The organism is Gluconobacter cadivus (assembly GCF_015244745.1).
Taxonomy (GTDB): Bacteria; Pseudomonadota; Alphaproteobacteria; order Acetobacterales; family Acetobacteraceae; genus Gluconobacter; species Gluconobacter cadivus.
The window spans coordinates 57,672-115,342 of record NZ_JABCQI010000004.1; the positions used below are offsets into that span (position 1 = coordinate 57,672).

The following is a 57,671-nucleotide window of genomic DNA, read 5'->3' on the forward strand; positions in this document are numbered from 1 at the left end:
CGCCTCTATCTGGATGGCAATCTGGTTGCAACATTCAGACTCGGGCTGTCCAAGGCGCATGAGACGCAGACCATCGTGCTGCCGGTTGGCCGTTCCGATGTGGATTACGCCCTGTGCGGGGAAATCACCATTGTACGGAATGGCCATCAGGAAACCCATCAGGTGAGCAGCGAGGGGCAGCTCCACCATCCTGAAGGCCATTCCCTCGACGCCGTGGGCAGCAATAATTTCACGGACTTCTTTCTGGTCGATTACGACGATGCCGCTGTCGCAACCCATCGGCATGGGCGTGCTGCCGTTTGTGCCACACCCAACACCTGAAGCTTAAAAGCCTGCGGCAGCGAGCAGTTCCGTCTGTTCTTCCCGGGTCAGGGCGTCGATGATCTCGTCGAATTCACCGCTCATGATCCGGTCGATCTTGTAGAGCGTCAGATTGATGCGGTGGTCCGTCACGCGACCTTGCGGAAAATTATAGGTCCGGATGCGCTCAGACCGATCACCGGTCCCGACCTGTGATTTCCGATCTGCGGCCCGCGTGGCATGAAGTTGTGCACGCTCGCGTTCGTAAAGCCGCGCGCGCAGGATCTTCAAAGCCTTGGCCTTGTTCTTGTGCTGGCTTTTCTCTTCCTGCATCGCCACCACGATCCCGCTGGGCATATGCGTAATGCGGACCGCACTTTCGGTCTTGTTGACGTGCTGACCACCTGCACCGGATGCGCGATACACATCGATCCGCAGATCGTCGTCATTGATCGTGACATCAACCTCTTCAGCTTCGGGCAACACAGCAACAGTTACGGTCGAAGTATGGATGCGACCCTGGCTTTCCGTGGACGGGACACGTTGAACGCGATGCACACCGGATTCGTATTTCAGACGCGCGAAGACAGAACGGCCTGAAATGGTCGCCATGCCTTCCTTCAGGCCTGCGACTTCATTTTCGGAATATTCCATGACTTCGAAACGCCAGCCATTCTGTTCCGAAAAGCGGCGATAGGCATCGAACAGTTCCGCAGCGAACAAACCAGCCTCGTCGCCACCAGCGGCGGGTCGGATTTCAAGAATGGCGCTGCGTTCGTCAGCCGCATCTTTCGGCAGGAGCGCGAGACGCAGGGCGTGCTGGAGGTCGGGCAAGGTCGCCTCGATCTCTGCCAGCTCCATCTGCGCCAGTTCACGCATTTCCGGGTCATCGAGCAGGGCCTGCGCCCCGGCTTTCTGCTCTTCCGCGCTTTTCCAGGCCTGAATGGACGCGACCACCGGTTCCAGTTCGGCATATTCCTGCGACAGACGGGTGAAATCCTCACCCGTCAAATCGCCGGAAGACATCAGGGCCTGAACTTCCTCTGAGCGTGCGACAATCCGCTCAAGCCTGTCGTCAAATGCCATACGCTCAGGCGCGTCCTGCGCTCAGAAGACGCACCAGATCCGTGACCGGAACTTCCTGCTGCTCGCGGCTGGACAGATCCCGAAGCTGCACGACATCCTTGGCGATTTCCTCATCGCCCAGAACAATCGCGTGGGACGCGCCGGACTTCACCACGCGCTCCATCCGCTTTTTCAGATTGCCGCGCGTTTCGATTTCGGCCCTCAATCCCGCAGAACGCAGCGCGCGTGCAATGGACGCAGCCTTGAGAACAGCCGGATCGCCCATGGGAACCAGCGTAATTCCCGCCGGAAGCTCCGGTGCGCTGTCCAGCAGCATTGCCAGACGCTCAATCCCGCCAGCCCAGCCAATCGCCGGGATGGCCGGACCGCCCATCTGCTCGACCAGCCCTTCATACCGGCCACCGGCCAGCACGGTGCCCTGAGCCCCGAGCTTCGAGGTCACGAACTCGAACGCTGTATGGCTGTAGTAATCAAGGCCGCGGACGATGCGCGGGTTTTCAACGAAGTCCACGCCGAATGCCTGAAGGCTGGAGCGGAGCGTGTCCCAGAACTGGCGGGATTCATCGTTCAGATAGTCCGCGAATGCCGGGGCGTCGTCGAGCAGTTTGCGGTCCTGCTCCGACTTGCTGTCCAGAATCCGCAGCGGATTGGCTTCAAGCCGGACCCGGCTCTCTTCCGACAGCGCATCGGCATGATCGCGGAAATAGGCGACCAGAGCCTCACGCCATGCCTGACGGCTGGCCAGATCACCAAGCGTGTTGAGTTCCAGCGTGACGTGATCGCCCAAACCCAGTTCACGCAGGATATCCTGCGCCATGGCAATCGTCTCGGCATCGCGCAGCGAACTTTCCGCACCGATCAGTTCCGCACCGATCTGGTGGAACTGGCGGTAGCGTCCCTTCTGCGGACGTTCGTAGCGGAACATCGGCCCGTGATAGAACACCTTCTGCGGCAGGGACTGCGTCAGGCCATTCGTGACGAGCGCGCGGCAGATCGCCGCCGTGCCTTCGGGTCGCAGGGTGATACTCTCACCGCCGCGATCCTCGAACGTATACATCTCCTTGGACACGACATCGGACGTCTCGCCGAGCGTGCGCGAAAAGACGCGCGTGTCCTCGAAGATGGGCGTGCTCCATTCCTCGAACCCATAGGTCCGCAGAACCCGGCGCGCTGTCTCCACGACATGGTGGTGGCGGCGCATCGTCTCGCCAATGAGGTCGTGTGTCCCGCGAGGGGGCTGAAGTCCGGACATCAGTGCGCTGCCGGGTCCATCTGCTTGGCCGTGGAGGCCTCGACCTTGCCCGCCTCGATGTCTGCGACCTTCTTTTCCACGAGGTCCACAATATGCTCGATCATGTCGCCACTCGGCATCGTGTGATCCTGACGACCGGCCGCATAGACCATGTGACGGCCATTGCCGCCACCGGTCACGCCGAGATCGGTCATCAGTGCCTCGCCGGGGCCGTTCACCACGCAGCCGATGATGGACAGCGTCAGCGGCGTCTTGATGTGCTGGAGGCGATCTTCCAACGTCTGGACCGTCTCGACAACATTGAAGCCCTGACGGGCACAGGACGGGCAGGAAATGATCTTCACACCGCGATGACGCAGGCCGAGGGATTTCAGGATATCCCAGCCGACCAGCACTTCTTCTTCCGGTGCAGCAGAAAGCGAGACGCGCATCGTGTCACCCACGCCAGCCCAGAGCAGATTGCCCAGACCGATGGACGACTTCACAGTGCCCGCACGCTTGGAGCCTGCCTCGGTGATGCCGATATGCAGCGGATGGTCACAGCAATCCGCAAGCTGCTGATAGGCCGCAACCGCCATGAACACGTCGGACGCCTTCACGCTGATCTTGAACTCGTGAAAATCGTGATCCTGAAGGATCTTCGCGTGTTCCAGAGCGCTCTCGACCAGAGCTTCGGGGTTGGGTTCGCCGTATTTTTCAAGCAGGTGCTTTTCCAGCGAACCGGCATTCACGCCGATGCGGATGGAGCAGCCATAATCCTTGGCGGCGTTCACGACTTCCCGCACGCGCTCGGCGCTGCCGATATTGCCCGGATTGATTCGCAGGCACGCAGCACCGGCCTTCGCGGCCTCGATGGCGCGCTTGTAGTGGAAGTGGATGTCCGCAACGATGGGGACGTTCACTTCACGAACGATTTCCGCCAGCGCTTCAGTGCTGGCCTCGTCCGGACAGGAGACGCGGACGATGTCCACGCCAGCCAGTTCGGACAGTCGGATCTGGTCGATCGTAGCCTGTGCGTCCGACGTCAGGGTGTTGGTCATGGTCTGCACGGAAATCGGGGCATCACCACCGACCGCGACCTTGCCGACATGGATCTGGCGCGACTTGCGACGTTCGATGTGCTGATACGGACGGTAGCTGCTCATGATTTACCTCTTCGTGCCCGGTGGAAACCGGAAGCTCTAACGCAGGGGGCTATATTCAGGAGCACTGAGCCCCCCTGACGGATATAAGGGTTTAATGCGGTGGCGACGATTGTTCCAGCGGCTGATGTTCAAGCTGCCGGGCATTCAGGTCATCGGCCGAAACGTCATGCTCCGGCGGTGGGGTTTTGTGCGGAACGGGTGCCGGAGACGGTTTTGCGGCCACAGGCGGCACGACAGCCGTTGCGTCCGTGGCGGTTGGTGATGGGAGGGCACTGGGCTGAACCGGAAGCGCCACACCCGATCCGAATGAGCCGGAGCGAATGGCATCGGCCGTCACCTCGACACTGCGACGGACCTGTCCTTCCCGGCCCAGAGGCGCACTGGTCGCCCCCGCCGTGGTCAGGACTACACCGCCTGCATTGCCGAACGACATGCGGAACGGAGCACCCGCGGGATCGCCCTGCCAGCTTTCGCCCGGCTGCATGACGCGCGACATCAGGACGTGCCCGTCCTTGTCACGAACCTGCGTCCAGACGTGCGACAGCGCCCGCACGACGACAGCCCCTTCTGGAACAGCCGGAGGCAAATCAGTGGCGGGCTGTCCGGGTGTCGAAGTTTTTTCAGGCGCAACGGTCTCAGCCGGGGGCGTTGGGACAGTTGCATCATCTTCATCAGAAGACGGAGCCGCTGGTACAGCCTGTTCCGGTGCAGACGCAGGCGGATTTTGCGGGGCCGCAACCGTCTGCACAGGGCTGGAAATTGTTGGCGGCCCAGCAGGAGTAGGCGACGCAACGACCGGAGCATGAGGCTCGGGCGTGGGTGCGCGTCCGGGCATGACAGAGGCGACCTGTGGGGAGGTCGTGGCAGGAGTTGCCGCACCCGGCATCAGTTCTGCCACGGCTGGAACCTGACGCTGCGCCGGGGTGTCGTGTGCCGTAAAACGGTACCAGCCGACATAGGCCACAGCCACGACCACCAACCCGGCGCCGACCAGCACGCCGACCGGCAACCCCCGATCCCCTTCGGGTTGCGGGAAAACCAGCTCCGTCTTGCGTGTCACGGCACCACGCGTATCGCGCCGAAAACGCTCGACCAGCGCGTCCGCATCAAGCTGCATGGCATGCGCGTACGTCCGCAGAAAGCCGACGGCGTAAGCCACACCCGGTAGGCCCGAAAGGTCGTCCGCTTCAAGCGCGGCCAGAAGTTTCGGGCGGATTCGCAGCCATTCCGCCACGTCTTCCAGCCGCCATCCCAGTTCCTCGCGACGCTCGCGCAGCACCTTTCCAACACTGGGCTGGTCAGAAGACTGCGACAACGGGCGGCTGGAGGACGGAGAGGACATGACCGGATGATCCGTTAGCTGGCAGCGTGAATACGGGTTTCACGCTGCTTTATGGCATCAACGGCCTGCTGCACCAGCGTCGCAAGAATATCGGCGACCGGACGGATTTCCTTGACCATACCGACGGACTGACCCGCCATGACAGAACCCGTTTCCACGTCCCCTTCGATAACGGCACGACGCAGCGCACCGGCCCAGTAGTGCTCGATCGAGAGCTGCGCTTCTTCCTTGGTCAGTTCGCCGCTCTGGAACTTCTGAAGTGCTTCGCCCTGAAGACGTGCGTAGCGACGACCACCTTCATTCGACAGGCCCCGTACCGGAATGACCGGGAAAAGTTCGTCGAGTTGCACGGTCGTCACGGCATCACGGGCATTGGCGCGCAGGAAAGCCTTCTTGAAGTTTTCATGTGCGATGCTTTCCTCGGACGCCGCAAACAGCGTTCCGAGTTGCGCACCCGCGGCGCCCTGCTCCAGATAGGACAGGACGGCATCACCACGTCCAAGGCCACCAGCCACAAACACCGGCACATCGCGGATATGGGGCAGGATTTCCTGCGCCAGAACCGTCAGCGACACGGGCCCGACATGGCCACCCGCTTCCGAGCCTTCGATCACGAGAGCCTCGATGCCCATGCGCACCAGCCGCTTGCCCAGAGCCAGAGCAGGCGCAAAACCGATCGCCCGCGCTCCGCCATCGCGGACCTTGCGGATCGTGGCGCTGTTCGGCACGCCGCCTGCGAGCACGATGTGAGAGACGTTATGCGCCAGACACACGTCCACCAGTCGGTCCAGCTCTGGGTGCATGGTGATAAGGTTGACGCCGAACGGGCGCTTCGTCATCGCCTGTGTGGCAACGATTTCCTCTTCCAGACGCTCGGGAGACATCGCGCCACAGGCGATAACACCAAATCCACCGGCGTTGGAAATGGCCGAGACGAGATGCCGCTCGCTGACCCAGGACATGGCGCCACCAAGGATCGCGACCTCACTGCCCAAGAAATCACAGCCCGGCTTCCACAGCCGGTCCAGCGTCGCGCGCGCGTCCAGGGCCTCACCCCGGGTCTCGCTCGGAGTCTCGATCAGGGTTTCGCTCACGCGTCGGCTTCCTCTTTGGCATCAAGCCCATAAGCCGTGTGCAGCGCGCGCATGGCCAGTTCAGTATATTCGGAATCGATCAGAACCGAGATCTTGATCTCGCTCGTGGAGATGACCTGCACGTTGATGCCGCGATCGGCCAGCGTGCGGAACATCCGCGCGGCCAGACCGGCATTCGAGCGCATCCCGATGCCCACGACACTGATCTTTACCACGTTATGGGACGTGATCAGTTCGCCATACTGGACGTATTCGCGGGCCTTCTCCAGCACGGAGCGGGCAGCGGCCTCGTCGGCTTTGCTGACCGTGAAGGTCATGTTCGTCAGATTGTCCACGCCAACGCTCTGGACGATCATGTCGACATTGATGTTCGCAGCAGCCAGCGGATCGAAAATCGCGGCAGCGATGCCCGGACGGTCCGGAATGTTCCGCACGGAGATTTTCGCTTCGTCATGCGAGTTGGCAATCCCCGCAACCAGTTCCTTCTCCATGATCTCGTCCTCATCAACAACAATCGAACCACTGTCATCATCCGTTTCCGCGAACGATGACAGTACCCGCACCCGGACATTCTCACGCATGGCGAGGCCGACACTGCGGGTCTGAAGTACCTTGGCGCCTACGGAAGCCAGTTCAAGCATCTCTTCGTAAGTGATGCGATCCAGCTTCTTTGCGCGTTTCACGATGCGCGGATCGGTCGTATAGATCCCGTCCACATCGGTATAGATATCACACTGATCGGCATGGATGGCAGCCGCAACGGCCACGGCGGAGGTATCCGATCCACCGCGCCCCAGCGTTGCGATCCGTCCATCAGGGCCTACGCCCTGAAAGCCTGCGACAACCGGCACGATGCCATCATCCAGACAGGCCAGCAGCGCCGTGCCGTCCACGCTCTCAATGGCGGCTTTGCCGTGGGCGTCATCCGTCACAAGCGGGATCTGCCAACCCTGAAACGACCGCGCTTTCACGCCAAGCGCCTGAAGCGCGATGGAGACAAGCCCGCTTGTCACCTGCTCGCCCGCCGCCACCACGGCATCATATTCCTTCGGATCGGCCAGCGGGTCGAGTTCCGCACAATATCCGACCATCCGGTTCGTCACACCCGCCATCGCCGACACAACAACTGCCACGCGGCGGCCGCGGTCATGTTCCGCCTTCACGCGTTTCGCAACGTTCCGGATACGCTCGATATTTCCGACGGATGTACCGCCGAATTTCATGACAACCGTCTTCCGTTTCCCAATTTCGCCAGTCATGGCGGCATGAGGATCGGCACGACCGGAAAGCTGGTCGTGGACGGGAGTATCGGGCATGGACATCGCGGATAAGGCTCCAGTACGTGTCTGGCGTTGCGCGCTCGGGTCTGGCATCGGGTACCGCAAAACACCCGGCGCCTGAACAGACTCTGCCGGTCCACATACTCGTCTCGCTCCGCCACGTCCAGATGACGCACGGCAGACAGGCACACAGAAGGACAGTTCTGATGCCCACAGAAACATCTCCGGGACAGGATTTCAGACGTTCATCCGTTTCGGAATCCGAAATTGCCCATTTCAGCGCTCTGGCAGAAGACTGGTGGAATCCGCGCGGCCCCATGGCCCCGCTCCATGCCATGAACCCTTTGCGGACCGAATGGGTCAGCCGGCATGTTGCACCGTTACGCGCCGCGTCCGCCGGACCTCTAAGCCTGCTCGATATCGGTTGTGGCGCGGGTTTGGCCAGCGAGGCTTATGCCAAACTCGGGTTTGAAACGCTTGGAATCGATGCCAGCGCCGCCGGTATCCAGGCAGCCGAGGCGCATTTGGCCCAACATCCCCTCCCGCCCGAAGCTGCCCCCCTGTCCTATCGCAATGGCAGTGCGGAAGACCTTGTTGCGGAAGGGGCGCGGTTCGACGTCGTCAATGCGCTTGAAGTCATCGAACACGTCAATGATCCGCAGGATTTTTTGATCATGCTGGCCACGCTGACGAAACCGGGCGGTATGGTTGCTGTGTCCACACTGAACCGCACGCCACGCTCTTTCGCTGTCGCCAAACTCGGTGCGGAATATCTGCTGCGGATGCTGCCCGTGGGCACGCATGACTGGAAGAAGTTTATCAAGCCGGACGAACTGGCCGCCATGGCCCGACAGGCCGGTCTGCGGATGCTGGACATCGCGGGCATGAGCTATGTGCCGTTCAAATGGCGCGAAAGCCGCGACACCGGCATCAACTACATCGCGATTTTCCGCAAGGACTGAACAAAAAAGGCGCTTGCAGCGGGATCATCCGCCGCAAGCGCCTTAATCGCAGAAAGGGCTGATCAGGCCTTCGTGTTCATGAACGCGAAGGTCGTCGGACTTCCGACGGGCGTGAAATTGTTCGTAAACGCAATTTCGCCCGTCTTTTTGTCCACCCGGAACGAAGTCACGGCATCTGAACGCTGGTTGGCGCAGAACAGGAACGTTCCGGACGGATCGAACATCAAGGCACGGCCATAATCCGCGTGCATCCAGACTTCGTCCTGAAGCGTGAGCGTCCCATCGGTTCCGATGGCAAACACTGCCAGCGAATCACCAAGCCGGTTGGAGACGTAAACGAACTTGCCGCTGGCCGAGATCAGGATTTCCGCGGCCAGCGTCGAGCCACGGAAATGCGACGTGACCGTGCTGACCGTCTGGATATTGCTGATCGCACCGGTAACCGGATCGAAATTGGAAACAACGACCTTCGAATCCTGTTCGCACAGATTGTACAGAATCCGACCGGAATGATTGAACTGGAAGTGGCGCGGTGCCGACCCCGGCTCCATGTCGTAATATGGCGTCTTAGCCGGGATCAGCTTGCCCGTGTCGAGGTTCAGCGTCCAGACATAGACCCGGTCCAGACCCGCGTCATCGGCTAGCACAAATTTTCCGCTTGGATCGGAATGGATCATGTGCGGGTGTGAGCCCGAATGATCGGAAACGGCAAAATTACCCTGCGGATTGTCCGCAGCGCGCTCCGGTTGGCGCGGGCCTGTGTTGTGAACCACGTCCGATGCTTCGCCCAGAGATCCGTCCGAGCGGATGGGCAGAACCGCCACATTGCCACCAACATAATTGGCCACCAGCACATAGCGGCCTGAATGGTGGATGCTCACATATGCCGGAACAGCACCCATCGAACTGACGACATTCAGCTTGCGCAGTGAACCGGTTTTGGGGTCGATGGCAAATGCCGTGACGGACCCGTCACCATTCTTGTTGAAATCGTCGATTTCGCTCAGCGCGTAGAGGAAGCGCTGGTCTTTCGAGATCGTCAGGAAGGACGGGCTGGCGATATCGGTGAACGTCGTGATCGGCGTCAGAACGCCCGTATCACGGTCCATATCGAAAACGGCAATGCCCTGCCCGTTTCCGGTTCCGCCGCCCGGGGGGCCGTGTTTCGTATATCCGCCGACAAAGCAGATCGTTTTGGAAACCTGCTTCGGTGGCGGAGGTGGCGTCGGGACCTCCTTCTCAGGATCGGCGGCACCAGCAATACCAGTACCGGCAGCCGCAACACCGGCAACCAGTCCGGCCGCAAAACTGCGGCGGGAAACAGGGTGGGACATGATGGGTCTGCATTCCTTTCGATAGGGTGACGATAACGTCCGGGCCATGATGCCGGTTTCGCGACAACAGACCTAGTGCACGTCTTTCGGTAGCTTGCATTGTGGTCCGACTGGCGGACCGGTGTAGCGGCTCCAGGTCTGGGTTTCGCCCAGAAGAGGCATTCCCAGAACGAATCCGCGCAGCTTCAGAACATTGGGTTGGGAAACCCATATCCGCGCCTGATAGACCCGTCCGGTTCTCGGATCAAGAATATGGCCCTGCCACTTGCGATCCTCGATTGGGACAAAGTCTGTCAGCATACGGATACCGCATTGCGAACGTCCCCAGACGTCTTTTGGCATTTCCCCGTCGTAAGCCATGCCAATCAGTTGACCACAGAGAGCATGCCCGCAGGGCTGGATCGAAAACAACCCATCGTGCCCTTCCGACAGCCACAGGCCCTGTTCGGGAATGTTCTGCGGAAGAGCATCATCCGGAGCAGGAGACTGGGCCCGAACACATGAAAGTGACAGCACAGTCATCAGGAAAGCCGCGAAAAAGCCCGCACAGCGCATTCAGACGGTGCCCAGCAGGGCATCAAGCCGCCCGGCGCGATCAAGGGCCATCAGGTCGTCGCAGCCCCCGAGCGCCTCCCCGTCAACAAACGTCTGAGGCACCGTGCGACGTCCCGAACGACGAATGGAGTCCTCGCGTTCGGCGGATCCGTGCGGGGCGTTGATTTCCTGAAACGTCACGCCCTTGGAGCGCAGAAGACTGACGGCATGCACACAGTAAGGGCATCCAGGCTGGGTAAAAATCTCGATTTTCGGCATAGGATTCTCATTCCTGGACAAAGCGCGGGTTCTGTTCATCCACTCTCCCGGTCCGGGCTGCAACCAAAATATCCACACTTGCCGCCCCGGCCTGCATCAGAGCCAATGTACAGGCCGTCGCCGTGGAGCCTGTCGTCAGCACATCATCCACCAGCAAAACAGCCTGCCCTCTTATGCAGGCGTCCCGCCCTTTTCTGATCCGGATTGCCTGTGTCATCTCCTCTTCGCGCTCTCCGGCGGACAGACGGGCCAGAGCCTTTGTCGAGCGAACACGTTGAAGGGCATCTACCATACATGGCAATCCGGCAAGCCGTGCCACACCCTGCGCCATCAAACCGGCCTGATTGTAACGCCGCTTCCATAATCGGGTGCGATATAGTGGCACCGGCACGACAAGCGTTACTTTCTCCAGCAGATCTTCAGCCGCAACAGCCATATGCCGTGCCAGAACGGCCGCATTTTCGGTATGATCGGAATATTTCAGTGGCAGGATGAGGCGTCGGGACCAACCATCATAAACGAATGCGGCCCGGGCAGAACGCCAGACCGGCGGATGGGCATGACAGGCAGCACAGCAGTTCTGCGTACCTCCAAGCCCCTCATTTTCCAGAGGAACACCACAACGATCACATTGCGGAGAGACGATCCGGTGTGCCGTCTGAAAGCAGGTGCTGCAAAAAGCCCCCTCCGTCATGACTTCGGTGCCACAGGCTGCACAGACTGGAGGCAGAAGTGTATTGAGGAGCGCGCGGGCTATACGACGGCCTGTCCGCATTACCGGGGTTTCGGCAGAAGTCGGAGCGTAATACGGGATGCATCGATCAGGACTTTGCCCTGATGCTGAAAATTGACCGTCACCCGCTCACCGATAGCAGACTGAACCTGCCCCCATCCCCAGTCCGGGTAATCGGGATGCAGAACAATCTGACCTGGCTCAAGAAAAGATTGAAACGGCCCGCCTACTGACATGCTTGCCAGACTCCTCGTCGCAGGATCTGAGCGGATATGGTCTTTAGCTGCTCTACCTGAAAGGTAAAAAACCTTGCAGGCAGAGCAGATCAGAATCGTACCTGACCGGGATCAGGGGGCGTCTGTGTACTGCTTGTACTTCTTGAGGAACGCCTTGACCGACGCCCCGAGATCTTCGCGATCAATCGAGAAGGCAAGCTGGGCCTCAAGGAAGCCGGCCTTGTCGCCGCAGTCAAAGCGCGTGCCTTCATAACGCAGGCCATGGAACGGCACTTCACCGATCGTCTTGGCCATTGCGTCCGTAAGCTGGACTTCGTTGCCTGCACCACGCTCAAGCTTCGCCAGATACTTCATAACATCTGGCGTCAGAACATAGCGGCCGATAATGGACAGGTTCGACGGCGCGTCTTCCGGAGCAGGCTTTTCAACCAGACCCTTCACTTCAACCAGCTTTCCATCGTCGCTGCCAACGTCAAGAATGCCGTACCGGTTCGTATGCTCGGGCGGAACTTCCGACACAGCCACGACATTACCACCGGTCTTGTTGTAAGCTTCGACCAGCTGGCCAATGCAGCTGCGCCCCTTGACGATATCGTCCGGCAGCAGGATCGCAAACGGATCATCGCCAATGAAGGAACGGGCGCACCAGATCGCATGTCCGAGGCCCAGCGGCTCCTGCTGACGCACGGCCACAAGAGATCCAGCCTGCACACTGCTGGGAGCCAACGCTTCAAGCGCGCTCTTCTTGCCGCGCTCCTTAAGTGTTGCCTCAAGCTCATACGCGATATCGAAATAATCGATCAGACTGTCTTTGCCACGTCCGGTGACCAGACAGAATTCTTCGATCCCGGCTTCGCGAGCTTCGTCGATCGCGTACTGAATCAGCGGCTTGTCGACGACAGGAAGCATTTCCTTCGGCATGGCCTTTGTTGCGGGCAGAAACCGCGTACCAAGACCGGCAACAGGAAGAACAGCTTTTTTCAGTGGTTTGATCACGAAACCTCACACATCATACGAGATGACGCCCGACTGCCGAACGGAAGCCCAGACGCTCTTCAAAGACATTAGAGGAATACCCCTGTCTTAATAGTCTGGCAATAAGATGGCACAGACTATCAGAACCTTAATAAAACCTGCCCCCCTTGAGGGAGAGTAATATTCAGGAGATCCATGATTTTTAATTTGATACACCGACATATGAATGTCAGTGGTGCGGCCGAGAAGACTCGAACTTCCACGGGGTTGCCCCCACAAGCACCTCAAGCTTGCGCGTCTACCATTCCGCCACGGCCGCCCCGTGACAAACGATCCTGCTTGGTGCATGACCGTCCGGTGTGGGAGGGGCTATAGCCGATGACAGATACGAGGGCAATGACCCAGGATACGATTTATGAAGAAATTTTGTGGACGTCCTCTCCGGGACTGACGCCCTACCCCGATGCTCTGGCGTTCATGGAGGAGCGCGCACGGGCAATTCATCAGGGAACCGCCGCGCCTCTGGTCTGGCTCGTCGAACATCCGCCCGTTTTCACAGCCGGAACATCGGCCAAGGATGCCGATCTTTATAATCCCCACGGATATCCGACCTATGACGCGGGGCGCGGAGGGCAATGGACCTATCATGGCCCAGGACAGCGGCTCGGCTACGTGATGATGGATCTGACGAAACCAAATGGCATCGTCCCTCCCCGCGATCTGCGGGCCTTCGTGGCGGGTCTGGAGGGCTGGATGATCGACGCCCTTGCCCGGCTTGGGATAACGGCCTTCACCCGTGAGGGACGGATCGGCGTCTGGACGATCGACCCGCTGAGCGGACTTGAAGCCAAGATCGGCGCTTTGGGCATCCGCGTCAGCCGCTGGGTGAGCTGGCATGGTGTGTCGATCAATGTGAGCCCCGATCTGAACGATTTTGACGGGATCGTCCCCTGCGGCATCCGCGAATTCGGCGTCACCAGCCTTCAGCGATTCGACAGCAGCCTGACGATGAAAGATCTGGATGACGCGCTGGCCGCCGCCTGGCCCAGCCGTTTCGGCTCTAACCCGCAGGGGGCGTAAACACGGACGGGACGATCACCACACCCTGTTTCACATCCGACAGCAGAACGCCGAAATGATGCTGTCGGGCATCCACGCCCTGCAATCCGATCAGGCTCAGCTGGCCGTTCACGTCCGAAAACTGGAGCGTGAGCAGGCCCTGTGAGGGGTTATCGGCCTGAGCTACGGAAATCTGAAGCGATCCGTTCCCATGCCGCACATCCGTGACCTGAATGTCGCCATCAAAGCGGATCGGGTGTTTCAGCAGCAACCCAAGCGGATTATGTCGCAGCGACAGATGCGTGACAGCACCCGCTCCCTGATCGTCCAGAACGAGATGACCGTCTCCGGCCACAAGTTCCATCGGATGGGGCACGACATAATCCAGTCTCAGATGGCCCGGAATATACGAAAAGCGGCCGCCGCTCTCGCCTGCGTCCGGCCCATGCTGGATAAAAGCCGCCTGCAAACCCTGAATGCCGTTCAGATACGCTTCGATGCGATGCACGTCATTCTGATCGGCTTTCGGAAGGCGGTCATATCCGCTGGTCGCGCAGCCCGAAAGCAGCAGCAGGGCGCAAAGAGCACGTCTCATGGGGTCTGTTCTCCATGCAGAACCAGCGATAGCGCATGCAGACCGGAACGGAATTCTTCCGCCAGCAGGTCATTGACCAGCCGGTGCCGCGCCACCCGGTTCAGTCCGTCAAAACGCGCACTCGTGATGGCGATGTTGAAATGCGTTTCGCCTCCGCCGCCGAGGGCTTTGGCTCCGGCGTGATGGGCGTGTCGGGCGCTGTCATCCTGGATTTCGAGCTTTGTAGGGGCCAGTCCCTGCTGGAGGAGGGTCGCAATCCGTTCGCGTCGGCTGGAAGGGTGTGCAGTTGTTTCAGACATGATGAAAATCGTCCGGCTTGAGGAATGCCCGCTTGCATCGGGCGGCGGTGATTGCCCATATCAGACACCATGCAGCGCAAATCCACCAGACACCGGGCCTTCGATCCCGATCCTGACGCGCCGGAACAGGTCTGCGACCATCCGGGCTGCAACGAGCTTGCCGGCTATCGTGCGCCGCGCGGGCGTGATGCCCTGCGTTCATATTTCTGGTTCTGCCTTGAGCATGTCCGCGAATATAATGCCCGCTGGGACTTCTATCGCGGCATGACGCCGGGCCAGATCGAGGCGCATCTGCGGGCCGATGTTTCCTGGCAACGCCCTTCGTGGAAGCTGGGAACCGGCACGGCAAACAAAGCGGAGTTCAACGAAGACGACGTCATTGATCCGCTCGATATTCTTGGTGCAACGCGTCACAGCCGGGCGGAGCGGGCCAAGGATGCGGCACGACAGCGCGCGTCCGCCCAAGCCGCCGGTATTCCCGAGCCTTTACGGCAGCCACTGGCCACACTGGACCTGACATGGCCCGTTTCTTTCGAGGACGTGAAAAGCCGCTACCGTGCCCTCGCCCGCCAGCATCATCCCGATGCCAATATCGGCGATGCGACATCCGAAGAACGTTTCAAGGCCATCGGCTCGGCCTATGCGACGCTCAAAGTCCATTTCACGCGTCAGGACGATTTCGTTTCCTGAATTTTTAGACTGGAAGAGAGGGCGCCAAAGCCCCATCTTGCCCAGAACGCCCTGATCCAAGAGCCAGAGAAAGCCCCAGAGTCCCATGAGTGATTTCGCGACGATTGACACCCCGGAAGCCGTGACCACCGCTGAAAACTCCTCGGTCCCGACCAGCGTTCTCGGCGCGCCCGACCTCATGGTCTCCTCGGCAGAAATCTTCGGCATCCGCACGGACATGCAGGTTCCGGCCTATTCCGTGCGCACGGAACACGTCCCCGACATCGACCCGTCCTACAAGTTCGACGAAGACACGACCCGCGCGATTCTGGCCGGATTCGCCTTCAACCGCCGCGTCATGGTTCAGGGCTTCCACGGCACCGGCAAATCGTCCCATATCGAGCAGATCGCAGCGCGCCTGAACTGGCCCTGCGTTCGCATCAATCTGGATAGTCACGTCTCGCGGATCGACCTGATCGGCAAGGACGCCATTGTGCTCAAGGACGGCAAGCAGGTCACGGAGTTCCGCGAAGGTCTGTTGCCCTGGTGCCTCCAGCACCCCTGCGCCCTGATCTTTGACGAGTATGATGCCGGTCGTCCGGATGTGATGTTCGTCATCCAGCGCGTGCTGGAAGCCGAAGGCCATCTGACGCTGCTGGATCAGAACCGCGTCATCCGTCCGAACCCTGCGTTCCGTCTGTTCGCCACTGCCAATACGGTCGGTCTGGGCGATACGACCGGCCTGTATCACGGCACGCAGCAGATCAATCAGGGCCAGATGGACCGCTGGAACATCGTCGCTACCCTGAACTATCTGCCGCTGGAACAGGAAGTCAGCATCGTCACGTCAAAGCTGAAAATCCCGACGGACAATCAGGAGGCCACGACGCTTGTTGAGCGTATGGTCTCACTGGCGAACCTCACGCGGTCCGGATTTATGGCCGGGGATATCTCAACCGTCATGTCCCCCCGCGCGGTGATCGCTTGGGCCGAAAACAATCGTATTTTCAATGATGTGGCGTTTTCTTTCCGCCTGACCTTCCTCAATAAATGTGACGAAGCCGAACGCGGAATCGTCGCGGAATACTATCAGCGCTGCTTCAACGCCTCACCACTGGCCTGATCCCTTGTCCGCCCCTCAGACTTCTCCCACCGACGAAGACCGGCAGGAACGCTTTCGTCAGGCCACCATCGCCACCTTGCGCGCCATGGGTGGCGCGCCGGAACAGGGCGTGGATTTTCAGGGTGCCGTCAGCGGAAACCGCAAAACCGCGCCAGACGCCGGAAATGTGGAGCTTCCCTATCTGTCGCGCCATATGCACGACTGGGAAATCCGCAAGATCCGGGGTGCCGCGGACGCTGCCGCTCTGCGCATGCGGTATCATGCGGACCGGAATACAAACGCTCCGGCTGAACCTGTAGCCCGGCAGGCTTTCGATGCGCTGGAGCAGGCGCGTTGTGAAGTCTATGGCTCCCGCCATATGGCGGGCGTCCGCGCTAATCTGGAGCAGAAACTCGCCCAGCATTGCGCCGAAATCGGCTGCAACCGGATGAAAACCCGCGAGGACATGCCAGCCCCCGTGGCGCTGGATCTGCTCGCGCGTGAAGCCATGACCGGCCATCCGATGCCGGTTCAGGTCGGCTCTGCGCTTGATGAGTGGCGCGCGGCCCTCACGCCTGCGGCAAAGGCCGCTCTTGCTGACATGGCCCGCACCCAGAACGATCAGACAGCTTTCGCCCGAGCCACAACCCGCTTCCTCGGAGCGTGCCAGCTCACGACCGTTCCGGATGAAGACGAAGACCAGACCGCGCCGTCTGATCTGCCGTCCGATGAGGAGGAGACAACCGAAAGCGACGCTCCAGAAACCGAAGGGCAGGATCAGCAGGCTCCGGCCGCAACGGAAGAAGAAGACGGCTATCAGCCCGAAAGTGGAGAAACCGGCCTTTCGGGCGAAAGCGAAGCCACGGATTCCGCCGAAATGTCGGAAGATGGTACGGAGGAAGCCGCTGGCCCTTCGGATCAGCAGGCGGAAACGGGTCCGTCCGAAGCCCTCAATACCTACAAAGCCTACACCACGGATTTCGACGAGGAAGTGAACGCCTCCGATCTGTGCGATCCGGACGAACTGGACCGCCTGCGCCAGAAGCTCGATCAGCAGATGTCCCAGCTTCATGGTCTGGTCTCGCGCCTCGCGCACCGTCTGCAACGCCGCCTCATGGCGCAGCAGCAACGTCGCTGGGAGTTCGAGCAGGAAGAAGGCATTCTTGATGCCGGACGCCTGTCGCGCGTCGTGACGAATCCCACCCTGCCGCTCTCTTGCAAGCACGAATGTGAAACCGAGTTCCGCGATACGGTCGTCACCCTTCTGATTGACAATTCGGGCTCCATGCGGGGGCGCCCCATCGGAACGGCCGCCATCTGCGGTGATATTCTGGCCCGGACGCTCGAACGCTGTGGTGTGAAGGTTGAGGTTCTCGGCTTCACCACGCGGCAATGGAAGGGCGGACAGAGCCGTGAACGCTGGCTCAAGAGCGGTCGCACAGCCCATCCGGGACGTCTGAACGATCTTCGCCACATTATCTACAAAGACGCAGACATGCCGCTGCGGCGGGCCCGGCGTAATCTGGGCCTGATGCTGCGTGACGGATTGCTAAAGGAGAATATTGACGGCGAAGCCCTGCTCTGGGCTTGGAAACGCCTGCGTCGCCGGTCAGAGCATCGCCATATCCTGATGGTGATTTCGGATGGCGCCCCGGTTGATGACAGTACGTTCTCGGCCAATCCGCACAACTATCTGGAAGACCATCTGCGTCAGGTGATTGCCCGGATCGAAGCGGACCGGGGCACGGAGCTTCTGGCCATCGGGATTGGGCATGACGTGACGCGCTATTACCGCAACAGCGTCACCATCAGTTCCGCCGAAGACCTCGGCGGAACCATGATGGCCCAGCTCAGCGCCCTGTTCGCGCCTGCAACCGGTCGTCGCGCAGCGCGATAACGGCGTCCAGCATCCGGTTGGTGTGGGCGGTTGTGGTGCGGTGATTGACGATCGCCGCCCGCACCGCCAGCCGACCGTTGATCTTTGTCGTTGATGGCGCGGCGATCCCGCTTTCATGCAGGTCCTGCACAAGTTCCGAGATCTCGGCATCTTCCAGACCGTCGAGACCGAAACAGACGATATTCAGCGTCACAGGTGCAAGCAGAACCAGCCCTTCGGTCCGTTCCACACGCCGCGCCAGATCGGCTGCGACATCACAGCATGTCTCGACCATGCCTCCCATACGCTCGGACCCGTAATGGCCCAGCGTCATCCAGACCTTGAGGGCCCTGAACCCGCGCGACAGATCCGGGCCGAAATCACAAAACCACGGAGCTCCTGCCGCAAGCCCACGCTCTTCACGCACGAGATAATCGAGGGACTGCGCGAAAGCCGCAGCGTGTTTGCGGCTGTCACGCACCAGCACGCAGCCGGCGTCGTAAGGAACCTGCGCCCATTTATGAAAGTCGAACGCCAGACTGTCTGCTTTTTCGATGCCGGAAAGCTGTTTTTTGAACCGGGGCGAAAGACAGGCCAGCGCTCCGAAGGCCGCGTCCACATGAAACCAGAGCCCGGCCTCACGAGCGACAGCCTCGATCGCAACGAGATCATCAATCGCCCCGCAATCAACCGTACCCGCCGTACCCGCAACCATAAACGGCACAAAGCCCGCTTTCCGGTCCGCGGCGATCATATCGGACAAGGCCCCGACATCCATCCGATGATCGGCCAGAACCGGTACACGCCGAAGCGTCTCGCTGCCGAGCCCCGCCAGATCGAACGCACGGGGCAGGCATCCATGCGCTGTTGTGGCGGCATAGCCGACAAGCCCGCGACCGCCGATCCCATCCTTACGGATCGCAAGATCCTGTGCGCGGCTCGCCGTAATGACGCTGATGAAATTGGCCATGGATGACCCCGTCACCAGACAGCCTGAGCCATCCTGAGGCATACCAACCATTTGCAACGCCCAGCGGATCACCTCACGCTCGACTTCGATTGGCGCGTGATCGCGTCCACCACAATTGGCGTTCAACCCTCCGGCCAGCATCTCGGCAAGCATGCCGACCGGCGTTCCTGCCCCATGCACCCATCCCATGAAACCGGGATGGGTATTTCCCACGCCATAAGGCACGACAAGTTCCTGATAGCGGCCATACAGATCGTCGAGGGAATGTCCCTTTTCCGGCAGACCTTCCTTCAGGCTCTGTCGAGCAGCGGGCGGCATCGGTCGCCAGACGGGGCCTTCGCCCACATGTTCCATGCGGTCAAAGAGCTCATCCAGCATCCGATGCCCGATCTCACGGATGCCGTGCCAGTCCGTGGGGTCCAGTCCGGCCATGAAAATATCCCTTCACCTGAAATCCGTCAGGTGTCTGCGATACAGGGCCGCACACAGGATGTCACGTCAGAGAAAGGTTCAGAACAGCGCCGAATACAGGGAAGAACTGCTGTCTGAACTGTCGCCCGTAAAAAGGGAGAGAATGCTGGTTGTGGAACCGTTTCCCCCGTAGAGGGTCAACATGCTTGCGGGAGTCGTGGTCTTTGTCGGGTGGATCTGCAACAGCGCCAGATACTGCTGGGCAAACTGCTGGATTCCTTTGGTTGTACTGAGCTTGGACAGATCGAGTTTGGAGCCGAGCAGGCGAACCTGCTGATCGTAATCCAGTGCACCAAACTGCGTGGTATCAAACCCCGACACAACTTCCGCCACTTTCAGGAGCTTTGGATCAGCCATCACGTTTTCAAGCGTCATGTCCGTCTTGGCGGTCCGGGTAAAATAGAGCGCATCCCCCAGACCCGGCGTTTCCGTCTGCAGACTGTCTTCGTAGCTATTGGTCAGATAGCTCTGCGTGATGCTCTGAACCGTATCGGCAGAAGCCAAGGGTGACGTTGACCAGTCAGAAAACGCTTTGGCAAACGCTTTCCATGACGAATTGCCGCTGGTCTGGGCAAGGGATTTGGCTGATGTCGGGTCCTGCGTCATCAGTTTCGTCAGAACGGCCGTCTCGCCGATCGCCGAAGACATGCCATAAGCGCCCAGCACGACCTTGAGGGCCTTGTAGTTTTTCAGAAGCTGCTGCGGAGTCTTGATCGAAGACGCATCGCTCTTGAACGCTGCAACCGCCTGCTGGGTGGAAACGCTTGTTTTTTCCCACTTGTTTGCCGAAGATTCTTCATCCTTGATGATGGAGACATACTGCGGAATGGCGGGCATGGCAGAAATGGAAGACGACACGCGCATTTCTCCGAAAGAGGAGGAGGTGCCATTATTTTACCGCTTCATTCCCTAATACGGTCTTAACGCTTCTTCTCTCTCCACAGTCCGGAACCCTCCCATGTCCCTGCGCCTTACTTTACTCGCCGCGACTGCCGCACTCCTGACACCCATCGTGGCCAGCGCGAACACACCCGCTGGCCTTCCCGCCTCGTGTATGACTTATGAGCTGGGCGGCACCCAGACTACCGCACATGGCCTGACGGCCAAGACCCTGCATGCAGCGCTGACCGGAACGGACATCACGCTCGACATTCATGGCGTGACGCTCTCCGACCCTTCCGGCCATGTCGAGACCGCAACTCTGGAGCGTTTCAATGAAGTTGCCGCCTATGCCGCACTCAGCGCCTTTCGCGGCGGCATCAGTCCCGCCTGCAAGGACCAGAGCCTGACGATCAACAGCAGCGACATCCGTGGCGGCACTCCGCAAGCCACATGGGCGAATGTGACGCTGGCTCGCCCCGGTCATGATATGACGATCCGCAAAGCGTCGATCCAGGCGGTTCAGACGACGCCGGATCTGCGCCTGAAGGTTGAGGGCAGCGGCATCCACGACACCAAGCAGCCACTCATGCCCACGCAGCTTTCGGCGGATCTGACGGTTCAGGGCCTCGACACAGCCCGCCAGCAGATCACGATCAACGCCCTGCATGCCATTACGGGTAGCAGCGCCATCGACGGCAAGGGCACCATCGACCCCGGCCCCACCGCATCCACGTCAGCGGCGGACCTGCATATCGGTGTGACGAACGTCGATACTCTGATCGGACAGATCCGTGATACGGCCCCCAAGAAGGTCGTAGCCGCACTCACGATTGCCCGACTGATGGGTCGTCAAAACGGCGATACGACCCTGTGGGACGTTGGGCTGAGCGGCGGCGTCGTAACCGTCAACCGCATCCCGCTGCCGTTCTCAGTCCCCTGATGTCTCGACTTCGAGCTTGCGGATCATTTTGCATAGGACGGTCGTGACCTTCTTGGCATAGCCAATGCGGGTCGCATTCGTCATTTCGCGGATGACCGCAAGCTTGTGATCGGGCCGGATTTTTACGCCCGATTCCTTCTTGCGTGTCACCCAGTCGATCAGCGCAGCAGGGTTGCCAAACCGGTTGCGGCGGAACTGGATCACCATGCCTTTCGGCCCGGTTTCCAGACGTTCCACCCCGGCCTCGCGACACAGACGCTTGATCAGAACCACATCCAACAGATTGCCGACTTCCGGCGGAAGTGACCCAAAGCGATCCACCAGTTCCGCGCGCATCGCCTCAACCTCGGCCTCGTTCGTCAGCGACGCAATCCGGCGATACAGCCCCAGACGCACCGGCAGGTCCGGCACATAGGTTTCGGGGATCAGGACAGGCAGACCCAGAATGATGGTCGGGGTCCAGCTATCCTCTTCCTCCAGACGCTTGCCACGCTCACGACGCATGTCGATTACGGCGTCTTCCAGCATCTGCTGATAGAGTTCGATCCCGACTTCCTTGATATGTCCGGACTGCTCATCCCCCAACAGGTTGCCAGCGCCTCGCAGATCCAGATCGTGGGACGCCAGCGTGAACCCGGCCCCGAGCGAATCCAGCGTCTGCATGATCTCAAGCCGCTTTTCCGAGGATGCCGAGAGCGGGCGCGTCTGCGGCCAGGTCAGATAGGCATAACCGCGCTGCTTCCCACGCCCCACGCGTCCGCGAAGCTGGTAGAGCTGTCCCAGACCGAACATGTCCGCACGATGGATGATGATCGTATTCACGCTGGGCATGTCCAGCCCGCTTTCCACGATATTGGTGGAGAGGAGAATATCGTATTTTCCGTCCGCGAACTCCGTCATGACACGTTCAAGCTCGGTCGGCGTCAGGCGACCATGCGCCTGTACGGTCTTGGCATCCGGTACGATTTCCGCCAGACGCTCGGCCATCCTGTCCATATCCGCCAGGCGCGGCACGACACAGAAGACCTGGCCGCCACGGAAGCGTTCACGCTGAATGGCTTCACGGATCATGACGCTATCGAAGGGTGTGATGAACGTGCGGACCGCCAGACGGTCCGTCGGCGGCGTTGCGATCAGGCTCATTTCCCGCACGCCGGACAGCGAAAGCTGAAGCGTTCTCGGAAGCGGCGTGGCGGAGAGCGTCAGGACATGCACGTCCTCACGCAGCGCTTTCAGGCGTTCCTTGTGAGAGACGCCGAAATGCTGTTCTTCGTCGATGATCAGCAGACCCAGACGCTCGAATGCCACGCTCTTGGCCAGCAGCGCATGGGTGCCAACGACGATATCCACCGTGCCGTTCGCCATGCCCTCGCGGACCTTCGTGGCTTCCTTGGGCGTTACGAGACGCGAAAGCTGCACCACATTGACGGGAAAGCCCTCGAAACGTGCCGTAAAGCTTCGGAAATGCTGGCGGGCGAGCAGCGTCGTCGGCACCACGACCGCAACCTGCATGCCCGAAAGGGCGGCCACGAACGCCGCCCGCAACGCGACTTCCGTCTTACCGAAACCTACATCGCCACAGACCAGTCGATCCATCGGGCGCCCGGCGCTCATGTCTTCGAGCACATCCGCAATCGCGCGGGACTGATCTTCCGTCTCCACGAACGGAAAGCGCGCGCAGAACTCGTCCCACAACCCTTCGGCGGGTGCGAGCATTGGCGCATCTTTCATGGCGCGTGCCGCTGCCGTCTTGATCAGCTCGCCCGCCATGACGCGGATGCGGGATTTCATCTTGGCTTTGCGGGCCTGCCAAGCAGTTCCACTCAGCTTGTCGAGCTGAACCCCGGCCTGCTCGGAACCAAAACGGCTCAGAAGTTCGATATTCTCGACAGGCAGAAGAAGCCTCTGCTCCCCGTCGTACAGGATCGACAGATAATCATGCGCGACCCGGCCTTCCACGACCGTTTCAAGCCCGACATACCGCCCGATTCCGTAATCGGAATGAACGACCAGATCGCCTTCCGCAATCTCGCCGACCTGCGAGATGAACTGCTCTCCACGCTTGCGGCGGCGCGGCGGACGCGAAATCCGCTCGCCCAGCAGATCCTGCTCGGAGACGAAGCACATACGGTCCGAGACGAACCCGCGCTCCAGCCCCAGCGTCAACAGGCCGGTCGTGCCTTTCGGCATTCCTGCCGCATCCGGCCAATCGTCATAGGACGTGACCGTAACGCCATGTTCCGCCAGCAGATGCGAAATCCGTTCCCGTGAGCCCCGGCTCCAGGCCGTAACGTAGGTCCGCCGCCCGGCTTCGGCCCAGGTTTTCACCTGCTGTCCGAAAGCCTCAAACATCCCTGCCCGCGTTCCGTCCTTCGCACGCGCGAACAGCGGGCCGGGCCGATAACCTGCATCCACGCCGTGAGCCGTATCCGGCATGGCGAACGCATTGAGAATGACGGACGGCACATCCGCCAGCATCGATTCCCAGCCGTGCGTATCCAGATAGAGCCGGTGTGGCGGCAGCGGACGGTACGGGATTTCTCCTTCGCGCGTCGGAACGCGCCGGGCCTGATAATGATCGGCGATCATATCCAGCCGCGCCTTGAGGATCTCTGGTGCATGCTGGTCAAAACTGACTGCACCACCCGGCAGATAATCCAGCAGCGTTTCCATCTGATGGCCGTCACCGTCATGGAACAGCGGCAGATAGTGCTCCAGCCCCGGATAGCGCCGCCCATCCGAGACGTTTTCATAAATCGTATCGGACGTCGCCGCAGGGCCGAACGAATCGCGCCAGCCAGTACGGAAGCGGCTGATGCTGTCGGGGCCCAGCGAAAATTCGGACACCGGTCGCAACTCGAAGCGCTTCAGGGTCTCAGTGGAGCGCTGCGTTCCGACATCAAAGGCGCGGATGTTCTCGACCTCGTCTCCGAACAGATCGAGCCGGATCGGATCACTTTCACCCGCCGGGAACAGATCGAAAATACCGCCCCGTGTGGCGAACTCGCCCGCTTCCATGACTGTATCGGTCCGGGTGTAGCCATTGGCCACCAGCAGTTCGATCAGCATGGCCTGATCGAGGCTCTCGCCCGTCTTCACGCTGATGGACTGTCCTCGGAACGCCGAACGCGGAGGCACGCGCTGGATCAGGCTGTGCACGGTCGTCAGGACAATGCGCTGCGCCTTCGTGGGCTCCAGCAGGCGGCAGAGCGTCCCTGCCCGTTCGGCGATCAGAACCGGATTGGGCGAAACACGGTCATAGGGCAGACAGTCCCAAGCCGGCAGCCGCAGAACTTCGACTTCAGGCATGAGCCACGCCAGCATGTCGGCCAGCGCCGCTACGGCGGCGTCATCGCGCGCAACATGCAGCAGTGGTCCGTCATGCTCGGCAAGGCGCTGACGGAGAAGAAAGGCCACACTACCATCAGGCACGCCCCAGACGGTCGGTCCGAAAGACCGGTCAAAGGACGTTGTGGACATTTCACGGGTCATGGTTTCGTTTTGTTCCATCCTGCTCATGCCCTATACCTTCCGTTCCATCGCCTGTCAGCCCGAGGAGCACGGGAAGCGCCCGTTGTCACGATGCCGTCCGAACAGTTCCCGTCCCCTGCCGATCCCAACTCTGAGACAGAGCATGCGCTCGCCCCACTTTTTGCGCCGCTGACGAGCCTGCCCGGAATTGGGCCACGGCATGCCAGCCTTCTGGAAAAGATCGCCGGCGGACGAAAGGTGCTGGACCTGCTGTTCACCCTGCCCGAACGGGTGGTTGACCGGCGCATTCTGCGCACAGTTGCGGACGGACACAATCTCGCCCCCGGCGAAATCCTGACGGCGCATGTCCGTGTCGTTGCCCTGCGCAAGGCGGGGCGCCCCGGGCAGCCTTCCATTATCCGCACCGAAGACGATACTGGAACGCTCGACCTTGTTTTCTTCCAGACGCGCAACATGCCCAGCCCGACCGTAGGCGCTGAACTGCTGGTGTCTGGCAAAACCGGCAGCTTTCAGGGTGAGCTGACAATGCCGCAGCCCGATCATGTCGTGAGCTGGGCCAAACGCGACAGCTTCCCCTCGCTCGAACCCGTCTGGCCTCTCACCGCCGGGCTTTTCCCCTATACGGTCCGCAAGGCCATGCGCGCTGCTCTGGCTCTCCTGCCCGATCTGCCGGAATGGCTGGACCCGGCCCTCGTTACCCAGCGGAAATGGCAGTCCTTCACGCAGGCTCTGCGCCTGATGCAATCGCCGGAGATCATCCCGCCGGACGTTGCGTGGGAGCCGGTTCGCAACCGCGCCCTGTCCCGCCTTGCGGCTGATGAACTGCTGGCCGATCAGCTTTGCTTCGGGCTCGCGCGCCTCAAGGCCCGCGAGCGGCACGGGCGCAGCTTTCCCGGCACCGGTGCGCTTCAGGCCGAAATGCTCCAGCGCTTCGGACATAAACCAACTCACGCCCAGACCATGGCCATTGCGGAAATTGCCGCCGACCTCTCTGCGTCGACGCCCATGATGCGTCTGCTTCAGGGTGATGTCGGCGCGGGCAAGACTTTCGTCGCGATGAACGCGATGCTTCAGGTTGTGGAATCCGGTGCTCAGGCTGCGCTCATGGCGCCGACCGAAATCCTCGCCCGCCAGCATTTCGAAACGCTCTCCCGCCTCTGCCCGACGGAATGCACCTATCTGAGCGGTACGATCAAAGGCGCAGCCCGGCGCAAGGTGCTCGCGGCCATCGCGGATGGCACGGCAAGGATCGTCGTCGGAACGCATGCCCTGTTTCAGGACGGCGTGACCTTCCACGATCTCGGCCTCGCCGTCATCGACGAACAGCATCGATTCGGCGTTCGTCAGCGCATGAATCTGAGCGCAAAGGGGGAAGCGACGGACATTCTCATCATGACCGCAACGCCCATCCCCCGCACGCTCCAGCTTATGGAATGGGGCGAGATGAGCGTCAGCCGTCTGGACTCGAAGCCCCCTGGCCGCCAGCCGATCCGCACGACGCTGCACAGCATGGACTCGCTCGACAGCGTGCTTGCAGGCATCAGCCGGGCTCTGCGTGATGGCGTGCAGGTCTTCTGGGTCTGCCCGCTCATCGAAAATAGCGAAACACAGGCCGCGGCTGCCGCGGAAGAGCGGTGGGCTTCGTTGGAGCAACGATTTGAAGGGCTTGTGGGTCTCGCACACGGCAAACAGGACATTACCGTTCGTCAGGAAGCTCTGGACACGTTCCGTCTCGGCAAAACACGGCTTCTCGTCGCCACAACCGTCATCGAAGTCGGCGTGGACATCCCCAATGCGTCCGTCATGGTGATTGAACAGGCCGAACGCTTCGGCCTTGCTCAGCTTCATCAATTGCGTGGCCGCGTGGGACGCGGTTCAAAACAGTCCTTCTGCCTCCTGCTCCATGACCGGAGCGCCACGCCCACCGCTGTCCGGCGTCTGAGCCTTCTACGCGACACCAATGACGGTTTTCTGATCGCTGACGAAGACTATCGGATCCGGGGTGGTGGAGACATTGCGGGGGACCGCCAGTCCGGTCTTCCCGGTTTCCGTCTGGCACAGGGTGCCCGTCTTGCGCTGCTGCTGACCGCCATGCAGCAGGACAGCGAACGCGAAATCGTTCGCAACCCGCAACTCACTGGTGCGCGAGGCCATGCACTCAGAATTCTGCTCGAAATATTCGACCGCAACGACCCCGACAGACTTCTGATTTCCGGTTAGACAGAAAAATTCACACCGATATAATACTGTGAATTTATCAATAATGCGTTCAACCGAATTTCATGGAGTCTACGAATGATGGGCAGTCCGGCCAGAGACGTTCAGGAAAAGACGCTCCACGAATACTCTGGCTCCTCTCCGGACAGCCGATCCCTGCTCTTTCGTCTGCTTCTGGCCGCAACAGGCGCAACAGCGGTCGCATTTCTGGATATCCCGGAGAACGGAATACCATCCATTCTCCAGTCCGCAGGATCGCCCCCAGTCGCGCTCTACAAGCTGGACGCTGGCGAGATCATTCTCGCAGCCGAGCAAAAACGAAAAGGCAAAACCTTTTTCTCATGTCCGTTTTTCAAAGATTGGTCGCTCATCGGGCTTCCGATTACGAACAGATCCTATGACAGTCACCGCAGACAGTTTCTGATCGCCATTCGCCTGAACGGCAGCAGCTTCCTGCCGACGGCCGAAGATTCACTGCAGGACGTGGCCAGGCAGCTTGCCTGTGAGGTTACGGAGAACGCTGGAAAATCCTCTCTTCCCGATCGTGAGGAGAGTCTTCTTGTCCTGCAGCAGTTCATCGAAAGAACCGGGAAACTGCCCCGCCGCGCCGTTTTCAGCCTCATTCACCTTAATCTTGATCACCTTTCCCTAATCAACGATCGGTATGGATGGGACACGGCTGATCTTATTCTTGCGGAGATGATCCGGCGCCTGAAAGCCGTCCTGCCGGAAGGGGCTTTCCTCAGCTCGATCGGGGGAGGACATTTCATGGTCCTCACCCCGCCGGGGACAACAGCCGTCACGACCCGCACTCTGGTCAACGCCATTCTGCAGATTTCCAGCACTCCCGTTGACCTGGAGATGGGAGCTGTCCCTTTCTCCATCTCCGCGGGCTGGAGCGTCTATCCGCAGGATGCCGAAGATGCGAACCAGCTCATTCTTGCCGCACGCGCTGCCCTCACCGAAGCCAATCGGACCGGAGGGGGACATGAACGCCGGGCAAACGCAGAACTCACCAACACCTATACCGTCACGTCCAATCTTGAGCAGGATCTTCTCAAAGCCGTCGAGGACGACGCACTTTTCCTTAAATGGATGCCCATCGTCGATACGGAATCCCAGAAGATCGTCGGACATGAGGCGCTGCTACGCTGGACGCGCCCCGGACACGGCGAAGTCGCGCCGAACCTGTTCATCCATTACGCCGAAGAAGCGGGCATGATTGAAGCGCTCGACAGCTGGAGTCTGCGCAATGCCTGCCTGGCTGCATTGCACTGGCCTGCTCCCTTGAGGGTCTGCGTGAATGTCTCGCCTGTCTGGCTGGTCAACGAACGCCTGGCCCCCCTCATCGATTCAGTTCTGACCCAGACCGGCCTTCCGCCCGGCCGTTTGCAGATCGAGTTGTCCGAATGCCGACCATTCGGACCATCCGACATCGCTTTCCGTGAACTCTCCCGTGTTCGCGCATTGGGCGTGCGCCTCGCCATCGACGATTTCGGGGCAGGCTATTCTTCGCTGGAACGCCTGCGGACTTATCCGCTGGATCAGATCAAACTCGATCGGGCTTTTGTCCAGTATTTGGGCGAAGACATCCGCGCCGACGAAGTAATGTACGCCATTCTGTCACTGGCACGGTCCCTGAATATCACCTGCTGCGCGAAGGGTGTGGAAACCGAGCACCAGATGGCCCTGCTGGACGCCAATGGCTGCGAGGAAGTCCAAGGCTATCTTCTGGGCGCACCGGTTCGTGACAGTCACACCCCGCATCCTGCCCTGACATAAAAAAAAGCCGCCTTCCTTTTCATGGAAGGCGGCCTTTTCAGATCAGCGGTCTAAATGGGTCAGAACTTCACGGACAGCTTGAGCGATCCATAGTTGAACAGGCCGGCCTTCTGAGTCTGGAACTGGGCTGTCTGCCAGTTCTGGCTATAGGACAGGCGCACACCATGCCACATCACCGCAACACCGGCATGAACCTCACCCACATCCCATATCTTGTTCACATGCGGCGCATTCGGGCGGACCGTACTGCCCTGAAGCGTCACGTCATATCCCACGGCCTGACCTTCAACACCGCCATAGAAATACCAGGCGAAAGGACGAGTCGCGCGGAACGCATCCGTTCCGTCCAGCCCCGGTCCGATTGTCGCATTGCCGAAATCGCTGTCGAGACCCTGACCGATGCGGAACGTCGTCGCCACATCGGCATAGGTCCGGTAATCACCAGCAGCACCCGAGATCGCGGGCAGCACATCCGCGTGAATGCCATAGACATTCAGGACCGGCAGACGCCAGATCCGTCCCGCCTGAACCTGAAAGATCGGCTGATTCGCAAGCTGATGGCCCCAGCCCGTGCTCGGGGTGTCGCTGATAGCCTTGTGAAACCCGTTCTGGACCTGACGCCCGAGTCCTGCCGGGCCAAGCATGCCGAACTGGATTCCCGTAACAGTCCGGGAAAGATCGGTATCGTTGATGAGGTTGACCGTTCCGAGCAGCAGGCCCGCATAAGGACGATCACCCTGAGGCGGATTGTCGGCCTGCGTATCGCGGGGCGTATCAATGATCTGCTGTAAACCGATACTGATGCGCTGAACGCCTTCTCCCATCAGGATGCGGTTCAGCTTGGCAATCGGGCGCGGCAGATTATCGGTTCCGGACGTCCAGTTGATGCGCAGACCGGACGTATAATACTGATCCGACGTGCCTTTCAGCGTGGAGATTGCATCATTTTCACCCTGAATGGTCCATGTTCCATACGGGTCCTGCAACGGTGTTGCCATAGCAGAGGAAGACAGCGCCAGCACGGCAGTGGCTCCAATGGAAAAAGTCAGTCTGCTTCGCATGGGCACCTCTGTTACGTGCGGGATCCGGGACCGCAAAGTACTGGAAAACGTGTGTATGTCATTTCCACGACCGAAATCAAAGTGTCGACCGGACACTTCACAATCTTAAAATCAGCGCGAGTTATGTTTCAGCCTGACATTCCCTGTGGCAGAGAAGGAAAAAACCGTGCTACAGCTTATTGCAGGAGAAAAGCAGCATCGTTTTTTTCCAAATTTTTGAAATTACGTCACGACAGGGTCCGCCCTATCATGGCACCCCAGTCTCGGGATTAGACCGTTGAGAAACAACAGAACCGACCGCAGCAGCTTCAACTCACCTCGCCGCGGCGGGTTTGACGACACATACTCGTCCCAGCCGTCCTATGGCGACCGTGGTGGCTTTGGTGGTGGAAATGGTGGCGGTGGCGGCTACGGCGCTCCTCGTCGCAGCAACAGCTTCGTCGCAGCTTCAGGCCCGGAAATCAGCTCCCGCGTGAAGTGGTTCAACACCGAAAAGGGCTTCGGTTTCGTTGAACTGTCCGATGGTTCGGGCGACATCTTCCTGCACGCCAACGCTCTCACCAATGCCGGTGTCAGCGCCGTGAACCCGGGTGCAACCGTCGTGGTCCGCATCGGCCAGGGCCCGAAGGGTCGTCAGGTCGCTGAAGTTCTCTCGGTTGACGAGAGCACGGCAGAAGCACCGCGCCCGCGCGCTGCTTTCGGCGATCAGCCCCGTTTCGGTGGCTCGGCTCGTCCGGGCCGTCCGGCTCCGGACCTGTCCCGCGCTGAAGATATGCGTGGCACGGTCAAGTGGTACAACGCCACGAAGGGCTTCGGCTTCATCACGCCGGAATCCGGTGGCAAGGACATTTTCGTCCACGCTTCTGCTCTCGAGCGTTCCGGCCTGCCGACGCTTGACGAAGGCCAGACGATCAACGTCAAGGTTGTTCAGGGCCAGAAGGGTCCGGAAGCTGCTGAAATCAGCGCTGACTGAATGACCCGGACTTCGGTCTGAGTAAAAAAAAACCGCTGCCAGCTTCTGCTGCAGCGGTTTTTTTGTGCCCAAAATTGCGGGCGCTGTCTCAGGCCATAAAAAAAGGCCGGATCTGATCCAGCCTTTGCGGGGTTCTTACCCGTAATCCTTACCACTACTGCGGACCAGCCTAGCCTTGTCCCGCTTCCAGTCCCGCTCGGCAATGGCGTGCCGCTTGTCTTCCTTGCGACGTCCCTGACCCAGACCCAGCGTCACTTTCGCCATTCCACGATCGTTAAAGTGAATATCCAACGGCACAAGACTGGCCCCCGCACGACTGACCGAATCCAGAAAATGCACGATCTGTTTGCGGTGCATCAGGAGTTTGCGTGGTGCTCGCGGCTCGAAACGCGAGAGCACACCGCCCTGATATTCCGGAATATAGGAATTGAAGAGCCAGATTTCGCCGTCACGCTCAGCCGCATAAGCCTCCGTAATGGTCGCGCGTCCAAGACGAAGGCTTTTAACTTCCGGCCCCTTTAGAACAATCCCGGCTTCGGTCGTCTCCAGAATCGTGTAGTCAAACCGACCTTTGCGATTCTGCGCGGCAATGCCGTGAGAAATCATGCCGCTCTTGGTTTTCTTTCCCGCCATACCTGCACTCAGTCCAGAAGCTCAAGAGCACGCAGGGCTTCATCAACAGCCAGACGAGTCGCTCCCTGAGGCTCGACCAGCGGCAAACGCAGGGTTGCACCGCACAGACCAAGCCGTGACATCGCGTACTTGACCGGCCCCGGATTGCTTTCCATGAACATCGCATCATGGAGCGGTGTCAGATGATCCTGGATGGCGATCGCATCTTCGATCCGCCCTTCCTGCCAAGCCAGATGCATGTCCGCGCACAGATGCGGCACAACATTCGACGTCACGCCGATACATCCGTCGCCTCCCGCAGCGAGGAACGACAGAACAGTATTGTCGTCACCAGAAAGCTGGTTGAAGGATTTGTCCACTGCCCGACGTACCGAGATCGGCCGTGCCATATTGGCCGTAGCGTCCTTTGTTCCGACGATATTGGGATGTTCTCCCAGACGCGCCATGGTCGCCACCGAAATGTCGACAACAGACCGACCCGGAATGCAGTACAGGAAAATCGGCAAGGGCGTTGCATCCGCAATCGTCATGAAGTGGCGATACAGCCCTTCCTGCGACGGCTTGTTATAGTATGGCACCACGACCAGCAGACTGTCCGCTCCGACGGAATGAGCGTGTTTCGCCATCAGGACGGCTTCAGACGTGCTGTTGGAGCCAGCACCTGCCATGACGCGGACCCGACCATTCGCCGTCTCGACACAGTGCGCGACAACACGGCTATGTTCTTCGTGCGAAAGTGTGGGGCTTTCACCTGTCGTTCCAGCGGGGATCAGTGCCGTTGTACCAGCGTCGATCTGGCGTTCGATCAGCTTGGCCGAGACGTCGAAATCAATCCGCCCGTCCGTATGCATCGGGGTCACCAGAGCCGTCAGCGATCCCTGATACATGCTCGTGTCAGCCATTGTTCCGTCTTCTGTCATGGGTTCCTGTCCTGCCGTCACGCGGCGTGCCGTGAGAGGCTGCTTGGGTAAACACCCAGAATTCTGAGATCATCGCTGACCTGCTCCAGTTCTGCGAGCGCACTGGCCAGTGCTGCCTGCTCGGGATGCCCCTCGACATCCATCAGGAACTGCGTCGCCGTGAACGAGCCGTCCAGCATGTAACTTTCGATCCGCGTCATGTTGATACCATGCCGGGAAAATCCACCCAATGCCGCATAGAGCGCACCCGGACAGTTTCCGACCCGCATCAGGAGCGTCGTCAGAACATCTGTGCGTTCGGGTGAAGGAATGCAAGGCTTGCGGGAGACACGATAAAAGCGCGTCGTGTTGTGAGAGGCATCTTCCACATTGCTCCGCAGCACCGTCAGTCCGTTCAGATCGGCCGCAAGGGAGGAGGCAATGGCCGCGTCTTCTTTCCGTCCCCACTGAGCGACCATTTCAGCCGCGCCCGCCGTGTCGAACTGCACCACTGGCTCCACGCCAAGCTCGCTGACCAACTTGCGAACCTGCCCCAGAGCAACCGGATGGGTGTGAATGCGCCGGATATCTTCGATCGTCGCTCCCGGTACACCCAGAAGACAATGCTCCACGCGCTGGAAATATTCCCCGACGATATGAAGCCCGGCGTCAGGCAGCAGCGAATGAATGTCCGGCACGCGCCCGGCGAGCGTGTTTTCGCAGGCCAATAACGCCTCATCGGCCCGGCCATCATGCACGGCGTCAATCGCATCGGCAAAAGTCGGGCAGGGCAGCGTTGTCCAGCCCGGACGCGCCTGACGGCAGGCCAGATCGGAATAGGCGCCCGGACGGCCCTGAAATGCAATGACCGGCATCAGACCAACCCTCTCACATGCTCAAGATCAGCAGGCGTATCCACCCCTTGGGGGGCATGGTCAATCCTTGCACAGCCGATCGTCATGCCAGCCTGTAGCGCACGAAGCTGTTCAAGACTTTCCCGACCCTCCAGAGCAGACGGCGCAAGAGCCACGAAACGCTCCAGCGCGGTCCGGCGCCAGGCATAGACGCCCACATGATGCCAATGCGGCCCGTCACCCCATGGAATGGGCAGACGCGAAAAATACAGTGCCCGCGTCACATCCGTCCCGTCAAAATCACACGCAATCTTGACGACCTGCGTAGCATCGCGCTCGGCATCGCTCGTAACCGGCGCGGCCAGTGTTCCGATATCGATCGCCGGATCTTCAAGCGGTTTCAGAACGGCAGTCAGGCTGGAAGGCGCAATCAGGGGCAGATCGCCCTGAAGATTGATGACCACATCATGATCGCCATCGGGATCCACGTCCGCCAAAGCGGCATGAACACGATCTGAGCCGCTTGCCAGATCCGAGTCGGTCAGCACGCCCCTTACGCCGGATATCCCTTTGACGGCCTCCAGAATTTCCTCGTCTCCCGCCGCCACGACTACAGGGCCGATCTGCGCCGCCAGAGCCTGACGGGCGACCCGGACGATCATGGGGACGCCACCAATATCAGCGAGGGGCTTGCGCGGCAGGCGGGTGGAAGCAAGTCTGGAGGGAATGACGATGATCGGATGCATGGCTCCTCTGATGCCGCCCGCCACCACGGGCGTCAATCTCATGCAGCGCTTACAGGACAGGAATAGCCACAAATCATGACTGAAAACGTGCTGCAAAGTGCCATTGATGCCGCAACGGCCTGTGCGGATATCGCCCGCAAGACCGTCCTGCCCTATTTCCGGACATCCCTGCGCGCCGATGCGAAATCCGATGACAGCCCCGTCACCATCGCGGATCGTCAGGCGGAACAGGCCATGCGCGACGTTCTCGCAGAGCGCCTGCCGGAACATGCCATTCTCGGGGAAGAAAGCGGCATGAGCGGCACGAATGGCGACTGGTTGTGGGTTCTCGATCCCATCGACGGCACCCGTGCCTTCCTAACCGGTCGTCCTACTTTCGGCACGCTCATTTCCCTTTTTCATAAAGGTCGTCCTGTGCTCGGACTGATCGACCAGCCCGTAACCGGGGAACGCTGGATTGGTGTTTCGGGGCGGCCCACGCAGTTTCTGTCCGATCGCCTGCCCGGAACCATCGGCACCCGTCCCTGCCCGAACGCCGCCGAAGCAGAGTTGTCCTGCACCGCCCCGGAGATCATGACCGCCGCTCATGCGCCACGTTTTGCCAATCTGCAGAAACACACCCGCCGCACGTCCTGGGGCGGAGACTGCTACGCTTACGGCCTTCTTGCGCTTGGTCAGATCGACGTCATTGCGGAATGCACCATGAATCCATGGGACTGGGGCGCGCTCGTTCCGGTTGTGGAAGGTGCAGGAGGCCGCATTACGGACTGGCAGGGACAGAGCCTGACGCTCGAAAGTGACGGCACCGTCCTCGCCTGTGGAGATGCAACCCTGCTTCCCGAACTCGTGCGCCATCTTTCCTGAAACCCGCTGATCGGCTAGGGAGGGGGCCCCGGCGAACGTGGCGGCAGACAGCAGCCGGGGCCGGTCTGGTCACGGCCAGATCTGGTGAACCAGTTTGAATTGAAACCGGAGCCTTCCGGTTCATGACCGGGACGGATTTATGGAAACGCAGTTCTCTCTCCCCAAGAACAAGATCCGCATTCTTCTTCTGGAAGGCATTCACGAAAGCGCCGCTTCCCATTTCGCCGCAGAGGGCTATGCAGAGGTCACGCGGGTCAAGGGCGCGCTTGAAGGCGATGCGCTGAAAGAGGCCCTTCAGGGCGTGCATATGGTCGGCATCCGCAGCCGGACCCAGCTCACGCGCGAAATCCTTGAATCCGCAGACCGCCTCATGGCCATCGGCTGCTTCTGCATCGGCACCAATCAGGTCGATCTGAATGCTGCCCGCATGCTCGGGATTCCCGTCTTCAACGCGCCCTTCAGCAACACCCGTTCCGTGGCCGAACTGGTCATGGGCGAGGTCGTGATGCTGCTCCGTCGCATCCCGTCGCGCTCGGAAGCCTGCCATAAGGGCGGCTGGGATAAATCCGCCACCAATGCCTGGGAAGTCCGCGGCAAGACGCTCGGTATCGTCGGCTATGGCTCCATCGGATCGCAGCTTTCCGTCCTGGCCGAGGCTTTCGGCATGCGCGTCCTTTATTTCGACGTCATGCCTCGTCTGCCGCACGGCAATGCCATCGCCGTCCCGACCCTGCATGACCTGCTGGCCGAGTCCGATATCGTCAGCCTCCACGTCCCGCAGACACCGGAGACCGATCTGCTGATCGGAGAGACGGAAATCCGGGCCATGAAGCCCAATTCCATCCTGCTCAATAACGCGCGCGGCAATGTCGTGGACCTCGACGCCCTCGCCGCGGCCCTCAAGGACGGCCATCTCATGGGCGCGGGCGTGGATGTGTTCCCCGTCGAGCCCAAGAAGGCTGGCGAAGAATTCAAATCCCCGCTTCAGGGTCTGGAGAATGTCATTCTCACGCCGCATATCGGCGGCTCCACCATGGAAGCGCAGGAGCGCATCGGCGTTGAAGTCGCGCGTAAGCTGGTGGATTATTCCGACGTGGGCTCCACGATCGGTTCGGTCAACTTCCCCAGCGTCCAGCTTCCCGAACGCCCGCGCGGCACGCGTTTCATGCATGTCCACGCCAATCGTCCCGGCATTATGCGCCAGATCAACGATCTGTTTGCGGCGCAGAACTGCAACGTGACGGCCCAGTACCTCCAGACGGATGGTGAAGTGGGATATGTCGTCGTCGAAGCCGAGTCGGAAGGCCCGGACATGGACACGAAACTTCTCGACGGGCTCAAGGCGCTCGATGGCACCCTCCGTGCCCGTCTGCTGTACCAGCGTTCCTGAGGCCTTTTCCGTTAACCAACGGGAAATAAATTAGGGCTAGGATTTGTCTTATGACGAGTCCCAGCCCGCATGCACCTGCCCTCGCCCGTATCCAAAGCTTCGCATTCTCGGGCATTGAAGCCATTCCGGTCACGGTCGAGGTTCAGGTCTCCAGCGGCCTTCCTGCATTTCTCGTCGTGGGACTGGCAGACAAATCCGTCGGTGAGGCGCGCGAACGTGTCCGCGCAGCCTTGACGGCCATGGGGCTGGCACTGCCGCCCAAACGCATTCTCGTCAATCTCGTCCCGGCCGATCTTCTCAAGGAAGGCGCGCATTTCGATCTGCCCATCGCACTTGGGTTGCTTTGCGCTATGGGCGTTCTGTCTTTTGAGGCTGTCTCGGCCTATGCCGCCGTTGGCGAACTCTCATTGGATGGGCGGATCAACCCCGTTGCTGGTGTTCTTTCGGCTGCCATCGGCGCCGTTGCGGACAAACTCGGCCTGATCTGTCCGATCACGCAGGCTCTTGAAGCACGCTGGGGCAATGGGAGCACGGACGTTCTCGGTGCGCCGACGCTTGCCGCTCTCGTCTCCCATTTTCAGGGGCTACAGATCCTGTCTCCGGTACCGCTGCCAAGTGAACAGGTTCTCGAATACGGACCGGATCTGGCGGACGTCAAAGGGATGGCGCTTGGACGGCGCGCTCTGGAAATCGCCGCCGCAGGAGCGCATTCCATGCTCATGAGCGGACCGCCCGGTGCCGGAAAGTCCATGCTCGCCAGCCGTCTGCCCGGTATTCTTCCCAATCTGACACGTGAAGAAGCGCTTGAAACCAGCCGGATTCACAGTGTCTCCGGCATCCTACAGAATGGGAGACTGGTCGTCCGGCCGCCCTATCGTGCGCCGCACCACAGCGCGAGCCTTCCCGCAATCGTCGGAGGCGGCGCGAAGGCCCGGCCCGGCGAAGTCAGTCTTGCCAATAACGGCGTCCTGTTTCTCGACGAGTTGCCGGAATTTTCACGCTCCTGTCTGGAGTCCCTGCGTCAGCCCATCGAAACTGGCAGCATTTCCATCGCCCGCGCGGCCCATCACACGACTTATCCCGCGCGTTTTCAATTCATCGCCGCCATGAACCCCTGTCGCTGCGGCTATCTGGGCGATCTGGAGCGAAGCTGCCGTAAGGCACCGCGTTGTGGCGAGGATTACACGGCCAAGATTTCCGGCCCGATGCTCGACCGTATGGACCTCTGCGTCCAGATCGAGCCGCTCTCTCCGATCGAAATCAGCCGAGCCCCGAAAGGCGAGAACAGCGCCACGGTTCGCGCCCGTGTGGAGACTGCCCGCAAACGTCAGATCGACCGTCAGGGCGTTCCGAACTCACAGGCGTCCCCGGACGACCTCGACATGGACGATGACGCCCGCTCTCTCGCCGAACAGGCTGCCGAAAAGCTGCGCCTGTCCAACCGTGGCATCACGCGCCTGATCCGGGTCTCCCGCACCATTGCCGATCTGGAAGGAACGCAGAGCATCCAGCGCCATCACGTCGCTGAAGCCCTGACGTTCCGCCGCCGCTAAGGTTCAGAACTGAAGGCCATCCAGTCCACGCGCCAGATCGGTCTTCAGGTCCTCAACGTCTTCAAGCCCGATATGGAGGCGGAAGGTTGCGGATGTCGGGCCGCCCTCACCCGTGACGCGCCGGATATGCCCGGTCGTCGGCAGGACGAGGCTTTCATAACCCCCCCACGACGCCCCGATCCCGAACAGGCTGAGTCCGTCGATCATCCGTTCGGTCGCTTCGACGGAAATGCCCGGCTGAAGCTCCACCCCAAACAACCCGCAGGCACCCGTAAAGTCCCGTTTCCAGAACTCATGCCCCGGACAGTCTTCAAGCGCCGGATGCAGAACCCGCGCGACTTCAGGGCGCGCTTTGAGCCACTGCGCGATGTCCAGAGCAGACCGCGCCTGATGCGCCAGCCGCACGCCCATCGTCCGCAGGCCGCGCAGCGTCAGCCAGCAGTCATCTGGCCCCGCGCACTGTCCGAGCTGGATTGCTGCATCACGCAACGTTTTCCAGTGCGCTTCGTCATTGACCGTGACCGATCCCATGATGACGTCCGAATGCCCGGCGGGGTATTTCGTCAGGGCCTGAATCGACACGTCCACACCATGAACGAAGGGCTGAAACACGCCGATCCCCCAGGTGTTGTCCAACATCAAAAGCGCACCCGCCTCATGCGCCACTTCGGCCAGCATCGGCACATCCTGCACCTCGAACGTATGACTGCCCGGGCTTTCGGCAAACAGAATCTTCGTCTCGGGGCGGATGAGCGCCTTGATTTCGGCGCGTGAAGCCATGGGCGGATAATAGGTTGTCACTACGCCCAGCCGCTGCAGCATTGTCCCTGCAAAACGTCGCGTGGGGCCATAAACCGAATCGGGCAGAAGCAGGTGATCACCACAGCCGAGAAACGCCAGAAGCGGCATCGTACACGCCGCCAGACCTGAATTGACGACCTGCGTATGTGTTCCGCCTTCGATCAGGCTGAGCATTTCCTCAAGCTGGTGCTGGATCGGCGATCCCATCGCCCCATACACCGCCTTGTGCGCGTGGCTGCGTCCGTCCGTCCTGTTCATGGCCTCCAGCGTCGGAAACAGGACCGTCGAACCCCGGCTGACCGGCGCGTTTACGAACTCCCCCGTTTCGGGAAGATCATGCGAGCGTCCCTCCCGCACCAGCATGGATGCCATCCGGCCCCATCCCGCGCTCACCCGCTGCTCCAGATCACTCATGCTCATGCCTCTCCCGTCACAACCGGCGCGTCGGGATCGCTCCCCCATTCCGCCCAGGACCCATCATACAAAGCCGCGTCGTCATAACCTGCGATTGCCAGTGCCGCCACGATCGTTGCAGCCGTCAGACCAGACCCACAGCTTGCAATGACTGAGCGCCCTTCGGCAGAAGCCAGAATCTCTTTAAGTTCAGACGGCGGTAGAAAACGGCCATTTCTGTCCACAAGGCGCGTCCAGTCCATGCTCTGCGCGCCCGGCATGTGACCGCCCCGTACGCCCGGACGGGGCTCCGGCACTGTCGCAGCGAAGCGGCCCGAACTTCTTGCGTCCAACACCAGCACATCGGGCCGTTTCAGCGCCTGACGCACATCGCCCGTGCCAGCCAGAAGCTCGTAACGAGGACGGGGACGAAAACTTGCCGGTTCGATTGCGGGGGGTGCACCGCTTTCAACCGGACCGCCCGCCTTCACCCATTCCTCAAGGCCACCATCCAGAATCCGCGCATTCCGATGCCCAAAGAGCCGTGCAAGCCACCATCCACGACAGGCGCCCACGCTTCCACGGCCGTCGTAAAAGACGATCGGCGTCTCCTCGCTCACGCCCAGTTCACCCATCAGCCGGGCGAACCGTGCCGCACCCGGCACCGTATGAGGGAGCGGACTCTCTGGATCAGCAAAGACGTCGATATCGAATCGTCGCGCACCCGGAAGGTGCTGCGCGACAAATGCGGAATCGGGATCGCCCTTCTGCCCCGGCAAAAGCACGCTGGCATCAAGGGGAATGAACCGGCCGACCTCGAGGATCAGGGTCGCGGCATCAACAAGTGGCGAGATCGTCATGATCACACCATAGGTCGAGGGATGCGTCCGGCGCCAGAGCGTGCCAATGTGTCGTTCCATGAGCACGCAGCCCACACCGCCATGCCATCCGTGTCGTCCGTCTCTTTTCAGACAGGAGCGCATCCTCGCATGACGACCGAACGGATTATCCTAGGCTTGGTACTAGCGGGAATCGCCTATGGATGCGGCATTATCCTGTGGCCGTTTCTCTCGGCCATTCTGTGGGCGGCAATTCTCGCCTTTACGACATGGCCAATCTATCGGCGTATGCGCCGCCATGTCCGCCCCGTTCTGGCAGCCCTTGCCATGATGGCCCTGAGCGCCTTGTTCATTCTGGTCCCGATGACAGTACTGACCAGCGCGGGCATCAACGACATTCCCGGCACGATTTCGGAAATCGACACCCTGATCCTGCATGTCACCAGCGCGAACCCGCCCCCGGAATGGATCAACCGCATCCCCATGGCAGGCCCGCATCTCGTGAATGCGTGGCATCATTTCAGCCATGATGTCGGCGCTTTTGCGACCGAAGTCCTGCGCCCTTATGCCGGGCAGATCGCGCATCTCACCCTGACGGTTCTTCTGCGGTTGGCAAGCGGTCTCGCTGAACTCGTCATGGCGCTGTTCGTCGCCTTCTTCCTGTGGCTGAACGGCGATACGCTCGGCAACACCATCGCGGCCCTGATCGACCGTATCGCTGGCCCGCAGACCACGCCACGGCTCATCAACATCATTGGCCGCACCGTGCGCGGAACGGTCTATGGCATCCTCGGTACGGCGCTAATCCAAGGCGTGCTGACCGGAATTGGCCTGATGCTGGCAGGAGTGCCTTCTCCGGTTCTGTTGGCGGGCATCACCGCTTTCGTCGCGGTCTTCCCGATCGGTGCGCCTCTGGTCTGGGTGCCAGCCGCCATCTGGCTGGGCATGACGCATCATGTCGGGCATGGGCTGTTTCTTGCGACTTATGGCGTTCTCATCATCTCCGGCGCCGATCACATCATCCGTCCCGCCTTCATCGCCCGCGGTGCCCAGCTTCCCTATCTGCTGACCGTCCTCGGTGTTCTGGGAGGCATCGTGACCTTTGGCGGCGTCGGCATTTTCCTCGGTCCTGTCCTGCTGGCGGTCGGCTATACCCTGACCAGCGAATTTGCCGCCGGTCCCCATCACCGCGGGCGTAACCCTCTCTATCTGTCGGAGCCTCCGAAATGACGGCGTTTCCTCAATCCGGAGCCTCTTTCAAGATCCTGAGCTGGAACCTCTATCGCTGGGAAGGTGCCTCGCTTGAAGACGTTCTGACCGTCATCCGCGCAGAAAATCCGGACATCGTCGTGATGCAGGAGGCGCAGGAGGCCGTCGACGAACTCCCCGAAATCCTCGGCGGCTATTACGACCGCATCCCGCTTCCCGGCCGTCCGCATGGTACGGCCTGTTGGAGCCGCCTGCCCTTCACCCGTCCGCCGTCATTCTGCCGCCTGCCGCGTGGCCTGCTGGTCAAACGTACGGCACAGCTTATTGATTTCGGCAGCTTTTCCCTTGCCAATGTCCATCTGTCTCACGGCCAGTTGCTCAACCGGCGGCAGCTTCGCAGCATCAGCACCAATATGCGCCACCGCGCCGTCATCATGGGCGATTTCAATCTGGTCGGCCCTGTCCTGCTTCCCGGATTTCTCGATGTCGGTCCGCAGGAAAAGACGCATCGGATGCTGAACCATCTTCCGCTGCGGCTGGACCGATGCCTCGTGCGCGGACTGGCGCGCATGGAGGCCCGTGCTCTGCCGCGCTTCGGCTCAGATCATCGCCCCATCTGCGTTACCCTGAGGCTGGGCGCCTGACACCTCTCAGAGATACGGCAATAGAAGCCTGACGGCGTTATTGCGCATCCGGATCAGGAACGGCTTGCTGTCCAGATCATGATGGGTCAGCCGGTTGCGGCGATGCGTTTCCATGAATGTGGCCAGTTCTTTCGCCACGTCCCGGTCATAGATTTCCAGATTGATCTCGAAATTCAGTCGCAGGGAGCGCATGTCGATATTCGCACTTCCGACAAAGCTCCATTCATCATCCACGACCATCAGCTTGGAATGATTGAACGGCGGGTCCGCCATCCAGATGCGGCAGCCCGCATCCAGAAACTGCCGCAGATTGGCGTCCCGCGCATGATCGATCAGGGCATGATTGCTGCTCTTGGGCACGACAATATCAATCACCACGCCCCGAAGGGCCGCGAGAACAAGTTCCGTCGAGAAGCGGTCATCCGTCAGGAAATAGGGCGTCATTACCCAGATATGGCTTCGCGCCAGTGAGAAAGCTTGCAACATCCCATATTCGATCTTTTCCAAATCCGTATCCGGGCCTGACGTGACGATCCGCATCGGCACATCACCCACCGGCTGCGGCTCAGGCAGATAACGCTCGCCTTGAAGTTCTTCGCCTGTGGTGAACGACCAGTCCCATGCGAACGCGACTGCAAGCTGATGCACGATCGGCCCTTGCAGACGGAAATGCGTATCCGCCACCGGCAGTTTCGTCCGCAGGCGGAGCATGTTCTCCTCGCCAATGTTCAGGCCGCCCATGAAACCGATAGTGCCGTCCACTACGAGAATCTTGCGATGGTTGCGCAGGTTGATGAACGGCATGCGCCACGGCCAGACCGAGTGCATAAAGCGCGCACAGGCCACACCCTCACGTCGCAGACGGCGTTCGATGCCACAGCGGAAATAACCGCTCCCGATCCCGTCCACCAGAACACGGACCTCTACACCCCGCTGCTTCGCCGCCACCAGCGCCTCCGCAAAACGCTGACCGACTTTGTCGTCACGGAAAATATAGGAGCACAGAATGATCGACGTCTTCGCCTGTCCGATCGCCTCCAGCATCACGGGATAGGCGTTGTCTCCGTCATGCAGACAGGTGATGGAGTTGCCCCGCATCAGGGGTCGTTCCGTCAGACGGCCGAGCATTTTTGAAAGTGGCGCCAGAGTTCCGTCCACGGTCTGCCGGTACTGCGCCAGCGGATCGCGCCCTTCCCACAGATGACGGTTCACCATTTTCTGCGCCCGGCGCCGGACGCGATTGATGCCGAACATCAGATACAGAACCGTACCCAGAAACGGCGCAATCCAGCAGATGCCGATCCATCCCGTGCAAGACGCCGTGTTCCGCTTGTGAACGAGGGCATGAACCGTCACGAAAAGAGGAAGAACCCAGCGCAGGATCTGCACGAGAAAATGGAAAACAGTCCAGTGCAGCATAAATTTCCCTGTTATGGACGATCCGTGCGGATCATCTTTCGTCATCCTTTCGCAAAGATCGTAGATGCGCCATCCCCTCTCCTTGCGATAGGATCATCTTTCAGCCCGTCATCTGAAAAGGAGAGCGTTCCATGCAGCACCGCCCACAGCTCTTCTACACGACGGCTCCGGCTCCGTGCCCCTACCTGCCCGACCGGACAGAGCGCAAGGTTCTGACCGAACTGGCTGGCCCCGATGCCGTTGCCTTACATAACCGTTTGTCACAGGCGGGGTTCCGCCGTAGCCATGCCATCGCCTATGCGCCCGTCTGTGTCGGCTGCCGCGCCTGCACACCCATGCGTATTCCAGTCGCAACCTTCGCCCCGACCCGGACCCAGAAAAAAATCAGCAGTCGCCATAGTGATCTTATCGTCAACATGGTGCCTCCGGTTCCCACCGACGAGCAGTTCCGCCTGTTCGAGATGTATCAGGCTGTCCGCCATCCCGATGGCGACATGGCCCATATGTGCTGGCGCGATTATGTGGAACTGATCGCCAACACGCCGGTCGAGACGTTTCTGGCCGAGTTCCGTCGCCCCGATGGAACGCTGGTCTGTGTCAGCCTGACCGACTGCCTCTCGGATGGACTGTCCGCCGTCTACACGTTTTATGACGTCAACGATCTGACGGCATCTTGGGGAACGTTTTCGATCCTGTGGCTGATCGAACAAACCGCCCGGATGGGGCTGGAGCACCTGTATCTAGGCTATTACGTCCCCGGCAGCCCAAAGATGGCTTATAAAGCCGCCTTCGGGCCTGCCGAAGTTTTTCGGGACGGGCACTGGAGCCTGCTGGCCGGGACACTCCCGGCCTAACTGCCCTTAGCCCTTACGCAGCATCCATTGCGGGGCCGCGCGGCCCACGGCTCCCCGACGGCCTTCAAGTGGCGTCAGATCGGCCGTTGCACGAACACGCTGCCCTTCCTGCCACAACAGCCCCTCGGACAGGGTCAGGGTCCGCATGTCCCGCAATGTGCTGTCGCCCAGTTTCTGGAACGCGACACCGGCACCCCGAGTCATTTCCGGCACCTGTTCCAGCGGGAAAATCAGTGCCCGCTTGTTCTGCCCCAGCGTCAGGACATGCGTGCCACCGACCGGAATACAGGCAAAGACCTCGTCGCCGTCCTTGACGTTGAAGACCTGCTTGCCCGTCCGCTTTTCCGCTACTAGCCCGGCTTCGGACACGATCATCCCACGCCCGGACGCAGACGCGATCAGGCGACGTCCTTCGTCTGAAACCGGGAACAGGGTCACAACCCGGTCTTCCTGAGGCACCTCCACAACGGTCCGGAACGGCTGCCCGAATCCACGGCCACGAGGCAGGTCAGCCGCCTTGATGGTATAGGCCTTGCCACTGCTGGAGATCAGGCACAGCCGGTCTGTGCTCTGGCATTCCACCGACAGCCAGCCTTCATCGCCTTCCTTGAAGCGGTGTCCCTGCGGATCAAGTCCGTGGCCCTTCATGGCCCTGATCCATCCCTCGCGGGACAGCAGAACTGTCAGAGGCTCACGGTCGATTTCCAGAGCTGCCGAAATATCCACTGGTTCCGGCGCCGCCGCAATCAGCGTGCGCCGGTCCCCAAGCGGGCCGGAGCCGAACTTCTTGATGGTGCCATCCAGATCCTTACAGATCCGCGTCCAACGCCGACGCTCCGAACCCAGCAGCGTTTCAAGCGCCTTCTGCTCGTCGGCAAGCTTATCCCGCTCTCGACGGATTTCCATTTCCTCAAGGCGTCGCAGCGAACGCAGACGCATGTTCAGCACCGCTTCGGCCTGAATATCCGTCAGGCTGAACGTCTCCATCAGGCTGGCTTTAGGTTCGTCTTCCTCGCGGATAATGCGGATGACCTCGTCGAGGTTCAGATAAACCGCGAGGAAACCTTCAAGGATCTCCAGCCGCCGCAGCACCGCTGCCAGACGATGGTTCGACCGCCGCACCAGCACTTCGTGCACATGGTCCAGCCACGCCCGAAGAACCTCTTTCAGAGACAACACACCCGGAACGCGATCACCGCCCAGAACATTCATGTTCAGACTGAAACGGTTCTCAAGCGCCGTATTGCGAAACAGCGTCTCCATCAGGACTTCGGGCTCGACGCCCTTGGTCTTGGGTTCCAGTACAAGGCGGATATCAGTCGTGCTCTCGTCGCGCACATCGCCAAGAAGCGGCAGTTTGCGCTGCTCCATCAGGTCCGCGATCTGCTCGATCAGGCGCGATTTCTGCACCTGATACGGAATCTCGGTGACAATAATCATCCAAGTGCCGAAACGACCTTGTTCGACTTCCCAGCGCGCACGGGTCCGGAAACTCCCGCGTCCTGTTTCGTAAGAACGAATGATGGAATCGCGTTCCTCCACCAGAATACCGCCCGTGGGGAAATCCGGCCCCGGCATCAGATCCACCAGTTCGGCGATCGTCACATCCGGGTTTTCGATCAAAAGTTTTGCGGCTCGGCAGATTTCAGCGGCATTATGAGGCGGAATACTCGTCGCCATACCCACGGCAATACCTGCCGCGCCATTGGCCAGCAGGTTCGGGAACATTCCGGGAAGTACGATCGGTTCATGATCTTCGTTATCGTAGGTCGCACGAAAATCGACCGCATCGTCCTGAATACCGTCCAAAAGCGCCTGCGCCACTTCCGTCAGGCGGCTTTCAGTATATCGCATGGCTGCCGCGCCATCGCCGTCGATGGAGCCGAAATTGCCCTGCCCCTCGACCAGCGGGTATCGGACCGCGAAATCCTGCGCCAGACGCACCAGCGCCTCATAAACGGACGCATCGCCATGCGGGTGGAATTTACCGATCACATCACCGACGACACGTGCACACTTTTTAAACCCTGATGTGGGATCAAGGCGTAACTGCTGCATCGCATAAAGGAGGCGGCGGTGGACCGGCTTCAGGCCATCACGCACGTCCGGAAGGGAACGAGACATGATTGTCGACATCGCATACGCAATATATCGCTCGCTCAGAGCCTCAGCGAGCTTAGTATCCTCGATATGACCAGCCAGATCCGTTCCCATAGCGCTCCCCTTTTTCGAGCAGGACTTAGACACTGGCGTGCCCTTCTGTCCAGCGCCCTCCTTGTCGGCACGGCCGCCTGTTCACCATACCGTCCGATCCAGAAAGCCGAGATGTCTCTCGCGCTGGCAGGCTTTACGGCACACCCGGCCGACACAACGGCACGTTGGGCCATGATGAACCTGCTGCCCCCCGACATGCTGGCCTATCGCATGCAGAACGGGCAACCGGTCCTGCTTTACGCCGATCCCATCGCGTGTGGCTGCGTCTATATGGGCGACAAGAATGCCTACGCCGCCTACAGGGCCAGCCATCCGGTCGATCTTGCGCAGGAACAGCGCATGACTGCCGAAATCAATCAGCATCCCGGCTGGGACTGGTCCGTCTGGGCGAGTACAGCCGATGTCGACGTCGTCAGCGGCCTGCGTCCCGGCCCCAGCCACGTTTTCTACTGAACGGAGTCCACTGCATTGTCCGGGGGAGCGACCTGAAGCCGTTGGACATAATCAACCAGCCGCTCCCGCGCTGCCGGCAAAGGCTGGTGCCGCACACCGAAGACCCAACGCGACAGGAAATGTCCTGTCAGCGCAAGGCCATTTTTCCAGTCTTCAGGCGTCCCATCCTCTGCCTCATTCATCATCAACGCGGGCAACAGCAACAGCCGGTCCCGCCACTCTCCCGCGCCGTTCTGACTCACAGCATGACCTGAACGAGGAGACACATACACCAGATCGTCGCGCAAACCCGTTACAGCGCAGTCCGACAGATCAAGCCCATAGCCGAGCCCGGCGAGAAGCTGGCTTTCCCAGCGCAGATAGGCGCCCATCGGGGCCGGATCGGGAGCCACACTGATCAGCGTCAGAAGTCGCACCAGCCGCATAAACAGTTCCGGATGCGCCTCACCCTGCGGCAGTGCTCCGTCCACCAGAGCGCACGCACTGCTCACCATCTCAAGCTGGAGCGGCGCATCCAGAATACGCCCTGCTACGCACTGCACGGGCTCGGCTGTCAGTGTGCCGAGCTGATCCGCCAGCCGCGCCCTCCAGCGCGCCATAACCAGATTGCCCGTCTGCCACAGGGATGCCTGCCGACGTGACGCCCCGCCCCGCACCATTCCGTGCGAAACGCCCTGCTCCTCGCTGAACAGATGGACCAGCGCGCTGCCTTCGCCATAAGGCCGGACAGACAGAACCAGCGCCGCCGCTTCCCATTCCATCCCTGATCCCTCCGCACTGGCAAAAAACAAAAAAGCCCCCGCACGCCAGAGCGCACAAGGGCCTTTCTATAGAATTTCAGGTCCAATCTGAACCAGACAGACCTGGCTCAGATTGGAAACGGAAAAACCTTACTTGGTGCCAGCGGCAGCGGCGACTTCAGCAGCGAAGTCGCTCTCTTCCTTCTCGATGCCTTCACCGAGCTGGAAGCGCTCGAAACCAGCCAGCTTTGCGCCAGCCTTCTCGACAACCTTGGACACGCGGCTTTCGCCATCCAGAACCCACACCTGCTCCAGAAGAACGACTTCTTCATAGAACTTGCGGATACGGCCTTCGACCATCTTCTCAATAATGGCTTCCGGCTTGCCGGACTCACGAGCCTGCTCGATCAGAACAGCGCGCTCACGCTCCAGGGACTCCGGATCGACGCTGGCAACATCCAGTGCAGCCGGACGGGTTGCTGCAACATGCATGCCAATCTGGCGACCCAGCGTCAGCAGCGCGTCGGACTCGGACGGAGCCTCGAGAGCGGCGAGAACGCCGATCTTGCCGATGCCCGGACGAAGGGCGCTATGAACGTAGCTGGCAACAACACCGGACTCAACCGACAGGACCTTGGCGCGACGGATGGCCATGTTCTCGCCAATCGTGGCGATCAGGTGCGTCAGTTCGTCAGCAACCGTACGGCCGGACGGAACCTTGGCAGCCTTGATGGTGTCCAGATCGTCACCGACTTCGAGCGCAACATGAGCAACCTGCTCGACGAATGCCTGGAAGGCTTCGTTACGGCCCACGAAGTCCGTCTCGGCGTTGACTTCGACCATAGCGGCGCGGTTCTTGCCAGACACAACGCCGACCAGACCTTCAGCCGTCGTACGGCCGGACTTCTTTGCAGCCTGGGACAGACCCTTCGTGCGCAGCCAGTCGATGGCGGCGTCCATGTCGCCTGCAGCTTCCGTCAGGGCCTTCTTGCAATCCATCATGCCTGCGCCAGTGGCTTCGCGCAGTTCGCGAACCAGGGCTGCTGTGATTTCTGCCATTTATCTCATCCCTCAAAAAAGATCATGCGGCCGGACGAACTCGCCCGGCCGCATGCCATGTTTCAGTTGCCGTTTTCCATGACCGGACCCCGGCAGTCTGTTCAGCCTGCGGAAGCGGGAGCTTCTGCGCCTTCAGCAGCGGCGGCTTCCAGAACAGCCGTCTCAGCCGGCAGTTCTTCGGCAGCACCGATGTCCTGACCCGAAGCAGCCAGCTCGGCGGAAATACCGTCGAGAACCGCACCGGAAACCAGATCGCAATACAGGGTGATGGCGCGGATGGCGTCATCGTTACCCGGGATCGGATAGGTCACGCCAGCAGGGTTGGAGTTGCTGTCCAGAACGCCGATGACCGGAATGCCAAGCTTCGTGGCTTCTTCGATCGCCAGCTTTTCCTTGTTCGTGTCGATCACGAACAGCAGGTCGGGCAGACCACCCATTTCCTTGATACCGCCGAGGGAACGCTCGAGCTTCTCGCGGTCACGCGTGATGTCGAGAACTTCCTTCTTCGTCAGGCCAGCCGTGCCACCGGACAGCATTTCGTCGATCTGGCGCAGACGCTTGATGGAACCCGTGATGGTCTTCCAGTTGGTCAGCATGCCGCCGAGCCAGCGGTGGTTGACGTAGTACTGGCCGCAACGCTGTGCAGCTTCAGCAACATGGTCAGCCGCAGCGCGCTTGGTGCCAACGAACAGGACGCGGCCACCGTTAGCAACGGTGTCACGGACAACCTTCAGGGCGCGATCCAGCATCGGAACCGTCTGCTGCAGGTCGATGATGTGAACCTGGTTGCGCACACCGAACAGGTACGGCGCCATGGCCGGGTTCCAGCGACGGGTGTGGTGACCGAAATGAACGCCGGCTTCGAGCAGCTGGCGCATGGTGAAATCAGGCATTGCCATGATTCAGAATTCCTTGCGTCTGGTTGAACCTCCGCATGGCAACGTCCCCCTATAAGGACACCAGAAAACCCGAGAGCCATGCGTGCGGATTGCTCCCGTCAGGACAGATCCCGACAAAGAACGGTCGCGATATGACGGAAAATCCCTGCGGACGCAAGGTCTGTCCGCAGGATTTCACACAATATCCACACGCAAGATCAGACCTGCTGCGCCTTTTCCACGCCGCGGATCGTCCGCAGCCGCTCCGCCAGACGGGGGGTCACGCGATACAGTCCCGGAATGGAGATTTCCACGTCCTGCGTTTCCTCAACGGACGGCAGGAGCTTCACCCGACCAAAACCGCCCTGAACTTCTTCCAGAAGCGCCGTAAGTTCGGACAAAGCACTTTCCTGCTTCAACCAGACGCGAATTTCCGACCGCTCTGCCGCCGCCGCGGCCTCAAGATCAATGACGCTCTGGGCCGTAATTCGCAGGGCATCCCCATCAATCTTGAGTTCGGCGTTCACCAGAATGGCCTGTCCGGCCACTAGCAGATCGCGGCAGGAAATCAGCGTTTCCGAGAAAAGCGTGACCTCGCATCCTCCGCCGCTATCAGACAGATTGACCCAGGCCATTTTCTTGCCAGTCCGGGTCGGCCGCTCTTTACGATCAACGACACAGCCTGCGATTTTGACGCGCGTAGTGCCTGTTTTTGCAGCATTTTCCAGAGCGTTCGATGGTGTAACCCCAAGCCTGCGCAACACGCTGCGATAGGCATCGAGCGGATGAGCGCTCATGTGAAAACCGATAGCCGAAGCCTCGAGCGAAAGACGCTCGAAATCCGGCCATGGACGCCCTTCGTTCAAGCGCAGGATTTCACGTTCCTGTCCAGCGCCGCCAAACAGGCCCGTCTGACCTACTTTTTCTTCCTGCGCACGCGCCTGAGCTCGCCGCAGGAGAATGTCAGCGCTGGCAAAAACGATGTGTCTCTCTTTGAGAAGACTGTCGAAAGCTCCTGCTTTTGCAAGACTTTCGATCTGGATCTTGTTCAGGCTCTTCGGATCACAGCGTTCGGAAAAATCCGTCAGATCCTGAAACGGACGGTCCCCGCGCGAAGCAACGACACTTTCCATTGCCACGGCTCCCACACGCTTAATCGCGGAAAGCGCATAGCGAATACCCTGCTGCCCATCCTCCATCATCTCGATGGAAAAATCTGCCATAGATTTATTGATATCAACAGGTAACACGGGAATCTTCATCCGGCGCGCTTCCTGACACAATGCCGCAAGCTTATCCGTTTTTTCCCGTGCCAGAGACATGCAGCCGGCAAGAAACGCAACAGGATGGTTCGCTTTCATCCAGGCCGTCTGATAGGACACCAGCGCATAAGCAGCCGCATGCGACTTGTTAAAGCCATAATCGGCAAAACGAGCCATAAGATCAAAGACTTCGACTGCCTTATCCTGCGGAATACCGCGGGCTGTGGCACCTTCCGTGAAAATCGCGCGCTGCTTTTCCATTTCAGAAGCAATCTTTTTGCCCATTGCACGCCGCAGCAGGTCAGCGCCACCCAGACTGTAGCCAGCCATCTTCTGGGCGATCTGCATGACCTGTTCCTGATAGACCATGATGCCATAGGTCTCTTCAAGAATGTCGCGAATTTCCTCGTGCGGAGGCTCCCAGTGCTCGCCGTGTTTGCGTCGGCAGTAATCTGGAATATTGGCCATTGGTCCCGGACGGTACAGCGAGACGCCCGCAATCAGATCTTCGAGCCTGCTGGCCGCCATCTGCTTGAGCATGTCGCGCATGCCGGCGCCTTCAAACTGAAACACACCGGCGGTATCGCCCTTGGCCAGCATCTCGAAGGTTTTGGCATCATCCAGCGGAATCCGTGAGAGATCGACTGTAATACCCTGTTCTTTAAGGAAATCCAGACCACGCTTGAGGATCGTAAGCGTGGTCAGGCCGAGGAAGTCGAACTTCACCAGACCGGCCTGCTCGACATACTTCATATTGTACTGCGTCACGAGCATGTCGCTCTTCGGATCGCGATACAGGGGGACAAGTTCCACCAGTTCCCGATCACCAATCACCACACCCGCAGCATGGGTGGAGGCGTGACGGTACAGCCCTTCGAGCTGCAACGCGATTTCCATCAGGCGTTTGAGCGACTCATCACTGTCGCGCATTTCCTGAAGCCGTGGTTCTCCGTCAATCGCGTCCGAAAGCGATACAGGCTTGGCGGGGTTGTTCGGGATCAGTTCGGCAACCCGATTGACCATGCCATAAGGCAGTCCCAACACACGGCCCACGTCCCGCACCGCTGCCTTGGCTTGGAGTTTTCCGAAGGTAATGATCTGCGCCACACGGCTTCCGCCGTATTCCTCGCGCACATAACGGATCACCTCATCGCGACGATCCTGACAGAAATCGATATCGAAATCCGGCATGGACACACGCTCGGGGTTTAGAAACCTTTCGAACAGCAATCCAAACGGAATGGGATCAATATCCGTAATCGTCAGCGCATAGGCAACAAGTGACCCTGCGCCTGACCCACGTCCCGGGCCGACCGGAATGTCGTGCGCTTTCGCCCACTGAATAAAGTCGGCAACGATCAGGAAGTAGCCGGGAAAGCCCATACCCGCGATAATATCGAGTTCAATCTGAAGACGTTCCGAATAAAGCCTTCGTTTTTCTTCATCTGCACTTACTGCTTCCAGACGCTTTTCCAGCCCTTCCCAAGCCATGGCGCGCAGGGTCTCTTCTTCCGTCGAGCCTTCCCGGACCTTCGGGCAGATTGGCAGAAGCGGCTTGCGCGTACAGGCTGCCACGGCGCATTTTTGCGCAATAATCAGCGTGTTGTCGCAGGCCTCTGGCAAATCATGAAAAACAGCCCGCATTTCTGCCGGGGTTTTGAACCACGCCTGCGGAGAGACATGCCAGCGATCGTCCTCTGCAATGGTTCGTCCCTGCGCGATGCACAGCAGCGCATCATGGGCCTCATGCATTTCAGGCTTGGGGAAGAAGCATTCATTGGTCGCCACCAGAGGAATGTTCATCTCATCCGCCATCGGAATCAGAACACTCTCGACCTCCTGCTCCCCAGCCTCTCCAAGCCGGTTCAGTTCGACTGCGATATTTCCCCGGAAAGCCTCTTCCAGCCGTGTCAGAAGCGATTTTGCCTCAGACTTCTGCTCTTCAAGAATCAATCTGTTGATCGGGCCGCGATTGCCGCCAGTCAGCAAAAACAGCCCTGCCGCGTGCTGACAGAGAAATTCTATCGCTATTGAAGGATCAGCAGGATCGCCGTTCAGAAACCCTTCGGAAGACAGGATCTGAAGATTTGCGAGACCTTCTTCGTTCCGCGCCAGAATAACGAGAGGCTCTGAAACAGCCCCCGGCTTGGTCGAACGTGGCGGAAGCGAAATCTGACAGCCCACGATCGGCTGTACCCCATTGCTCCGACAATAGAGCGAGAATTCGAGCGCTCCAAAAAGATTGCCGCTATCCGTAAGGGCTACGGCGGGCATGGCATTTTTAGCGGCCAGACTCACGAGGTCCGGAATCCGGATTGCGCCCTGACTTAGGGAATAGGCAGAGTGATTTCTGAGATGAACAAAATCGGCATGAGACATGCCGCAAGTCTATCAGGGACGGGCGTCGGATGCAGGGGTTTTTGAACCCTGTCGCTCCGATTCAGTGCCCTACAGCGAAACCAGTTTCCCATCCCGCAATGTCACGGTCCGGTCCATTCGTGAGGCCAGTTCGTCGTTATGCGTGGCAATCAGCGCTGCTGCGCCCTCTTCCCGCACAACGCGCAGAAGCTCTCCGAACACATGATCCGCCGTGCCGATATCCAGATTGCCTGTCGGTTCGTCTGCCAGAAGCAGTTTGGGCTGATTGGCCAGCGCACGCGCAATTGCGGTCCGCTGCTGCTCTCCACCGGACAGGCGACCAGGCAGAGATTCAAGGCGATGAGAGAGCCCAAAGCGGCCGAGCAGATCCTTGGCGCGTACGCGAGCCTGCTTCGGGGGCACGCCAGCAATAAGCTGCGGAAGCATGACGTTTTCGCAGGCCGTGAACTCACCTAGAAGGTGATGGAACTGATACACAAACCCGATCTGATCCCGCCGGATCGCCGTACGTAATGTATCGCTCAATCCGCTTGCCGGGCGATCGGCCACGAAAACTGTCCCTTCAGACGGCGCTTCCAGCAGACCTGCAAGATGCAGAAGAGTGGATTTTCCAGTGCCGCTCGGTGCAACGAGAGCCACGATTTCGCCAGCCCGAAGCTCGAATTCGGCACCGCTCAGGATTTCAAGCGTCTCTTCGCCCGACCGGAAACGGCGTTTCAGTCCTTCAAGACGCAGGGCACTTGCCCCGATTGAACGGTCATTCATGACGCAGGGCCTCAATCGGATCGGTTCTGGCCGCGCGCCAGGATGGATAAAGCGTCGCCAGAAGCGAAAGCGCCAGAGACATTCCGATCACTTCCCACACCTGAGACCAAACCAGTTTCGCTGGCAGACGCTCCAGAAAATAGACTTCCGGGTTGAACAGATTGGTTCCCGTCAGAGACTGAAGCCATTGACGGATCCGCTCAATGTTCAGCGCAAAAGCAATCCCCAGCGCGGACCCTGCTACGGTTCCGACAATTCCGACAGATGCGCCGCACATTAGGAAAATCCGCATGATCGCGCCTCTGCTCGCACCAAGCGTCCGCAGCACCGCGATATCCCGAGTCTTGTCTTTGACCATCATGATCAGCGACGAAATCACATTGAACGCCGCGACAAGAATGATGAGCGTCAGGATCAGGAACATGACGTTCTGCTCGACCGTAACAGCATCCAGAAAACCGTTGGCGCTCTGCGTCCAGTCCAGCACCCGCAGACGCGGATCTTCCAAACGCTCGGCAATCGCCTTGCGCGTTGGCTGGACGTTGGACGGGTCATCCGTCGAAACCTGAATGAGGGAAACTGCCGAAGATCCCAGCATCAGGAATTTCTGTGCGGCAGGCAGCGGCATCAGGACGATGCTGGAATTGTAATCGTTCCAGTTGGCGTCGAAAATGACGGCCACATGATAGGTTTTCACCCGGGGCATCGTTCCGAACGGCGTTGCTTGCCCGTCTGGCGAGAGCAGCGTGATCGGAGAGCCGATTGTCAGCCCGGCCCGATTAGCCATCGTCGTTCCGATCGCAACCGCGTCATCGCCCGTGAAATTGTTCAGACTTCCCGCAATGATCCCGCTACTCAGCGCCGTCCAGTCCCGGAGCGACTGCTGAGACACACCCTGCATTTCCGCTCCGGACGAAAAACGTCCCGCCTCCACCAGCACGGTTCCCTGCGCCATGGGAATGACGGATTTTACACCCGGAACCTGCCGGATGGCGGCCACGTCGTTTTCATAAACTTCGATAGGACGTCCGTAGCCATACACGGTCAGATCACCGTGCAGACCGAGGATGCGTCCCATCAGATCGGCCTTGAAGCCGTTCATCACCGACATGACGATGATGAGAGTCGCCACTCCGAGCGCAATCCCGATCAGGGAGAAAATGGCGATGATCGAAGCGAAACGCTCGCCACGGCGGGCACGGAGATACCGTCCCGCCACCATGCGCTCGAAGCGGCCGAACATCAGGCGGCCCCGATTTTGGCCAGAGCATCCTCAACGGACAGTTCAAACCGCTCGCCCGTGACGCGCTGCTTGAGCTCGACCTTGCCTTCCTTGGCGCCGCGCGGTCCGACGATGATCTGCCAGGGATGTCCCATCAGATCCGCATCGTTGAACTTCACACCCGCGCGGTCCGAGCGGTCATCATACAACAGGTTCTCAGGATCGGTGCCGTAAATGCTCTCACAAATCGCATCGCAGGCCTCATCACCCTGACGCAGATTCAGGATTGCCGCACGATATGGCGCGACCGATGCGGGCCAGATAATGCCGGCCTCATCATGCGATGCCTCGATGATCGCGCCGACCAGACGCGACACACCAATGCCATAAGACCCCATCTGCGGATGGAACGACGCCCCATCAGAGCCGATCACTTCAATACCCATCGATTCCGTGTACTTCGTACCGAAATAGAAGATATGACCGACTTCGATCCCGCGGCCTTCGCGCTTGCGCTCCTCCGGGATTTTGGCCCATTTGGCTTCGTCGTGCTTTTCGTCCGTTGCCGCATAATGATCGGTCACGGTTGAGAAGAATGTGGCGAGACTTTCGTGATCGTCACAATCGACCGGACGACCCAGCCAGTCCTGCTCTTCGAGTGCGGCATCGAAGAAGACGCCGCTTTCACCCGTTGGAGCAAGAACGAGGAATTCGTGGCTCAGATCACCACCGATCGGCCCCGTATCGGCGACCATCGGAACAGCCCGAACACCCAGACGCTGGAAGATACGCAGATAAGACAGCATCATCCGGCGGTAGCTGGCGACGGCATCCTCGTATGTCGCATCAAAGGAATAGGCATCCTTCATGAGGAACTCACGCCCGCGCATCACGCCGAAACGGGGACGCACCTCGTCACGGAACTTCCACTGGATGTGATAAAGCGCCTTGGGTAGATCCTTGTAGGATTTCACGGACGCTCCGAAGATGTCCGTGATCATTTCCTCGTTCGTCGGCCCGTACAGCAGATCACGGCCATGACGATCCTGAATCCGGAGCATTTCCGGACCATAAGCGTCATACCGCCCCGAGCGGCGCCACAGATCGGCGGACTGAAGCGTCGGCATCAGAACTTCCTGTGCGCCGATAGCATCCTGCTCTTCACGGACGATCTGCTCGATATTGCGCAGAACCCGCAGGCCTGCCGGCAGCCAGGCATAGATGCCCGAAGAGGTCTGGCGCACAAGGCCAGCCCGCAGCATCAGGCGGTGAGACGCGATCTGCGCCTCGGCCGGAATTTCCTTCAGCGTTGGCTGAAAGGCTTTCGTCAAACGCATGTGTTACTTCTCTCAGACGCGCAGCAGATGAACATCGACAAGCGGACGCTTCTGAAGCTTGCGCCCCAGAGCACGACGCAGGGCAGTTTTGGCCGCATCCCGGAAGGCTGCATCGTCCTGACGCAGTTCGTCGGGGATCTGATCGATAGAGTCGGCAAACTCTTCCTGAATCCGGATGCTTTCGGGATCGTCGGATTCCAGCAGGCCCGGCGCACTGATCTTGGGCTCACCAATGACATAACCTTCGTCGTCGACGGCAAAGCTGGCCAGCACGATGCCGTTGAACAGCATCTTGCGACGCGCCGCCAGAACACCACCCGTCATGGGCAGCAGACGGCCCCCGTCCAAAGCCAGACGGCCCGTCGGCGCCGTATCAACAACCTTCACCTCACCCGGTGAAAGGTTCAGGATATCGCCATCTTCCAGCAGGATCGGCTCGGAACCCATTTCATGCGCTAGCGCGGCATGAGCCGTCAGGTGACGCCATTCGCCGTGGGTCGGAATGCTGTATTTTGGACGGACAATCCGATAGAGCGTGCGAATGTCTTCGCTAGTGGCATGGCCGGACGTGTGAACCTTGGCGTCCTTGTCCGTCAGGACCGTCACGCCACGGCGCGACAGATTGTCCTGCACAGCCATGACGGCCTGTTCGTTGCCCGGGATCATCCGCGAACTGTAGATCACCGTATCACCCTCGCCGAGGGCAATGTTCGGATGCGTGTCCGAAGCAATTCTGGACAGGGCCGAGCGCGGCTCGCCCTGACTGCCCGTGATAATCATCAGCAGGCTGTCATCATCCACGTCCCGGGCATCCTGCTCGGTCAAGAACGGCGGCAGGTCCTGAAAATAGCCGCACTCACGCGCTGCCGTCTCAAGGTTACGCAGCGAGCGCCCGACGATCATGACCACACGCCCCGAAGCCTGAGCCGCCTTAGCGATGCTCTCGACACGTGCCACGTTACTGGCGAAGCACGTCACGGCGATGCGGCCTTCCAGCCCCATAATCAGATCCGTCAGGCCCTTGCGGACGTCTGCTTCGGATTCAGACTTACCGGGCTTGAGCACATTGGTGCTGTCACCGACCATAGCCAGAACGCCTTCGTCGCCCAGCTTGCCGAACGTCTCAAGATCCGTCACCGGGCCAACAAGCGGATTCTCGTCCAGCTTCCAGTCACCCGTATGCACGATCAGACCATGCGGCGTCCGCAATGCCACGGCCTGAGCCTCGGCGACGGAATGCGTGACGGACACAAACTGAAGATCGAACGGTCCAACTTCAAAACGCGAAGCCGGACGAATGACATGGATCTTCACCTGATTGTTC

51 protein-coding genes and 1 tRNA gene (2 of these 52 cut by a window edge) are annotated in these 57,671 nt (G+C 60.0%); 17 read left to right on the forward strand and 35 right to left on the reverse strand.

Translation table 11 applies throughout. From position 1 onward, the window contains the following. Window positions 1–321, forward strand: partial view of a hypothetical protein gene (locus HKD28_RS07095; protein WP_194262048.1) — the 3' portion only. It extends 150 nt beyond the left edge of the window; the window shows 321 of its 471 coding nt (coding positions 151–471); its start codon lies off the left edge, out of view; the stop codon is at window positions 319–321. 3 nt (window positions 322–324) lie between these two features. Here HKD28_RS07095 and prfA read toward each other — a convergent pair whose 3' ends face one another. The 6 genes from prfA to HKD28_RS07125 form a co-directional block, all read right to left on the reverse strand. Continuing rightward, window positions 325–1,386: a peptide chain release factor 1 gene (gene prfA / locus HKD28_RS07100; RefSeq protein ID WP_194267727.1), complete on the reverse strand. Its 1,062-nt coding sequence runs from the start codon at window positions 1,384–1,386 to the stop codon at window positions 325–327. A gap of 4 nt (window positions 1,387–1,390) precedes the next feature. After that, a complete protein-coding gene (gene hisS / locus HKD28_RS07105; protein WP_194267728.1) occupies window positions 1,391–2,638 on the reverse strand; it encodes a histidine--tRNA ligase in 1,248 nt (415 codons plus the stop codon). Further along, on the reverse strand, window positions 2,638–3,783 hold the full coding sequence (gene ispG / locus HKD28_RS07110) for a flavodoxin-dependent (E)-4-hydroxy-3-methylbut-2-enyl-diphosphate synthase (RefSeq protein ID WP_194267729.1): 1,146 nt from the start codon (window positions 3,781–3,783) through the stop codon (window positions 2,638–2,640). The genes hisS and ispG overlap by 1 nt, the downstream gene beginning before the upstream one ends. Window positions 3,784–3,874: 91 nt before the next feature. Further along, window positions 3,875–5,125, reverse strand: coding sequence for a helix-turn-helix domain-containing protein (locus tag HKD28_RS07115; protein WP_194267730.1), 1,251 nt, complete (start codon window positions 5,123–5,125; stop codon window positions 3,875–3,877). A gap of 14 nt (window positions 5,126–5,139) precedes the next feature. Next, on the reverse strand, window positions 5,140–6,219 hold the full coding sequence (locus HKD28_RS07120) for an NAD(P)H-dependent flavin oxidoreductase (RefSeq protein ID WP_328749510.1): 1,080 nt from the start codon (window positions 6,217–6,219) through the stop codon (window positions 5,140–5,142). Further along, window positions 6,216–7,541: an aspartate kinase gene (locus tag HKD28_RS07125; RefSeq protein WP_194262052.1), complete on the reverse strand. Its 1,326-nt coding sequence runs from the start codon at window positions 7,539–7,541 to the stop codon at window positions 6,216–6,218. Before HKD28_RS07125 ends, HKD28_RS07120 begins: the two co-directional genes overlap by 4 nt. A 164-nt stretch (window positions 7,542–7,705) precedes the next feature. Here HKD28_RS07125 and ubiG point away from each other — a divergent pair, with 164 nt between their 5' ends. Next, complete coding sequence (gene ubiG, locus HKD28_RS07130) at window positions 7,706–8,461, forward strand: bifunctional 2-polyprenyl-6-hydroxyphenol methylase/3-demethylubiquinol 3-O-methyltransferase UbiG (protein WP_194267731.1); 756 nt, start codon at window positions 7,706–7,708, stop codon at window positions 8,459–8,461. Between the two features lie 62 nt (window positions 8,462–8,523). Here ubiG and HKD28_RS07135 read toward each other — a convergent pair whose 3' ends face one another. The 7 genes from HKD28_RS07135 to HKD28_RS07165 form a co-directional block, all read right to left on the reverse strand. After that, window positions 8,524–9,795, reverse strand: a complete 1,272-nt coding sequence (locus HKD28_RS07135) for a lactonase family protein (protein ID WP_194267732.1) — start codon at window positions 9,793–9,795, stop codon at window positions 8,524–8,526. A 72-nt stretch (window positions 9,796–9,867) separates the two neighbouring features. Further along, window positions 9,868–10,317 carry a DUF2147 domain-containing protein gene (locus HKD28_RS07140; RefSeq protein ID WP_228125429.1) on the reverse strand — a complete coding sequence of 150 codons (450 nt, stop codon included), beginning with the start codon at window positions 10,315–10,317 and terminating at the stop codon, window positions 9,868–9,870. A gap of 33 nt (window positions 10,318–10,350) precedes the next feature. Further along, window positions 10,351–10,608: a glutaredoxin 3 gene (gene grxC, locus HKD28_RS07145; RefSeq protein WP_194262056.1), complete on the reverse strand. Its 258-nt coding sequence runs from the start codon at window positions 10,606–10,608 to the stop codon at window positions 10,351–10,353. Window positions 10,609–10,615: 7 nt separating this feature from the next. Continuing rightward, window positions 10,616–11,383, reverse strand: coding sequence for a ComF family protein (locus tag HKD28_RS07150; RefSeq protein ID WP_228125430.1), 768 nt, complete (start codon window positions 11,381–11,383; stop codon window positions 10,616–10,618). Continuing rightward, window positions 11,383–11,577 (reverse strand): DUF3553 domain-containing protein, encoded by a 195-nt coding sequence (locus tag HKD28_RS07155; protein ID WP_194262057.1) that lies wholly within the window; start codon window positions 11,575–11,577, stop codon window positions 11,383–11,385. Before HKD28_RS07155 ends, HKD28_RS07150 begins: the two co-directional genes overlap by 1 nt. 111 nt (window positions 11,578–11,688) lie before the next feature. Further along, complete coding sequence (gene galU / locus HKD28_RS07160) at window positions 11,689–12,573, reverse strand: UTP--glucose-1-phosphate uridylyltransferase GalU (RefSeq protein WP_194262058.1); 885 nt, start codon at window positions 12,571–12,573, stop codon at window positions 11,689–11,691. 212 nt (window positions 12,574–12,785) lie between these two features. Then, window positions 12,786–12,871: transfer RNA gene (locus tag HKD28_RS07165), tRNA-Leu, on the reverse strand. A gap of 59 nt (window positions 12,872–12,930) precedes the next feature. On the opposite strand from HKD28_RS07165, the gene lipB reads away from it, so the two are divergent. Then, entirely contained in the window at window positions 12,931–13,632 is a 702-nt protein-coding gene (gene lipB, locus HKD28_RS07170; RefSeq protein ID WP_194267733.1) for a lipoyl(octanoyl) transferase LipB, read from the forward strand. Here the strand turns inward: lipB and HKD28_RS07175 are convergent. Next, entirely contained in the window at window positions 13,613–14,206 is a 594-nt protein-coding gene (locus tag HKD28_RS07175) for a LolA family protein (protein ID WP_194267734.1), read from the reverse strand. The two genes, lipB and HKD28_RS07175, sit on opposite strands and share 20 nt — an antisense overlap. Continuing rightward, on the reverse strand, window positions 14,203–14,505 hold the full coding sequence (locus HKD28_RS07180) for a BolA family protein (protein ID WP_194262061.1): 303 nt from the start codon (window positions 14,503–14,505) through the stop codon (window positions 14,203–14,205). Before HKD28_RS07180 ends, HKD28_RS07175 begins: the two co-directional genes overlap by 4 nt. A gap of 69 nt (window positions 14,506–14,574) precedes the next feature. Between HKD28_RS07180 and HKD28_RS07185 the strand changes: the two genes are divergently transcribed. From HKD28_RS07185 to HKD28_RS07195, 3 genes are all read left to right on the forward strand, one after another. After that, on the forward strand, window positions 14,575–15,195 hold the full coding sequence (locus tag HKD28_RS07185) for a J domain-containing protein (protein WP_194262062.1): 621 nt from the start codon (window positions 14,575–14,577) through the stop codon (window positions 15,193–15,195). An 85-nt stretch (window positions 15,196–15,280) separates the two neighbouring features. Next, window positions 15,281–16,297, forward strand: coding sequence for a cobaltochelatase subunit CobS (gene cobS, locus HKD28_RS07190; protein WP_194267735.1), 1,017 nt, complete (start codon window positions 15,281–15,283; stop codon window positions 16,295–16,297). 4 nt (window positions 16,298–16,301) lie between these two features. After that, entirely contained in the window at window positions 16,302–18,173 is a 1,872-nt protein-coding gene (locus HKD28_RS07195) for a cobaltochelatase CobT-related protein (RefSeq protein ID WP_194267736.1), read from the forward strand. Here the strand turns inward: HKD28_RS07195 and HKD28_RS07200 are convergent. Beyond that, window positions 18,127–19,554, reverse strand: coding sequence for a pyridoxal phosphate-dependent decarboxylase family protein (locus tag HKD28_RS07200; protein WP_194267737.1), 1,428 nt, complete (start codon window positions 19,552–19,554; stop codon window positions 18,127–18,129). The two genes, HKD28_RS07195 and HKD28_RS07200, sit on opposite strands and share 47 nt — an antisense overlap. A 78-nt stretch (window positions 19,555–19,632) precedes the next feature. After that, entirely contained in the window at window positions 19,633–20,451 is an 819-nt protein-coding gene (locus tag HKD28_RS07205; protein WP_194267738.1) for a DUF1217 domain-containing protein, read from the reverse strand. A 100-nt stretch (window positions 20,452–20,551) separates the two neighbouring features. Here HKD28_RS07205 and HKD28_RS07210 point away from each other — a divergent pair, with 100 nt between their 5' ends. Continuing rightward, a complete protein-coding gene (locus HKD28_RS07210; protein WP_194267739.1) occupies window positions 20,552–21,415 on the forward strand; it encodes a DUF2125 domain-containing protein in 864 nt (287 codons plus the stop codon). On the opposite strand, the gene mfd is transcribed toward HKD28_RS07210, so the two are convergent. Further along, window positions 21,404–24,925 carry a transcription-repair coupling factor gene (gene mfd, locus HKD28_RS07215; RefSeq protein WP_194267867.1) on the reverse strand — a complete coding sequence of 1,174 codons (3,522 nt, stop codon included), beginning with the start codon at window positions 24,923–24,925 and terminating at the stop codon, window positions 21,404–21,406. The two genes, HKD28_RS07210 and mfd, sit on opposite strands and share 12 nt — an antisense overlap. Before the next feature lie 72 nt (window positions 24,926–24,997). Here mfd and recG point away from each other — a divergent pair, with 72 nt between their 5' ends. Both recG and HKD28_RS07225 read left to right on the forward strand, forming a co-directional pair. After that, a complete protein-coding gene (recG, locus tag HKD28_RS07220) occupies window positions 24,998–27,127 on the forward strand; it encodes an ATP-dependent DNA helicase RecG (protein ID WP_194267740.1) in 2,130 nt (709 codons plus the stop codon). A gap of 75 nt (window positions 27,128–27,202) precedes the next feature. Further along, window positions 27,203–28,906: a putative bifunctional diguanylate cyclase/phosphodiesterase gene (locus HKD28_RS07225; RefSeq protein WP_235993360.1), complete on the forward strand. Its 1,704-nt coding sequence runs from the start codon at window positions 27,203–27,205 to the stop codon at window positions 28,904–28,906. A gap of 59 nt (window positions 28,907–28,965) precedes the next feature. On the opposite strand, the gene HKD28_RS07230 is transcribed toward HKD28_RS07225, so the two are convergent. Then, the gene (locus tag HKD28_RS07230; RefSeq protein ID WP_194262069.1) at window positions 28,966–29,967 is read right to left on the reverse strand and encodes a lipid A deacylase LpxR family protein; all 1,002 of its coding nucleotides are present in this window, start codon (window positions 29,965–29,967) and stop codon (window positions 28,966–28,968) included. 277 nt (window positions 29,968–30,244) lie between these two features. On the opposite strand from HKD28_RS07230, the gene HKD28_RS16010 reads away from it, so the two are divergent. Then, on the forward strand, window positions 30,245–30,940 hold the full coding sequence (locus HKD28_RS16010) for a cold-shock protein (RefSeq protein ID WP_194262070.1): 696 nt from the start codon (window positions 30,245–30,247) through the stop codon (window positions 30,938–30,940). A gap of 135 nt (window positions 30,941–31,075) precedes the next feature. On the opposite strand, the gene smpB is transcribed toward HKD28_RS16010, so the two are convergent. The 4 genes from smpB to HKD28_RS07255 are packed head-to-tail and all read right to left on the reverse strand — an operon-like array spanning window position 31,076 to window position 34,072. Then, on the reverse strand, window positions 31,076–31,573 hold the full coding sequence (smpB, locus tag HKD28_RS07240) for an SsrA-binding protein SmpB (RefSeq protein WP_062031523.1): 498 nt from the start codon (window positions 31,571–31,573) through the stop codon (window positions 31,076–31,078). Between the two features lie 8 nt (window positions 31,574–31,581). Then, window positions 31,582–32,475 (reverse strand): 4-hydroxy-tetrahydrodipicolinate synthase, encoded by an 894-nt coding sequence (gene dapA, locus HKD28_RS07245; protein ID WP_194267869.1) that lies wholly within the window; start codon window positions 32,473–32,475, stop codon window positions 31,582–31,584. Window positions 32,476–32,510: 35 nt separating this feature from the next. Further along, window positions 32,511–33,347, reverse strand: a complete 837-nt coding sequence (locus HKD28_RS07250) for a prephenate dehydratase (protein WP_194267741.1) — start codon at window positions 33,345–33,347, stop codon at window positions 32,511–32,513. Beyond that, window positions 33,347–34,072: a 3-deoxy-manno-octulosonate cytidylyltransferase gene (locus tag HKD28_RS07255; protein ID WP_194267870.1), complete on the reverse strand. Its 726-nt coding sequence runs from the start codon at window positions 34,070–34,072 to the stop codon at window positions 33,347–33,349. Before HKD28_RS07255 ends, HKD28_RS07250 begins: the two co-directional genes overlap by 1 nt. A 75-nt stretch (window positions 34,073–34,147) precedes the next feature. Between HKD28_RS07255 and HKD28_RS07260 the strand changes: the two genes are divergently transcribed. From HKD28_RS07260 to HKD28_RS07270, 3 genes are all read left to right on the forward strand, one after another. Beyond that, window positions 34,148–34,936, forward strand: a complete 789-nt coding sequence (locus HKD28_RS07260; RefSeq protein ID WP_194267742.1) for an inositol monophosphatase family protein — start codon at window positions 34,148–34,150, stop codon at window positions 34,934–34,936. Between the two features lie 139 nt (window positions 34,937–35,075). Continuing rightward, complete coding sequence (gene serA / locus HKD28_RS07265) at window positions 35,076–36,326, forward strand: phosphoglycerate dehydrogenase (RefSeq protein ID WP_194267743.1); 1,251 nt, start codon at window positions 35,076–35,078, stop codon at window positions 36,324–36,326. Window positions 36,327–36,376: 50 nt separating this feature from the next. Then, complete coding sequence (locus tag HKD28_RS07270; protein ID WP_194267744.1) at window positions 36,377–37,879, forward strand: YifB family Mg chelatase-like AAA ATPase; 1,503 nt, start codon at window positions 36,377–36,379, stop codon at window positions 37,877–37,879. 3 nt (window positions 37,880–37,882) lie between these two features. Here the strand turns inward: HKD28_RS07270 and metC are convergent, their stop codons facing one another. Together metC and HKD28_RS07280 are read right to left on the reverse strand one after the other, a co-directional pair. Then, window positions 37,883–39,094: a cystathionine beta-lyase gene (gene metC / locus HKD28_RS07275; RefSeq protein ID WP_194267745.1), complete on the reverse strand. Its 1,212-nt coding sequence runs from the start codon at window positions 39,092–39,094 to the stop codon at window positions 37,883–37,885. Window positions 39,095–39,096: 2 nt separating this feature from the next. Next, window positions 39,097–39,933 carry a sulfurtransferase gene (locus tag HKD28_RS07280; protein ID WP_194267871.1) on the reverse strand — a complete coding sequence of 279 codons (837 nt, stop codon included), beginning with the start codon at window positions 39,931–39,933 and terminating at the stop codon, window positions 39,097–39,099. 129 nt (window positions 39,934–40,062) lie between these two features. Here HKD28_RS07280 and HKD28_RS07285 point away from each other — a divergent pair, with 129 nt between their 5' ends. Both HKD28_RS07285 and HKD28_RS07290 read left to right on the forward strand, forming a co-directional pair. Further along, a complete protein-coding gene (locus HKD28_RS07285; RefSeq protein ID WP_099286437.1) occupies window positions 40,063–41,142 on the forward strand; it encodes an AI-2E family transporter in 1,080 nt (359 codons plus the stop codon). Then, window positions 41,139–41,765: an endonuclease/exonuclease/phosphatase family protein gene (locus HKD28_RS07290; protein ID WP_062029707.1), complete on the forward strand. Its 627-nt coding sequence runs from the start codon at window positions 41,139–41,141 to the stop codon at window positions 41,763–41,765. The genes HKD28_RS07285 and HKD28_RS07290 overlap by 4 nt, the downstream gene beginning before the upstream one ends. 6 nt (window positions 41,766–41,771) lie before the next feature. Here the strand turns inward: HKD28_RS07290 and cls are convergent, their stop codons facing one another. Next, the gene (cls, locus tag HKD28_RS07295; protein WP_194267746.1) at window positions 41,772–43,184 is read right to left on the reverse strand and encodes a cardiolipin synthase; all 1,413 of its coding nucleotides are present in this window, start codon (window positions 43,182–43,184) and stop codon (window positions 41,772–41,774) included. Window positions 43,185–43,315: 131 nt separating this feature from the next. Here cls and HKD28_RS07300 point away from each other — a divergent pair, with 131 nt between their 5' ends. Continuing rightward, complete coding sequence (locus HKD28_RS07300; RefSeq protein ID WP_194267747.1) at window positions 43,316–44,038, forward strand: arginyltransferase; 723 nt, start codon at window positions 43,316–43,318, stop codon at window positions 44,036–44,038. Window positions 44,039–44,044: 6 nt separating this feature from the next. On the opposite strand, the gene parC is transcribed toward HKD28_RS07300, so the two are convergent. After that, the gene (gene parC, locus HKD28_RS07305) at window positions 44,045–46,252 is read right to left on the reverse strand and encodes a DNA topoisomerase IV subunit A (protein WP_194267748.1); all 2,208 of its coding nucleotides are present in this window, start codon (window positions 46,250–46,252) and stop codon (window positions 44,045–44,047) included. Between parC and HKD28_RS07310 the strand changes: the two genes are divergently transcribed. Continuing rightward, window positions 46,229–46,705: a hypothetical protein gene (locus tag HKD28_RS07310; RefSeq protein ID WP_194267749.1), complete on the forward strand. Its 477-nt coding sequence runs from the start codon at window positions 46,229–46,231 to the stop codon at window positions 46,703–46,705. The two genes, parC and HKD28_RS07310, sit on opposite strands and share 24 nt — an antisense overlap. Here HKD28_RS07310 and recO read toward each other — a convergent pair. From recO to HKD28_RS07350, 8 genes are all read right to left on the reverse strand, one after another. After that, window positions 46,699–47,466 carry a DNA repair protein RecO gene (gene recO, locus HKD28_RS07315; protein WP_194267750.1) on the reverse strand — a complete coding sequence of 256 codons (768 nt, stop codon included), beginning with the start codon at window positions 47,464–47,466 and terminating at the stop codon, window positions 46,699–46,701. The genes HKD28_RS07310 and recO overlap by 7 nt on opposite strands. A 129-nt stretch (window positions 47,467–47,595) precedes the next feature. After that, on the reverse strand, window positions 47,596–48,504 hold the full coding sequence (gene tsf, locus HKD28_RS07320; RefSeq protein WP_099286442.1) for a translation elongation factor Ts: 909 nt from the start codon (window positions 48,502–48,504) through the stop codon (window positions 47,596–47,598). 101 nt (window positions 48,505–48,605) lie between these two features. Next, the gene (gene rpsB, locus HKD28_RS07325; RefSeq protein WP_194267751.1) at window positions 48,606–49,403 is read right to left on the reverse strand and encodes a 30S ribosomal protein S2; all 798 of its coding nucleotides are present in this window, start codon (window positions 49,401–49,403) and stop codon (window positions 48,606–48,608) included. A gap of 197 nt (window positions 49,404–49,600) precedes the next feature. After that, the gene (gene dnaE, locus HKD28_RS07330; RefSeq protein WP_194267752.1) at window positions 49,601–53,023 is read right to left on the reverse strand and encodes a DNA polymerase III subunit alpha; all 3,423 of its coding nucleotides are present in this window, start codon (window positions 53,021–53,023) and stop codon (window positions 49,601–49,603) included. A gap of 69 nt (window positions 53,024–53,092) precedes the next feature. Then, complete coding sequence (locus HKD28_RS07335) at window positions 53,093–53,788, reverse strand: ABC transporter ATP-binding protein (protein WP_194267753.1); 696 nt, start codon at window positions 53,786–53,788, stop codon at window positions 53,093–53,095. Next, on the reverse strand, window positions 53,781–55,031 hold the full coding sequence (locus tag HKD28_RS07340) for a lipoprotein-releasing ABC transporter permease subunit (protein ID WP_194267754.1): 1,251 nt from the start codon (window positions 55,029–55,031) through the stop codon (window positions 53,781–53,783). The genes HKD28_RS07335 and HKD28_RS07340 overlap by 8 nt, the downstream gene beginning before the upstream one ends. Next, window positions 55,031–56,347, reverse strand: a complete 1,317-nt coding sequence (proS, locus tag HKD28_RS07345) for a proline--tRNA ligase (RefSeq protein ID WP_194267755.1) — start codon at window positions 56,345–56,347, stop codon at window positions 55,031–55,033. Before proS ends, HKD28_RS07340 begins: the two co-directional genes overlap by 1 nt. Window positions 56,348–56,359: 12 nt before the next feature. Continuing rightward, on the reverse strand, window positions 56,360–57,671 hold the 3' portion of the coding sequence (locus HKD28_RS07350; protein ID WP_194267756.1) for a ribonuclease J. It continues 347 nt past the right edge of the window; only the last 1,312 of its 1,659 coding nucleotides appear in the window; its start codon lies beyond the right edge, outside the window — the gene reads right to left on this strand; its stop codon occupies window positions 56,360–56,362.

Coding starts and splice junctions, on each gene's coding strand:
- prfA (WP_194267727.1), bottom strand. CDS start 1,386: ATGGCATTTGACGACAGGCTTGAGCGGATTGTCGCACGCTCAGAGGAA.
- hisS (WP_194267728.1), bottom strand. CDS start 2,638: ATGTCCGGACTTCAGCCCCCTCGCGGGACACACGACCTCATTGGCGAG.
- ispG (WP_194267729.1), bottom strand. CDS start 3,783: ATGAGCAGCTACCGTCCGTATCAGCACATCGAACGTCGCAAGTCGCGC.
- HKD28_RS07115 (WP_194267730.1), bottom strand. CDS start 5,125: ATGTCCTCTCCGTCCTCCAGCCGCCCGTTGTCGCAGTCTTCTGACCAG.
- HKD28_RS07125 (WP_194262052.1), bottom strand. CDS start 7,541: ATGTCCATGCCCGATACTCCCGTCCACGACCAGCTTTCCGGTCGTGCC.
- ubiG (WP_194267731.1), top strand. CDS start 7,706: ATGCCCACAGAAACATCTCCGGGACAGGATTTCAGACGTTCATCCGTT.
- HKD28_RS07135 (WP_194267732.1), bottom strand. CDS start 9,795: ATGTCCCACCCTGTTTCCCGCCGCAGTTTTGCGGCCGGACTGGTTGCC.
- HKD28_RS07140 (WP_228125429.1), bottom strand. CDS start 10,317: ATGACTGTGCTGTCACTTTCATGTGTTCGGGCCCAGTCTCCTGCTCCG.
- grxC (WP_194262056.1), bottom strand. CDS start 10,608: ATGCCGAAAATCGAGATTTTTACCCAGCCTGGATGCCCTTACTGTGTG.
- HKD28_RS07150 (WP_228125430.1), bottom strand. CDS start 11,383: ATGCGGACAGGCCGTCGTATAGCCCGCGCGCTCCTCAATACACTTCTG.
- HKD28_RS07155 (WP_194262057.1), bottom strand. CDS start 11,577: ATGTCAGTAGGCGGGCCGTTTCAATCTTTTCTTGAGCCAGGTCAGATT.
- lipB (WP_194267733.1), top strand. CDS start 12,931: ATGACAGATACGAGGGCAATGACCCAGGATACGATTTATGAAGAAATT.
- HKD28_RS07175 (WP_194267734.1), bottom strand. CDS start 14,206: ATGAGACGTGCTCTTTGCGCCCTGCTGCTGCTTTCGGGCTGCGCGACC.
- HKD28_RS07180 (WP_194262061.1), bottom strand. CDS start 14,505: ATGTCTGAAACAACTGCACACCCTTCCAGCCGACGCGAACGGATTGCG.
- HKD28_RS07185 (WP_194262062.1), top strand. CDS start 14,575: ATGCAGCGCAAATCCACCAGACACCGGGCCTTCGATCCCGATCCTGAC.
- cobS (WP_194267735.1), top strand. CDS start 15,281: ATGAGTGATTTCGCGACGATTGACACCCCGGAAGCCGTGACCACCGCT.
- HKD28_RS07200 (WP_194267737.1), bottom strand. CDS start 19,554: ATGGCCGGACTGGACCCCACGGACTGGCACGGCATCCGTGAGATCGGG.
- HKD28_RS07210 (WP_194267739.1), top strand. CDS start 20,552: ATGTCCCTGCGCCTTACTTTACTCGCCGCGACTGCCGCACTCCTGACA.
- mfd (WP_194267867.1), bottom strand. CDS start 24,925: ATGGAACAAAACGAAACCATGACCCGTGAAATGTCCACAACGTCCTTT.
- recG (WP_194267740.1), top strand. CDS start 24,998: ATGCCGTCCGAACAGTTCCCGTCCCCTGCCGATCCCAACTCTGAGACA.
- HKD28_RS07225 (WP_235993360.1), top strand. CDS start 27,203: ATGATGGGCAGTCCGGCCAGAGACGTTCAGGAAAAGACGCTCCACGAA.
- HKD28_RS07230 (WP_194262069.1), bottom strand. CDS start 29,967: ATGCGAAGCAGACTGACTTTTTCCATTGGAGCCACTGCCGTGCTGGCG.
- smpB (WP_062031523.1), bottom strand. CDS start 31,573: ATGGCGGGAAAGAAAACCAAGAGCGGCATGATTTCTCACGGCATTGCC.
- dapA (WP_194267869.1), bottom strand. CDS start 32,475: ATGGCTGACACGAGCATGTATCAGGGATCGCTGACGGCTCTGGTGACC.
- HKD28_RS07250 (WP_194267741.1), bottom strand. CDS start 33,347: ATGCCGGTCATTGCATTTCAGGGCCGTCCGGGCGCCTATTCCGATCTG.
- HKD28_RS07255 (WP_194267870.1), bottom strand. CDS start 34,072: ATGCATCCGATCATCGTCATTCCCTCCAGACTTGCTTCCACCCGCCTG.
- HKD28_RS07260 (WP_194267742.1), top strand. CDS start 34,148: ATGACTGAAAACGTGCTGCAAAGTGCCATTGATGCCGCAACGGCCTGT.
- serA (WP_194267743.1), top strand. CDS start 35,076: ATGGAAACGCAGTTCTCTCTCCCCAAGAACAAGATCCGCATTCTTCTT.
- HKD28_RS07270 (WP_194267744.1), top strand. CDS start 36,377: ATGACGAGTCCCAGCCCGCATGCACCTGCCCTCGCCCGTATCCAAAGC.
- metC (WP_194267745.1), bottom strand. CDS start 39,094: ATGAGTGATCTGGAGCAGCGGGTGAGCGCGGGATGGGGCCGGATGGCA.
- HKD28_RS07280 (WP_194267871.1), bottom strand. CDS start 39,933: ATGACGATCTCGCCACTTGTTGATGCCGCGACCCTGATCCTCGAGGTC.
- HKD28_RS07285 (WP_099286437.1), top strand. CDS start 40,063: ATGACGACCGAACGGATTATCCTAGGCTTGGTACTAGCGGGAATCGCC.
- HKD28_RS07290 (WP_062029707.1), top strand. CDS start 41,139: ATGACGGCGTTTCCTCAATCCGGAGCCTCTTTCAAGATCCTGAGCTGG.
- cls (WP_194267746.1), bottom strand. CDS start 43,184: ATGCTGCACTGGACTGTTTTCCATTTTCTCGTGCAGATCCTGCGCTGG.
- HKD28_RS07300 (WP_194267747.1), top strand. CDS start 43,316: ATGCAGCACCGCCCACAGCTCTTCTACACGACGGCTCCGGCTCCGTGC.
- HKD28_RS07310 (WP_194267749.1), top strand. CDS start 46,229: ATGACCAGCCAGATCCGTTCCCATAGCGCTCCCCTTTTTCGAGCAGGA.
- parC (WP_194267748.1), bottom strand. CDS start 46,252: ATGGGAACGGATCTGGCTGGTCATATCGAGGATACTAAGCTCGCTGAG.
- recO (WP_194267750.1), bottom strand. CDS start 47,466: ATGGAATGGGAAGCGGCGGCGCTGGTTCTGTCTGTCCGGCCTTATGGC.
- tsf (WP_099286442.1), bottom strand. CDS start 48,504: ATGGCAGAAATCACAGCAGCCCTGGTTCGCGAACTGCGCGAAGCCACT.
- rpsB (WP_194267751.1), bottom strand. CDS start 49,403: ATGGCAATGCCTGATTTCACCATGCGCCAGCTGCTCGAAGCCGGCGTT.
- dnaE (WP_194267752.1), bottom strand. CDS start 53,023: ATGTCTCATGCCGATTTTGTTCATCTCAGAAATCACTCTGCCTATTCC.
- HKD28_RS07335 (WP_194267753.1), bottom strand. CDS start 53,788: ATGAATGACCGTTCAATCGGGGCAAGTGCCCTGCGTCTTGAAGGACTG.
- HKD28_RS07340 (WP_194267754.1), bottom strand. CDS start 55,031: ATGTTCGGCCGCTTCGAGCGCATGGTGGCGGGACGGTATCTCCGTGCC.
- proS (WP_194267755.1), bottom strand. CDS start 56,347: ATGCGTTTGACGAAAGCCTTTCAGCCAACGCTGAAGGAAATTCCGGCC.